Source organism: Herbidospora sp. NBRC 101105 (genome assembly GCF_030269205.1).
In the GTDB taxonomy this organism is placed as follows: Bacteria; Actinomycetota; Actinomycetes; order Streptosporangiales; family Streptosporangiaceae; genus Herbidospora; species Herbidospora solisilvae.
The window spans coordinates 113030-167856 of record NZ_BSSX01000002.1 but is presented as its reverse complement, the minus strand read 5'-3'; the positions used below and the strand labels follow the sequence as shown (position 1 = coordinate 167856).

Sequence of the window (54827 nt, the reverse complement as noted above, 5' to 3'; positions counted from 1 at the left end):
CCCGGTCTCGTGGACGCCCACGTGCACTCCGTGCAGTGGGCGCAGAACCGCCGCCGTGCCGACCTGTCCGCGGCCACCTCCGCCGCGCACGCCGTCTCCCTCATCCTGGAGGCGGTACGACCGGGGGAGCCCACCATGGGCTTCGGCTTCCGGGACGCCTTCTGGGCCGACGAGATGCACAAGGACCTGCTGCCGGTCGAACATCCCTTCGTCCTGGTCAGCAACGACCTCCACACGGCCTGGTTCAGCCAGGCCGCGCTCTCGCTGATCGGCCGGGGCGACCACCCGACCGGGGTGCTCCTCGAAGGCGACTGCTTCCGCGGGCTGGCCGCGCTGCCGCCGCCGCCCGCCGAGGTGGTCGACGCATGGGTGGCCGAGGCGATGACGGCCGCGGCGGCGCGGGGGGTCACGGGGGTCATCGACTTCGAGTACGCCGACAACGTGAGCGACTGGCAGCGCCGCCGGACCGACGTGCGGGTCGCCTGTTCGATCCCGCGGGACCGGCTTGACACCGCGATCGCCAACGGGCTGCGTACCGGAATGGAGATCGGCGAGTTCCTGCGGGTGGGGCCGGTGAAGATGTTCGTGGACGGGTCCCTGAACACCCGGACCGCCTACTGCGCCGACCCCTATCCCGGCACCGCCTCGCGGGGCCTGCTGGAGCTGCCGCCCGACGAACTGCTCGGCACCATGAAGGCGGCCAGTGAGAACGGGATCCATCCCGCCGTGCACGCCATCGGCGACGACGCGGTCACCATCGCCCTCGACGCCTTCCACACCCTCGGCTGCCCGGGGCGGATCGAGCACGCGCAGCTCGTCTCCCGCGCCGACTTCCCCCGGTTCGCCCTGGAGGGCCTGGTCGCGGGCGTGCAGCCCGCCCACCAGCCCGACGACCGCGAGGTCGCCGACCTCCAGTGGCCGGGACGCACCGACCGGGCCTACGCCTTCGCCGACCTGCTGGCCGCCGGGGCGACCATCGAGATCGGCTCGGACGCCCCGGTGTCGCCGCTCGACCCGTGGGACGGCATCGCCTCGGCCGTCACCCGGACCGACGACGACCGGCCGGCCTGGCATCCCGAGCAGGCGATCCCGCTCGCCACCGCGCTGGCCGCCGCCGCGCAGGGCCGGACCGGCGTCCACGCCGGCGACCCGGCCGACCTCGTCGTCGTGGGCGACATGTCCGATCTGCGGAACCCGGAGATCCTCGGGACGATGCTCGCCGGGCGGTGGACGTACAAAAACGGGGTTTGATGCCCGATATCGGGCAGGATTCTTGGTATTCCCGGTTCCTCCTCCGTAAGGTCCATCTCTGTGCCGTACGACGACCTCATCGCCCACCTCATGCGGACGACCTCGCTCGGCCCGGGTGAGGCGGCGCGGGTGGTCGCCGACGTGCTCAGCTACTTCGGCGAGACGGCCGAGGCCTTCGTCAGGCGTAGGCATGCCGAAATGCGGGCACGCGGGCTCGGCAACGACGAGATCTTCCGCCGGGTGGCCGCAGAGCTGCCCGCGCGCCGGGTCGCGGCACCGGAGCTGTCACAGCGCCAGCTCCGCCGGATCATCTACGGAGGGTGAACTCTATGTGCGGAATCGTGGCCTACGTCGGGCCCAAGGACGCCGCGCCCATCTTGCTGGAGGGGCTCCAGAGGCTCGAATACCGCGGCTACGACTCCGCGGGCGTCGCCGTCGTCGCGTCGAGGGCGCTGAAGACCCGCAAGGTCAAGGGCCGCGTGGCCGACCTGGCGGCGGCGGTGCCGGCCCGCTTCAAGGGCACGACCGGCATCGGGCACACCCGCTGGGCCACCCACGGCGTGCCGAGCGACGTGAACGCCCACCCTCACCTGTCGAGCGACGAGCGCATCGCGGTCGTCCACAACGGGATCATCGAGAACGCCGACGCACTGCGGCAGCGGCTCGAAGGCGAGGGCGTCAAGTTCCTCAGCGAGACCGACTCCGAGGTGCTCTCCCACCTGATCGCCCGCACCGTCGAGGAGGCCGACTCCCTGGAGGAGGCGGTGCGCCGGGCCCTGAAGAGCGTCGTCGGCACCTACGGCATCGCCGTGGTCGACGCGCAGCGCCCCGGCGAGGTCGTGGTGGCCCGGCTGGGCAGCCCGATCGTGCTGGGCATCGGCGAGAAGGAGATGTTCGCCGCCTCCGACGTCGCCGCGCTGGTCCGCTACACGCGCCAGGTCGTCCACCTGGAGGACGGCGAGCTGGCCGTGCTGAAGGCCGACGGCTTCCACACCTTCGGCGGCGACGCCCGCGAGACCGCCAAGCAGCCGCTGACGGTCGACTGGGACACCGGCCACTACGACACCGGCGGCTACGAGCACTACCTGCTCAAGGAGATCTCCGAGCAGCCCGACACGATCGCCCGCACCCTGCGCGGCCGGCTCGACGACCGGTTCCACGTCGCCCACCTGGGCGGCCTGAACATGGACGCCCGCGAGACCCGCTCGTTCCGCCGCGTCAAGATCATCGGCTGCGGCTCGGCCTACTACTCGGGCCAGATCGGCGCCCAGCTCATCGAGGAGCTCGCCCGCATCCCGGCCGACGCCGAACCGGCCTCCGAGTTCCGCTACCGCAGCCCCGTCGTCGAGGCCGACACCCTGTACGTCGCCATCAGCCAGTCGGGCGAGACCTACGACACCCTGGCGGCCGTCCAGGAGCTCAAGCGCAAGGGCGGCCGGGTGCTCGGCATCGTGAACACGGTCGGCTCGGCCATCGCCCGCGAGTGCGACGGCGGCGTCTACCTGCACGCCGGCCCCGAGGTCTCGGTCGCCTCGACCAAGGCGTTCACCTCCACGGCGGCGGCCTTCGCCCTGCTGGCCCTGCACCTGGGCCGCGTGCGCGACCTGTCGCCCGCCGACGGCCGCCGCATCTGCGAGGGCCTGCGCGCCCTGCCCGAGCAGATCAAGGAGATCCTCACCCAGGAGGAGCACATCCGCGAGCTGGCCCACAAGTACGCCACGTCGGCCGGGATGATGTTCATCGGCCGGGTCCGCGGCTACCCGGTCGCCCGTGAGGGCGCGCAGAAGCTCAAAGAGGTCTCCTACGTCCACGCCGAGGCCTACCCGGCCAGCGAGCTCAAGCACGGCCCGCTGGCCCTCATCGGCCCCGAGATGCCGACCGTGGCGATCGTGCCCGACGACGAGATGCTCGACAAGAACCTCACCACCCTGGGCGAGATCCGCGCCCGCAGCGGCCGCATCCTGATGGTCGGCCACCGGGAGACCGACCAGGCCGACGACTGCGTCATCGTGCCGAAGAACCAGAACGAGCTCGACCCGATCCTGCTGTCGATCCCGCTCCAGCTCTTCGCCTACCACGCGGCGGTGGCCCTGGGCCGCGACGTCGACCGCCCCCGCAACCTGGCCAAGAGCGTCACCGTCGAGTGACCGCGGTGGCCGCGTTCTCCGGCTCCGGCATCGTCTGCCGGGGCCGGAGGACGGTCACGACCAGCAGCGACAGCAGGGAGAAGCCCGCCGCCGTCAGGAACGTCGCCGTCAGGCCCGCCGACGCGTGGACGGTCACCAGCACCGCCAGCCCCAGCGACCCGCCCATCTGCTGCATCGCCTGGAGCAGCCCGGAGGCCGCGCCCGCGTCGTCGCCCCGGACGCCGTTGATGATGCGCATGCTCATCACCACCAGGGCCGCCGCGGCGCCCACGCCCATGATCACCAGCGGCACGAAGACACCGGGGAAGTAGGAGGTCGTCGCGTCGATGCGCGACAACCACACCAGGCCGACCGGGATCAGCAGCATGCCCGCGACGGCGGCGGTGTGCGGCCGGACCACCCGCAGGATCCGGCCCGCCAGCTGCGACAGCGCCAGGATGGTCAGCGCCAGCGGGAGGAAGGCCAGGCCCGCCTGCATGGGGGAGTAGCCGAGTTCGAGCTGGACGAACTGGGTGAGGAAGAAGAACGTCCCCATCATCGCGGCCGGGAGCAGCAGCATCGCCGCATAGCCGGCCACCCGGGAGCGCTCGGCGAACAGGCCCAGGGGCATGACCGGTTGCGCGGCCCGCCGCTCGACCTGGACGAACAGCGTCAGCAGCAACACGCCGCCGAGCAGGGACGCCAGCGCCCACCCGTCGTCCCAGCCCTGTTCGGAGGCGCGGACCAGCCCGTACACGAGGCCGGAGGAGCCCGTCGTGGCGGTGACGGCTCCGGCGAGGTCGAAGCGGCCGGGGACCCGGTCGGTCTCGCGGACGAAGACCGGGGTCAGCGCCAGGATGGCCAGGCCGATCGGGACGTTCACGAACATCACCCAGCGCCACGACACCAGGTCGGTCAGCACCCCGCCCGCGAGCAGCCCGATCGCGGCCCCCGCCGCGCCGACCGAGGTGAACACGGCGATGGCGCGGTCGCGCAGCGGGCCCTGCGGGAAGTTGCCGGTGATCAGGGCCAGGCCGGCCGGTCCGGCCAGGGCGCCGCCGACGCCCTGGAGCACCCGGGAGGCGATCATGGCCTCGGGGCCGGGGGCGAAACCGCCGAGGAGCGAGGCCAGGGTGAAGATCAGCACCCCGGCCGTCAGGGCGCGGCGGCGGCCCAGGATGTCGCCGGCCCGGCCGCCGAGCAGCAGCAGGCCGCCGAAGGCCAGCATGTAGGCGTTCATCACCCACGACAGGCCTCCGGGGCTGAAACCGAGTTCCTCCTGGATGCCGGGGAGGGCGACGGTCACGATCGTGCCGTCGAGGATCAGCATGAGCTGGGCGAGGGCGATGACGAGCAGCGTGACGCGCTGGCGAGGGTTCATGGGGAGGCCCTTCAGGCGATAAAATAATCGGAGGCCGACTCCGGTAAATATACGGAGGCTGCCTCCGCTTACGCAAGGGAGTTGTCGTGAGGGCCGACGCGCGCCGCAACTACGAGCGCCTGCTGACCGAGGCCGGGGCGGCCTTCGGCGAGAAGGGCACCGAGGCGTCGCTCGAGGACATCGCCAAGGCCGCGGGCGTCGGCGTCGGCACGCTCTACCGCCACTTCCCGACCCGGCAGGACCTGATCCTGGCCGTGCTCCGCGACCGCTTCGAGGCGATGGCGGCCACCGCGCGCGACCTGACGTGCGACGACCCCGGCCGCGCGCTGCGCGAGTGGCTGCTGGCCCAGCTCCACCACATCACCGCCACCCGGGGGCTCACCGCCGAGCTCGCCGTGGCGGTCAACAACCCCGAGTCGCCCCTGCACGGACAGTGCGAGGCCCTCTTCTCGGTCTCCCACGACCTGCTGGGGAGGGCGAAGGAGACCGGCGCGGTGCGGCCCGACCTCACCCAGGCCGACCTGGCGACGATCGTCCACGGCATCGCGTGGGCGTGCGAGAGCGACCCGGTCCGGCAGGAGCGCCTGCTCGACCTGTTCCTAGAAGGCGTGCTGGTGTAAGTTTCAGGCGTTTTCGCAGGTAACCGCGTTACGTTACGAGCTTTCGTAGGAGGCTTCCCCGGCCCGTCCTAGCGTCCGTGGCATGAGACGCATCGCCCTCGTGGCGGCGCTGCTCGGCGGTTTCGTGCTCTTCGGCGTCACCCCCGCGCAGGCCGCACCCGTGATCTGCGAGAAGTACGGTTCCACGACCGTCCAGTCGGGCCGCTACGTTGTGATCAACAACGTGTGGGGCGCCAGCACCTCCCAGTGCATCGACGTCAACCAGGCCGGTGGCTTCACCATCCAGTCGGCCAACCACAACAACGCCACCAACGGCGCCCCGGCCTCCTACCCGGCGATCTACGCCGGGTGCCACTACGCCAACTGCTCGACCGGCAGCAACCTGCCCATGCAGGCCAGCTCGGGCAACTTCGGCAACGTCCGGACCAGCGTCAGCATGAGCTACCCGTCGACCGGGACGTGGGACGCCGCCTACGACATCTGGTTCGACCCGACCCCGCGCACCGACGGCCAGAACACCGGCGCGGAGATCATGATCTGGCTCAACCACCGGGGTTCGGTCCAGCCGGTCGGCAGCCAGGTCGGCACCGTGAACCTGGCCGGGGGGACCTGGCAGGTCTGGTTCGGCAACATCGGCTGGAACGTCATCTCGTACGTCCGGACCTCCGCCGCCTCCTCGATCGACTTCGCCGTGAACACCTTCTACAGCGACGCGGTCAACCGTGGCTACGCGCAGCGCTCCTGGTATCTGACCAGCGTGCAGGCCGGGTTCGAGCCGTGGGTGGGCGGCGCCGGGCTGACGCTGAACAACTTCACCTACACCACCAGCGGCGGCCAGAACCCCACCGACACCACCGCGCCGAGCGCGCCCTCGAACCTGACGGCGAGCGGCACGAACCTGTCGTGGAACGCCTCCTCCGACAACGTGGGCGTCGCGGGCTACCGGATCTTCCGCCGGCAGGGCACCAGCGGGTCGTTCAGCCAGGTCGCGACCTCGACCTCGACCTCCTACGCCGCGACGGGCCTGGCCGCCTCGACGACCTACCAGTTCTACGTGACGGCCTACGACGCGGCCGGGAACGTGTCGGGCCAGTCGAACACCGTCTCCGTGACCACCCAGGGCGGCGGCCAGACCGGCGGCTGCACGGTCCGGTTCGACCAGTGGGGCCCCGGCTACGTCGCCTACTTCACCCTGAACGGCCTGGCGACCAACTGGTCGATCCCGTTCACGCTGCCCTCGGGCCACCAGATCACCTCGAACTGGAGCTCGCAGCTCTCGGTCAGCGGCTCGAACGTGACCCTGACCGGCATGAGCTGGAACGCCAGTGTCCCCGCCGGTCAGAGCACCACGTTCGGCTTCCAGGCCAACCGGCCGGCCACCGGCAGCCCGCTGCCGACGATCCCCGGGTGCACGCAGGTTTGACCTGGAGTGCACTCCAGGGTTCATGGTTCAAGGCATGACCTCTCTCGTGCTCGGGGCCATGAACTTCGGCACCCTGACCGACGAACGCACGTCGTTCGCGCTGCTCGACCGCTTCGTCGACGCCGGTGGCACGGTGATCGACACCGCGAACTGCTACGCCTTCTGGAACGACCCGGACGGCCGGGGCGGCCAGAGCGAGCGGCTCCTGGGCCGCTGGCTGGCCGCCCGTCCGGGCCTGCGCGACCGGCTGACCCTGGCCACCAAGGCCGGGGCCGAGCCGGTCGGCCCGGGGGAGTGGCCCGCCAGCCGCGAGGGCCTGTCGGCCCCGGCCCTCAAGGAGGCGCTCACGCTGAGCCTCGGCCGCCTCGGGATCGACCACGTGGACCTCTTCTGGACCCACATGGAAGACCGGTCGGTCCCCCTTGAGGAGACGGCCGGGGCGCTCGCGGGCCTGGTCGCCGACGGCCTCACCGGCCGCGTCGGCGTCTCCAACCACCCCACGTGGCGGGTCGAGCGCGCCCGCGCCCTGGGCGCCCCCTATTCGGCGCTGCAGTTGCGCTACTCGTACCTGACCCCCCGGCCCTGGACCCGGGTCGAGGGCGTCAACCACCGCTTCGCGTGGGTGACCGACGAGACCCTCGACTACGTGGCCTCGGAAGGCCTCGACCTGTGGGCCTACACCCCGCTCATCTCGGGTTCCTATGTACGTCCGGAGCGCCCCTTCCCCGAGGCCTACGACCACCCGGACACCACCCGGAGGCTCGCCGCGCTCGCCCAGGTGGCCGACGGTCTCGGGGCGACCCGGAACCAGGTCGTGCTGGCCTGGCTGCTCGCCAAGGGGGTCAGCCCGATCATCGGGCCCTCCACGGTCGCCCAGCTCGACGAGCTGCTCGACCCGCCGCGGCTCGGGGCGGCGGAGCTGGCCGCGCTGGACGTCTAGCCCGGGTCGCGGCGCGTGACGAACCACCACGCGCCCGCGACGAGCACGCCCGCGAGCCCGGCCGTGATCGCGGCCTCCGCCGCGCCCAGCGCGGCGGAGGACCAGCCGAGCTCGCGGGCGGCCCGGTTGCGCAGCCCCTCGGCCATCAGCTGGCAGGCGGCGACGCCGAAGAACGCCGACCCCATCGCGACGGTGGTCCGCCGGGTGACGGCGCTCCAGAAGGCGCCGAGGGCCAGCGCGAAGAGCGCCCAGGTGAAGGGCAGTGCGCCGGTCAGCTCCGGCGGAAGGGTGCTCAGCGACCACCAGATCAGCGCGGTGACCAGCCCCGTTGTGGTGAGGGCGAGGACGGCCGCGGTGCCGATCTGGGGGGCCAGCCACCGGCCGCGGCTGATCGACTGGGTCCAGGCGAACTGGTGGGTGCCGCGTTCGTACTCGCGCGAGAGCAGCGGCGCTCCCAGGAACACCCCCATGACCAGGGGAAGGTAGGGGAACAGGCCGGCCGAGATGCCCCTGATGCCCGGATAGAGCCGTTCGGCGGCGACGAACCCGGCCCACAACACGACCACCAGGGCCATGCTGACCATGCGGACGCGGTGCAGCCTGATCGCGAGCCAGGTCACAACGCCACCGGCCGGGGAGCCAGGACGGCCTCGGGGGCACGCAGGTAGCCGAGCACCATGTCCTCCAGGGAGAGTTCGCGGGTGGTCCAGCGGGGGTCGTGGACGGGCCCCCGCACCCTGGCCAGCAGGGTCGTCTGCCGTTCGGTGTCGCTTCTGCCGATGACGTCGTAGGAGCCGGCGGGGGCCGTACCGGACGGGCCCACCAGCAGCCGGTGCGCGGACACCAGCTCCTCGATGTCGCCCGCGACCTGCACCCGTCCCCGGGAGACCAGGATCAGGTGGTCGCAGACCTCGGCGAGCTCGGCGACGACGTGGGAGGAGAGCAGCACGGTGAGCCCCCGCTCGGCGACGGCGGACATCAGCCCCTCCATGACCTCGTGGCGGGCGAGCGGATCGAGGTTGGCGAGCGGCTCGTCGAGGACGACGAGGTCGGCCCGTTTGGCGACGGCCAGCGTGATCGCGACCTGGGCCCGTTGCCCTCCGGACAACTGGCGGATCCTCTTCCGCTGCGGGATGCCCAGGTCGTCGAGCCGCCTCCGCGCGCCCTGGACGTCGAAGCGGGGGTTCAGCCCGGCCCCGGCCCTGATCGTCTCGGCGACGGTGAGCTCGGGGTAGAGCGGCTTGTCCTGCGCGACGAAGGCCACCCGGGGCAGGTTCGCGCCCCGCGGCGGCTGCCCGAAGACGCGCACCTCGCCCTCGTCCGCCCTGCGCAGCCCGACGGCCAGCCGCATCAGCGACGACTTGCCGGCTCCGTTCGGCCCGACGAGCGCGGCCACCCGCCCCTGCGGCACACTGGCGAAACAGCCCCGCAGGGCCCAGGTCCGGCCGTACCGCAAGCCGGCCCCGGTCACCTCCAGAGCGGGCACCCCGCTCATGCCGTCGCCTCCCCGGCCAGTCCGCCGGCCAGTCCGCCGACCAGGGCCGACTCGACCAGGGCCCGGATGTCGTCGGGCCCCAGGCCCGCCGCCCGCGCCTCGCGCACCCACGCCGCCAGCCGCTGTTCCAGCACGGGGTCGCGCGGCCGGGCCAGCGACCGCCGCACGAACGTCCCGAGGCCCGGACGGGGTTCGACCAGCCCCCGGGACTCCAGCTCGCGGTAGGCCCGCAGCACCGTGTTGGGGTTGATCGCCAACCGGCCCACCACCTCGGCCGCCGTCGGCAGCCGGTCGCCGGGGGTCAGCCGGCCGAGCCGCATGGCCTGTTCGACCTGCTGCACGATCTGCATGTACGTCGCCACGCCCGACCTCTTGTCGAGAGAGAACTCGATCAACGCCGCTCCCATCATTCCACTAATGCATTAGTTAATTGATGGAGAGCTCCGCCGTCAACCCGGACCCCGGTGGCATAACTCCATGTAACTAGTCATATGCTCAACGTGTACGACCGAGGGGAGGGCGGAGTGCGGCGTCGGGAGTTCCTCCTGTGGGGAGCCGGGCTCGCCGCATTGGCCGCCGGCTGCGGGGCTGACCCACGTCCACTGGGCGTGCCGCTCTCCCTGGTCGTGCCGGCCGTCGTGGGCGGCCACGACGACCTCTTCGCCCAGGAGCTGCGGAGGGTCGTCACCCGGCGCGGCCTGGCCCGCGCCGCCGTCGTCACCACCTGCGACGGCGACAGGACGTCGATCAAGGACTTCACCCAGGGGGCGAGCCGCGGCCGGCTTCTGGTCGCCGGACCGGCGCTGGTCAACACGGCGGGCACCGCCCCGCTCGCCCGGATGGCCGGGGAGTGGTCGGTGGTCCTCGCCCCGATGGGCTCCCGCCTGCGCGACTTCGACGGGCTGGCCGCCGCCCTGCGCAGGCACCCCGGCTCGGTGCTGATGGGCGGCGGGGCCCACGGAGGGGCCGACCACGTCCTGTGCGGCCTGCTCGCCAAGGGTCTGGGGGCCGACGCGCGCCTGGTCGACTACGCCGCCTTCCCGGAGAAGGACGGCCTCCTCGGCGCGCTCCTCGACGGCCGCGTCGCCGCCGGGGTCGGCGGGGTCGCCCGGTTCGCGCCGCAGATCCGCGCGGGCCGTGTCCGGGCGCTCGCCGTCTCGTCGCCCGAGCGCCTGCCGGAGGTCGACGCGCCGACCCTCATGGAGTCGGGGGTACGCCTCGTCCACGCCGACTGGCGCGGCCTGCTGGCCTCCGAGTCCCTCCGCGAGGACGACCGCGACCACCTGCTCGACGTCTGCCGGGGCGTCGGCGGCTCGGCCGAGTGGTCGGCCACCTGCCGCCGCCACGGCTGGGCGCAGCTCTACCTCGACGGCCCCGACTTCGACGACTGGCTCCGCGTCGAGTCGACACGGGCCCGCGACGTCCTCACTGACCTGGGCCTCAAGCAATAATCTGACAAAAAGCCCTAAATGTGGTGGTCTCAGTCCGTGACGGAAGCATGGAACTGGATCTCCCTCGCCATCGCCGTGCTCGCCGCCCTCATCGCGGTCGAGCTGGTCCGCCGCATCCTGCGCTCACGGCTCGTCGGGGAACGCTGGGCCCTGGCCGGGCCGCTGGTCCGGCGCTGCACCTGGCCCGGGTTCGTGACCGCCGCGCTCGCCACCGCCGCCGCCGTCTACGACCGGGGCCTGATCCCGCCCGAGGCCGAAGGCTGGGTCGGCCACCTGACCACCATCGCGCTGATCTTCTGCGCCACCTGGCTCGTCATCCAGACCGCCTACGCGGTGACCGACGTCGTGCTCGAACGGCTGGTGCGCGTCGAGGGAGACGCCAACCGGCGGGCGCGTCGGATCAGGACCCAGATCGAGCTGGTGCGGCGGGTCTGCGCCGCCGTCGTGATCGTGCTCGCCCTGGGTGCCATGTTGTTCACCTTCCCGCAGGTCAGAGCACTGGGAGCGGGGCTGCTCGCGTCGGCCGGCATCGCCGGGGTGCTGGTCGGGATCGCGGCCCAGTCGACCCTGGGGAACCTGCTGGCCGGGCTCCAGCTCGCCTTCTCCGACGCCATAAGGCTCGACGACGTCGTGGTGGTGCAGGGCGAGTGGGGGCGGGTCGAGGAGCTCACCCTCACCTACGTGTCGCTGCGGCTCTGGGACGAGCGGCGGCTGATCCTGCCCGTCTCCCACTTCGCCAACAACCCGTTCGAGAACTGGACCCGGCACGAGAGCCGGATCCTCGGCACCGTCTTCCTCCGTGTCGACTGGACGGTGCCGATCCCCGAACTGCGCGCCGAACTGCACCGGGCGATCAAGGACAACCCGCTCTGGGACCAGAAGGACTGGACCCTCCAGGTCACCGACATCACCCCCGGCGGCCTGGTCGAGGTGCGCGCCCTCATGTCGGCCGCCGACTCGGCCAGCGCCTGGGACCTGCGGTGCGACGTGCGGGAACACCTGGTCACCTGGATCAGGGAGAACTACCCGGAGAGCCTGCCGCGGCTGCGGGTCACAGAGGCCTGATCGTCGAGCCGATCTGCTCGAACAGGGTCTCCTTGCCGGGCAGGTCGGTCGTCAGGGTCACCACGCAGGTCGTGCCCTTGCCCGAATGGGCGTAGTACTGGGTGCCCTGGACCGGCCCGGCCGGCATCTTCAGGGTGTAGCGGATGCGCACCCCCTGGGCGGGCCCGATCTTGACCACGCCCGCGTCGGAGACCGTGGCGCCGACGGTCGCGAGCTGCTGCTCGGCCTGCTGCTGGAGGGCCTCGTTGGAGCCGCCCACACTGGGCCGGCAGAAGCCGTTGAGGTTGGTGACGAAGCCCTGCTTCGACTCCTTCTGGCTGGCGGGGTCGAGGGCGTACACCGCCTTGGCGCTCTGCAGGGCCTTCAGGCCCTGCCTGGCCTGGTCGAGGGCCGCGCCGGTGAGGCCGGTGGCCGCGAGCTGCTCCTCGAAGCCCGACTTCGACAGGTCGACGACCTTCCAGGCGGTCGGCACGCCGATCGAGACGCCGGTGGCCACCCCGCCGACACGGTGGAAACCCTCGGGCACCTCGGTGCCGGGGATGGGCTTGGGCACCGGCTTGGTGCAGGCCGCGAGTAAGAGCAGGGCCGGGAGCACGATGAGGGCTGAACGCACGCCCCCGAGCGTAACGCCCGGCGGCCGAACTCCCAGGTCACATGTCCGGAAATAGGCATAAACCGGATGTGAAGTGGTAGGGATCCCTAGAGGTGGGGAGATGGCTGCAAATCCTGTGGTCCGGTTCCGGCGCTGGCTGGGATTCGACCGGAACCCGTTGCGCCGCCCGTGCGACCGCGTCGAGGCGGCGGTCCGCCGGCTGGTCGTCCTCGTCACGCTCGCCGCCGTGGTGTGCGGGCTGATGCTGGGCATGAAGGCCTACGGCGAGGGGGTGCGCGCAGAGCAAGAACAGGCACGTGCCCGGCACGCCACCGAGGCGACGCTGCTCGACGACGCGCGCGTGCACGCGACCGTGAACGGCCCGGCCACCGCGACCGTCATGGCCGCCTGGAAGGGCTCCGACGGCAGAGATCACCAAGGGCTGGTCCAGGCCCCGGTGTTGTCGATGAAGGGCCAGAAGATCACGATCTACACCGACGCCAAGGGCGAGCCCGTGCAGCGCCCACGCGACCGCGAGACCACCGTCGTCGCCGCGCTGACCGTGGGCACCGGGGTGCCGCTGGCCATGATCGTGGCGAGCTGCGCCCTGCTGGGCGTGACCCGGCTGCTGGTGTGGCGCCGCGTCCGCCGGGAGTGGGCCGACGCCTGGACGGTCGTCGAGCCGACCTGGCGCATCAACGGGCGCTAGGAGGCCGCCCCTCCGGTGGCGACCTTGGCGATGTGCTCGGAGACGGCGGCCTTGAACGCCGCCGCCACGGTGACCCCTATCGGGTCCCGGGCCGCGATCTCGGCGGCCCGCTTGCGGCCGGTGCCGGGGAACGCCCTCTGGATCACCTTGCCCGCGTGCCCCAGTGAGATCAGCGCCACCGTGCGCGCGTCGGGCTCCGCGCCGCCCAGCACGTCACGCACCCGTTCGCGGACCGACGTCCGCAGGGCGGGATCCGCCTCGGGGAACACCTCGTACCTGATCAGCTTGAGCAGGCGGCGTCTCTCATGGGTGATCGCGCCCCGGTCGGCGAGTCTGCGCAGCAGCCGCGCCCGCCGGTCGGGCGTGTACATCGCGGTCCAGAAGTCGCCGAACCCGGGCGCCTCCTCGAAGGCCGCCAGCCGTCCGAGCGTCCGGTCGAGCTCGTCCTCCGCCACCGGCGTGGGGTCGGTCACCTCCAGCCGGCCGTCCCGGTACACGAGCCGCCCCCGGACGGCCAGCTCGGCGAGCACGGCCGCGCTGAGCAGGTAGTCCAGGCTCTCCAGCTCGACGAGAGGCGAGCCGTTGGACTTGTAGGCGAGCAGGAGCAGCTCTTCCGCTAACAGCAGGTCCATGTCCCAAGTCTGACGTCCGGCCGGCCGCGCGTGGCGGGGTTCAGGCGCTCCTCGACCCGCCTTCGCGGGCCGTTGAGGCCGGAGAGGTGACCGGCTGTCTTCGTGGGCCTGCGGATCCAGGTGCCGGACCGGCTGACGGTGGCCATCGACCGACGTGGCCCGCCACGGGCAGTACGGGCCCATATCCCGGTCCGCGATCTCGCGGATGGACGGAACGGATTATCCTTCAGGGCGATTTCCGGCTGAGGCCCGGCTGTCGACAGAATGTCCATCTCGGTTTCGGAGGAACCCACCTGAAGAGTGCGGCGGCATTTCATTCCGGCCGGCTGCCGCCCAGGTCAGTGACCTGCCGTCATGGCGGGAGAGTGGGCCCCTCGGGGCCGGCCGATCGGTCCGGGTGATGAATAGGCGGTCTTTGTCGGCAATCGGCAGATTTTGTCGGTCATATCAAAAGTCATGTCGAAATTGTCAATATTTCGATTTGCCGGATGATTTGTTAACGTCCCTTCGTGATCATCTCCACGTCCGAGCGAATTCGATGATGTCCGTGCCGCGCCTGCTGCGCAGGAGGGCCCTGTCCCTGATGACCGCCGTCGTGACGGCGGCCGGGCCGGCCACCGTCCCGTCCACCGCCTCGGCCGACGTGCCGACGCTCGTCGTCGTGCAGGATCTCCTGCAGCGGACCACCATCCCCGTCACCTCCGCGCACGACAAGGAGTCCCCCGCGTCGTGGCTCGACGAGACCCTCCTGTCGGGCACCAAGGACGGTGTGACGGCCCGGAGCTATCTCCGGTTCGACATGTCCTATCTGCCGGAGGGCGTCATCCGGTCGGCCACCCTGCGGCTCACCGGGCTGGACGCGCCGGCCTGCGGCCCCGAGGTCGGGGAGGGCGTCGAGGTGCGCCGCGTCACCGAACCCTGGTCCGACGACTTCCTCCACTGGGGCAACAAGCCCGCCTCGACCGGCGAAGGCGCCCAGATCGCCACCAAGGGGGTCACCCAGCAGTGCGCGGTCCACCCCGACAAGGTGGAGTGGCCGGTCACGGACATCGTCAACGCCTGGGCCGCCGGAGCGGAGAACCACGGACTGGTGCTCCAGTCCCCGGACGAAAGCACCGACGACGGTCTCTGGACCTTCTCCTCGTGGATCAACCCGCTCGACGTCGTGCCCGTGCTCACGGTCACCATGGACGTGCCCTCGGCTCCGTACACCCGAGCGTCGTCCATCGCGACTCATGAGGACGGCCCCGGCACCTGGGTGGCCGGGCTGACGCCTCGCATCCAGTCGCAGGTGGCCGACCCCGCCGGTGGCAGCCTGACCGCCGAGTTCGAGGTCGAGCACGATCCCGCCGCCCCCGGCCAGGGCGGCGGGCAGATCTGGACCGCCACCTCGGCCCCGGTGTCCAGCTTCGGCAGGCCGTCGGTGGTGGTGCCCTCAGGGCTGCTGGAGGACGGCTGGCGGATCCGCTGGCGGGTCCGCGCCCACAACCTGACGGCGGGCACGGTCTCCGCCTGGTCGGCGTGGAACCCCGGCACCGTGGCCGCCGACGTCCCTCAGATCACCGCCCGCCAGGTCGTCCCGTCGTACGAGAGCGAGTACTCGACGGTGAGCATGGGCCTGACCCCCGAACTGCGGGCCACGGTGACGCACCCGCTCCTCGACTCCACGCGGGTGGTGTTCCAGATGGCCTACGACCCGGACGCGCCGCTGCAGGGAACCGGCCTGATCTGGGAGAAGACCGTCCTGGACGTTCCCTCGGGCGGTCAGGCGGTGGTGACCTTACCTGACGGCCTCGTGGAGGGCGGCCTGCAGGTCCGCTGGCGGGTGGGCGCCTACGGCGGGCCGTTCCAGTCGGGCTGGTCGGACTGGCAGAAGCTCACCCTCGACATGTAGACGGTCCGGAGCCCCGGCGTCGCCCAAGGCCGGGCGACGCCGGGGACCGGCGCGTCAGCGGTCGATGATCTCGTTCTTGCCGATCACCACGACCCCGTCGTTGGTCACCGCGAACCGCTCGCGGTCCTCTTCGAGGTCGAAGCCGATGCGGGCGCCGTCGGGGATGACGACGTTCTTGTCGACGATGGCGCGGCGCACGATCGCGCCCCGGCCCACCTTGACGTTGCCCATCAGCACCGAGTCCTCGACCTGGGCGTGACTGTGCAGGATCACCCCGGGCGACAACACCGAGCGCAGCGCCAGGCCGCCCGAGATGATCACGCCGGCCGAGACCAGCGAGTCGACCGCGCGGCCGACCCGGTCGCCGTCGTTGTGCACGAACTTGGCCGGGGGCAGCGGGTCGTGGCCGGTGTAGATCGGCCACCGGTCGTTGTAGAGGTTGAAGACCGGGTGGGCCGAGATCAGGTCCATGTGGGCGTCGTAGTAGGCGTCGAGCGTCCCCACGTCGCGCCAGTAGCCCCGGTCGCGCTCGGTCGAGCCGGGCACCTTGTTGTCCTTGAAGTCGTACACCTCGGCGCTGCCGGCCTTGACCATCATCGGGATGATGTTGCCGCCCAGGTCGTGCTTGCTGGCGGGGTCGATGGCGTCCTCGCGCAGGGCCTCGATCATGGCCTGGGTGCGGAAGACGTAGTTGCCCATCGAGGCGTAGATCTCGCCGGGGGAGTCGGGCAGGCCGACGGCGTCCTTCGGCTTCTCGCGGAACGCGGTGATGCGGCGGCCGGTCGGGTCGGTCTCGATCACGCCGAACTGGTCGGACAGCGCCAGCGGCTGGCGGATCGCCGCCACGGTCACGTCGGCGCCCGAGTCGATGTGCTGCTCGACCATCTGGCGCGGGTCCATCCGGTAGATGTGGTCGGCGCCGAAGACGATCACGTGGTCGGGCAGCTCGTCGTAGACCAGGTTCAGGTTCTGGAAGAGGGCGTCGGCCGACCCCGAGAACCAGCGCGGTCCGAGCCGCTGCTGGGCGGGCACCGGCGTCACGTAGTTGCCGAGCATCGCCGACAACCGCCAGGTGCGCGAGATGTGCCGGTCCAGACTGTGGTTCTTGTACTGGGTCAAGACCACGATCTGGAGATAGTGCCCGTTGGCCAGGTTCGACAGGACGAAGTCGATCAGCCGGTAGATGCCGCCGAACGGCACCGCCGGTTTGGCCCGGTCCGCGGTCAGCGGCATCAGCCGCTTCCCCTCACCACCGGCGAGCACAATTGCCATGACCCTCATGACGCAGACCTTAACCCGTCAAAACGGTCGCAAACACTAGGCTGCGCATATGCGTGTCGATCTTTTGAGCCGTGAGTTCCCGCCGGACGTTTACGGGGGCGCGGGCGTGCACATCGAATACCTCTCGCGGGAGCTGCGTCGGCTCCTCGACGCGCGGGTCCGCTGCTTCGGCGCGCCCCGCGAGGGCGCCGACGCCTACTCCACCCCACCCGGCCTGACCTCGGCGAACGCCGCGCTCCAGGTGCTCGGGACCGATCTGGAGATGGCGGCGGGCTGCGCCGGGGCCGACCTCGTGCACTCCCACACCTGGTACTCCAACTTCGCGGGCCACGTCGCCAAGATGCTCTACGGCATCCCGCACGTCGCCACCACCCACAGCCTCGAACCGCTCCGCCCCTGGAAGGCCGAGCAGCTCGGCGGCGGCTACGTGTTGTCGTCGTGGGCCGAGCGCACCGCCCTGGCCGCCGCCGACGCGATCATCGCGGTGTCCGGCGGCATGCGCCGCGACGTGCTGACCTGCTACCCGGAGATCGACCCGGACCGGGTCACCGTGATCCACAACGGCATCGACACCGACGAGTACGCCCCCGCCCGGTCGACCGAGGCCCTGACCAGGCACGGCATCGACCCCGGCAAGCCCTACGTCGTCTTCGTCGGCCGGATCACCCGCCAGAAGGGCCTGACCCACCTGCTGCGGGCCGCCCGCGACTTCGACCCGGCCGCCCAGCTCGTGCTCTGCGCGGGGGCGCCCGACACGCCCGAGATCGCCGCCGAGGTCACCGCCCTGGTCGAGGAGCTCCAGGCCACCCGCGAGGGGGTCGTCTGGATCACCGAGATGCGCCCGCGCCCGGAGATCATCGAGATCCTCACCCACGCGAGCGTCTTCGTCTGCCCGTCGGTCTACGAGCCCATGGGCATCGTGAACCTGGAGGCGATGGCCTGCGAGACGGCCGTCGTGGCGACCGCGACCGGCGGCATCCCCGAGGTGGTCGCCCACGACGAGACCGGCCTGCTGGTGCCCATCGAGGCGGGCGAGCACGGCGAGCCGCGCGACCCGGAGGTCTTCGCGCACGCCATCGCCGCCGACGTGAACCGGCTGCTCGCCGACCCCGGCCTCGCCGCCCGCATGGGCCGCGCGGGCCGCGCCCGCGCGGTGGCGGAGTTCTCCTGGCCGGCCATCGCCGAACGGACCAGGGAGCTCTACGAGAGCCTCAGCCGCCGCAGCAGCTGAGCGTTGGCGGCCACCACGACCGTGGAGGCCGACATCAGGATCGCGCCGACCGACATCGGCAGCACGAACCCCCACGGCGCCAGCACCCCGGCCGCCAGGGGGACCGAAACGAGGTTGTAACCCGCCGCCCACCAGAGGTTCTGCTTCATCTTCCGGTAGGTGGCCCGCGACAACTCCATGACCGACGACACGGCCCGGGGGTCGTCTCCGGCGAGGATGACCCCGGCCGACGCGATGGCGACGTCGGTGCCCGCCCCGATGGCGATCCCGACGTCCGCCCGCGCCAGCGCGGGCGCGTCGTTCACCCCGTCGCCGACCATCGCGACGCGCCGTCCCTCGTCCTTCAGTTCCTTTACGGCTCCCGCCTTCTCCTCGGGCCGGACCCCGGCGTAGTAGCGCGCTATCCCCAGCTCCCGGGCGACCGAGGCGGCCACCGTCTCGGCGTCTCCGGTGATCATCACCACCTCGACGCCCCGCGCCTCCAGGTCCCGGACGGCCTGCCGCGACTGCGGCCGGATCTCGTCGGCCAGCGTCAGCGCCCCGGCGACCACGCCGTCGACCACGACGTGCAGGACCGTGGCGCCCTCGGCCTCCCGGACGGGCCGCAGGCCCTCCTGCGACAGCAGGCCGGGCCCGCCGACCCGCACCAGCGCGCCGCCGACCTCGGCCGAGACCCCGACCGCAGGGGAGGAGGCGAAGTCCGAGGCCGCCTCGACGTCGAGCCCGCGTTCCTTGGCCGCCGCCACGATCGCCTTCGCGAGCGGATGCTCGGAGTCGGCCTCGGCCGCCGCCGCCAGGGCCAGCACCTCGTCGGAGGTGACCCAGGTGACCGCCGGCTCGCCCTTGGTCAGGGTGCCGGTCTTGTCGAACAGCACGGTGTCGACGGTCCGCATGCTCTCCAGCGCCAGCCGGTCCTTGACCAGCACGCCCGCGCGGGCGGCCCGCTCGGTCGCGATCGACACCACGAGGGGGATGGCCAGCCCGAGGGCGTGCGGGCAGGCGATCACCAGGACCGTGATGGTCCTGATCACCGCCTCGTCGGGCTGCCCCAGCAGCGTCCACGCCGCCGCTGTGACCAGCCCGGCGCCGAGCGCGAACCAGAACAGCAGCGCCGCCGCCCGGTCGGCGATGCGCTGGGCCCGCGAGGTGGAGTTCTGGGCGGCCTCGACCAGCCGCCGGATGCCCGCCAGCGCGGTGTCCTCGCCGACGGCCCGCACCTCGACCCGCAGGGCGGAGTCGGTCGCGACGGTCCCGGCGACCACCCGGTCGCCCTCCGAGCGGCGGACGGTGGCCGACTCGCCGGTGATCATGGATTCGTCCATCCCGGCCGACCCGGAGACGACCACGCCGTCGGCCGGGATCCGGCCGCCCGGCCGGACCAGCACCACGTCGCCCACCCGCAGCTCCGACGGCGGCACCCGCGTACCGTCGGCGCGCTCGGCCTCATCGGGCAGCAGGGCGGCCAGCGAGTCGAGCGCCGAGGTGGTGCGGGCCAGCGAGCGCATCTCGATCCAGTGGCCCAGCAGCATGATCACGATCAGCAGGGCCAGCTCCCACCAGAAGTCGAGCCCGTGGTCGAGCAGCCCCAGGCTCGCGCCCAGCGACGCCACGAAGGCGACCGTGATGGCCAGGCCGATCAGCAGCATCATCCCGGGCGCGCGGGAGCGCAGCTCGCCGACGGCGCCGGTGAGGAACGGCCGCCCGCCCCAGACGTACATGACGGTGCCGAGCACCGGCGAGACCCAGGGCGGCCCCAGCGGTTCCCAGCCGACGACCATGGCGAACATGCCGGAGGTCAGGACCGTCGGGACGGCCAGCACCAGCATCCACCAGAACAGGCGCCGGTACTGCGCCACATGGTGATCGTGCATGTCGGGATCTCCTTCTCAAAACCCCCGGGGGGTATGCTATCTTCTATACCACTACCCCCTAGGGGTACTATTTAGCAAGGACGAAGGCCCGGGGAGGTCGCGATGCACGGCTACACCGATCGGAAGCAAGACCATCTGAAGCGGCTCCGCCGGATCGAGGGGCAGGTCAGGGGCCTGCAGCGCATGGTCGAAGAAGACAAGTACTGCATCGACGTGCTGACCCAGGTGTCGGCCGCCAACCGCGCGCTGCAGTCGTTCGCCCTCGCGCTCCTCGAAGAGCACCTGGCCCACTGCGTCGCCGAGGCCACCGCCAAGGGCGGCCCCGAGGCCGACGCCAAGATCAAGGAAGCCTCCGACGCGATCGCCCGGCTCGTCCGTTCCTGACGACTCGACCCTGAAAGAGAGACCGCCATGACCGTCACCGCATACACCGTCACCGGCATGACCTGCGGACACTGCGCGAGCTCCGTCTCCGAGGAGGTCGGCGCCATCGCGGGCGTCAACGACGTCAAGGTCGACGTGCCGACCGGCACGGTGACCGTGACCAGCGAGAGCCCGATCGACGAGAGCGCCGTCAAGGCCGCCGTCGAGGAGGCCGGCTACACCTTGGTGGGCCCGGCGTGAACGCCATGACCAGGCTGGGCGTCTTCGCCGCGGGCCTCGCCGTCGTCTTCGGCGGGGCCTACGCGGTCGGCGTCGCCCAGGAGGAGGACCTCCCGCGCCGCTACGCCGACTACACGGCCACCGGCGACCAGGAAGAGCCCGCCCACGGCGGCCACGCCCACGAGGAGACCGGCGAGACCGCCGCGAGCGTGCCGGGTGGCCTGCAGATCTCCCAGGACGGCTACCGCCTCCACCCGGTGACCACCACACTCGAACCGGGCGAACGCCACGACTTCGCCTTCCACGTGGTCGGCCCCGACGGGAAGCCGGTGACCGCCTACCAGGTCGCCCACGAGAAGAGGCTGCACCTGATCGTGGCCCCCCGCGACCTGGGCGGCTTCCAGCACCTGCACCCCGAGCTGGCGCCCGACGGCACCTGGACCACCCCGCTCACCCTCCCGGAGCCCGGCACCTACCGCATGTACGCCGACTTCGCCCCCGAAGGCGGCCCGGCCCTCACCCTCGGCGCCGACCTGACCGCCCCGGGCGACTTCGATCCCGACCCGTTCCCCAAGACGAGCCGGAGGTCCACGGTCGACGGCTACACCGTGACCCTCCAGGGCGAGATGAACCCGGGCCAGCCCTCGCCGCTCTCCCTCGCGGTCACCAAAGACGGCGAGAAGGTCGACCTGGAGCCCTACCTGGGCGCCCAGGGCCATCTGGTGATGCTGCGCGCGGGCGACCTGGCCTACCTCCACGTCCACCCGATGACCGGGCTGGTCTTCATGGCCCAGGCGCCCCGCGAGGGCGGCGCCTACCGGTTGTTCTTCGACTTCAAACACGGCGGCGCCGTCCGCACGGCGTCGTTCACGCTGGAGGGATGACATGTCGAACCTGATCCAGCTCTCCATCGGCGGCATGACCTGCGCCTCGTGCGCCAACCGGATCGAGCGCAAGCTCAACCGGCTCGACGGCGTGACCGCCACGGTCAACTACGCCACCGAGAAGGCCAACGTCGTCTTCGCGCCCGGCGTGTCGGTGCGCGCCCTGGTCGAAGAGGTGGAGAAGGCCGGATACAGCGCGACGCTGCCCGAGGAGACCACGGAGGCCGCCGAGAGCGACCCGCTGCGGAACCGGCTGATCACCGCCGTCGTGCTCGCGGTCCCCGTGATCGCCATGGCCATGATCCCGGCTCTCCAGTTCACCTACTGGCAGTGGCTCTCGCTGACCCTGGCCGCCCCGGTGGTCGTCTACGCCGGGTGGCCCTTCCACAAGGCCGCCTGGACCAACCTCCGCCACGGCGCGGCGACCATGGACACGCTGGTGTCGCTGGGCACCCTGGCCGCCTTCGGCTGGTCGCTCTGGGCGCTGTTCCTCGGCACGGCCGGGGAGCCCGGCATGATCCACCCCTTCTCGTTCGCGATCGAGCGCAGCGACGGCTCGGGCAACATCTACCTGGAGACCGCCGCGGGCGTGACGGCGTTCCTGCTGGCCGGGCGCTACTTCGAGGCCCGCGCCAAGCGCCGCGCCGGAGACGCCCTGCGCAGCCTGATGGAGCTCGGCGCCAAGGACGTCGCGGTGCTGCGCGACGGCAGGGAGACCCGGCTTCCGGCCGAGCTGCTCAAGGCGGGCGACCTGTTCGTGGTCCGGCCCGGCGAGAAGATCGCCACCGACGGCGTCGTCCACGAGGGCGCCTCGGCGGTCGACGCGTCGATGCTGACCGGCGAGTCGATGCCGGTCGAGGTGCGGGCCGGCGACCCGGTCACCGGCGCGACCGTCAACGCCGGCGGGCGGCTGGTCGTGAGGGCCACCCGCGTCGGGGCCGACACCACGCTGGCCCAGATGGCCCGCATGGTCGAGGAGGCCCAGACCGGCAAGGCCCGCGTGCAGCGGCTCGCCGACCGGATCTCCGGCGTGTTCGTGCCGGTCGTGATCGCCCTCGCGGTGGCGACGCTCGGCTTCTGGTTGCCGGTCGCGGGCCCGGTGGCGGCCTTCACCGCCGCCGTCGCGGTGCTGATCATCGCCTGCCCGTGCGCCTTGGGCCTGGCCACCCCGACCGCGCTGCTGGTCGGCACCGGCCGGGGCGCGCAGCTCGGCATCCTGATCAAGGGCCCGGAGGCCCTGGAGTCCACCCGGCGCGTCGACACCGTCGTGCTCGACAAGACGGGCACGGTCACCGAGGGCCGGATGACGCTGGTCGAGGTGCGCGCCGAAGACGGCTTCGACGAGCAGCAGGTCCGCCGCCTGGCCGCCGCCGTCGAGCACGCCTCCGAACACCCCATCGCCCGCGCCCTGGTCAAGGGCCACACCGACCTCCCGCCGGTCACCGATTTCGTCGCGACGGCCGGTGAGGGCGTGCGGGGCGTCGTCGAAGGACACGAGGTCGCCGTCGGCCGGGGCGAGGCGGGCGTCACGGTCACGATCGACGGCGCGCGGGCCGCCGTCATGACGGTCAGCGACGTGCTGAAGCCGTCGTCGGCCGCGGCGATCACCGAGCTGCGCGCCCTCGGGCTGCGGCCGGTGCTGCTGACCGGCGACGACGAGACGGTCGCCCGCGATATCGCCGATCAGGTCGGCATCGACGAGGTCATCGCCGGGGTGCTCCCGGCGGGCAAGGTCGAGGCCGTCAAACGGCTCCAGGCGGAGGGCCGCGTGGTCGCCATGGTGGGCGACGGCGTCAACGACGCCGCCGCGCTGGCCCAGGCCGACCTCGGGCTGGCCATGGGCACCGGCACCGACGCCGCCATCCAGGCCGCCGACCTGACGCTCGTGCGGGGCGACCTGCGGGTGGCCGCCGCGGCGATCCGGTTGTCGCGCCGGACGCTGCGCACGATCAAGGGCAACCTGTTCTGGGCCTTCGCCTACAACGTGGCCGCCCTGCCGCTGGCCGCGCTCGGCCTGCTCAGCCCGATGATCGCCGGGGCCGCGATGGCGTTGTCGTCGGTGTTCGTGGTCACCAACAGCCTGCGGCTGCGGGGCTTCAGGGGCTGATCAGCGTCACACCCGGTTTCCCGCCCTGGACGAGCGCGTCGGCCGCCTCGTCCAGGGAGAGGGTCCGGGTGATCAGCAGTTCGGGCGCCAGTGAGCCGTTCTCGATGAGGGCGAGCATCTCGGGATAGGCGTGGGCGGGCATGCCGTGGCTGCCGAGGAGCTCCAGCTCCCAGGCGATGACCCGGCCCATCGGGAGCTCGGTGTCGCCGGGCAGCAGCCCGATCTGCACGTGCCGCCCCCGCCTGCGCAGGCTGGCGATGGAGTTCCGGCAGGTCGCGGCGCTGCCGAAGGCGTCCATCGACAGGTGCGCGCCGCCGCCGGTGACCTGGTGCAGCCGGTCGAGGCGGCCCGGGGGCAGCGTCTCGGTGGCCCCCGCCGCGGCGGCCAGCGCCAGGGCGTCGGGGTGGACGTCGACCGCGGCCACCCGGGCCCCGGCCGCCGCCGCGATCATCACCGCCGACAGCCCGACCCCGCCGCAACCGTGCACGGCCACCCATTCGCCGGGGCGCACCCGCCCCTGGTGGACGACGGCGCGGAACGCGGTCGCGAACCGGCAGCCGAGCGCGGCGGCGGCCCCGAACGACAGGTCGCCGGGCAGCGCGATGAGGTTCACCGCCGCGTTCCGCACGACGACGTACTCGGCGTAGGAGCCCCAGTGGGAGAAGCCCGGCTGGGTCTGCGCCGGGCAGACCTGCTGGTTGCCCGACCGGCACTCGCCGCACTCGCCGCAGGCCAGGATGAACGGCGCGGTGACCCGGTCGCCCGCCGCCCAGCCGGTGACGCCCGGCCCGACCTCGGCGATCACGCCGGCGAACTCGTGCCCGGGGACGTGCGGGAAGGTCTGGATGTCGGCGTCGTGGCCCTGCCATCCGTGCCAGTCGCTCCGGCACAGGCCGGTGGCCATGACCCGCACGACCACCTCGCCGGGGCCGGCGACCGGGTCGGGCACCTCGCGGACCTGCGGGGCCGCCTTGAAGGCGTCGTACACGACCGCCCTCATGCCAGCGTCCTCTGGTAGAGGGCCGTGTCGACCCAGCGGCCGAGTTTGAACCCCACGTCCCGCAGCCGCCCGGCCTCCGTGAACCCCTCGGCGACGTGCAGGCCCACCGACGCGGGCTGCGCGTCGGCGATCACCGCGATCATCTGTCTGGCCCCCGCTTCCCTCGACCGGACGATCAGCTCGCGCAGCAGCGCCCGCCCGAGCCCCCGTCCGGTGTGCTCGGGGGAAATATAGAGGGAATCCTCCACCGTGTGGCGATAGGCCGGTTTCGGCCGGTACGGCCCCGCGTACCCGAACCCCGCCACGACCCCGCCGACCTCGGCCACCAGGAAGGGCCACCCGGTGCCGGCCTTGGCCTCCCACGCCGCCGCGTCGAGTCCGGCCTCGTCGAAGGTGATGACGGTGGTGAGCGCGTAGTGCTCGTAAATGGCGGCGACCGACGGGAGGTCGTCGGGGCGGACGGCGCGGATGGTCATGCGGTCAGCCTAGGGAAGACGGGCGGCCGTCTCCCTCGTCAGGTCGGCCAGCATCGGCGCCAGGTCGGGCCGGTCGCCGAGCAGCTCGTCGAGGCGGGCCCGCCAGGTGCCGGTCTCGGCGACGGTGAGCTCGTCGTTCTCCATGAGACGCAGCCGCGTCTCGGCCAGCTTCAGCTGGTACATGACGCCTAAGTAGCGGCTGACCATGTCGCTGAGCCACCAGTAGGTCTCCGCCGTCGACGCCTCGACGAGGACACGCGCGGCTTCCCAGGCGACTCGCCGGGCGTTCAGGGCCTTCATAACCGGATCGTAAGCGTCGTGCAAGGCGATTCCGAGATGGTAATACCACAAACAGCGAAAACCCCCCGAAGGGAACCAGCCGTGCGCCTCCTTGGCGGCCTCGTCGCAGCTCTCGCAATCGTCCTCGTCCCCTCCGCCCCCGCCTTCGCCGACAACCCCCCGGTCGCCTCCAAGACCGACCTCGCCCAGCAGGCCCCCGCCAAGAACTTCGAGCGCTACAGCTCGGGCAAGCGGGCCTACACCAAGGGCTCCGTCTCCGGGGTGATCACCAACCCCGGCGCCGTCATCGAGAACGCCGACATCAAGGTCAGCGGCAGGATCAGCGACCTGACCAAGGGCTCCGCCTGCGGTTACGCGGTCTTCCGGATCACCTACCAGAAGGGCGGCACCCAGCCCTTCACGCACAAGACGTTCCGCGACTGCACCTACAAGACGCCGGCGTCCTACAGCTTCACGTACAAGAAGGCCACCCTGGTCGAGCTCAAGGTCTGCTCCGAGGCCAAGCACTCGAAGGTGTCCGACCAGTGCCTCTACGGCGGTGTGTGGAAGGTGGTTTACGCCACGATATGACCCGTTAATCCTAGGGTGCGAAGATCTACCCTGAATCTGTAGATATTTTGCGCTGGGGACATCGATGGGTGAACTGGACCACCGCTACCGGGGCGAACATCCGATCCGGACGCTCGCCTACCTCTATCGCGACCACCGCGCATCGCTCCTGATCGCGGTGGTCGCCTTCGTGTTCAAGCACAGCCCCACGTGGGTGCTGCCGCTGGTCACCGCCAACATCATCGACGTCCTGGTCGACGGGGGACCGGTCTCGGGCATCTGGCTCAACGCCGGGGTGCTCTGCCTGCTGCTCACCCTGAACTACCCCTTCCACCTGCTCTACGTACGCCACCTCAGCGGCACCATCCGCAAGGTGAGCACCGGGTTGCGCTCCTCGCTCTGCGCCCGGATGCAGCAGTTGTCGATCGGCTACCACGCCCGGGTCAGCGCCGGAGTGCTGCAGACCAAGGTCATCCGCGACGTCGAGAGCGTCGAGACGATGTCGCAGCAGGCCGGCGACATCGGCCTGTCGGCGATCGTGATGCTGGCCGGCGGGGTGACCGTCATCGCGGTCAAGGTGCCGCAGGCGCTGCCGGTCTTCCTGGTCGTCGTCCCGGCCGCCGCGATCCTGGTGATGAAGATGCGCGACCGGCTGCGCACCAATAACGAGAACTTCCGCCTGGAGGTCGAGCGGCTGTCGTCCCGGGTGACCGAGATGACGCACCTGATCCCGATCACCCGCGCCCACGGCCTGGAGAAGGACGCCCTGCACCGCGTCGACGGCACCCTGCGCAACGTCCTGCGCACCGGGCTGCGGCTCGACCTCGTCAACGGCAGGTTCGGCTCGCTCGCCTGGATCCTGCTCAACACGCTCGGCGTCGTCTGCCTGGCGGGGGCGGCGCTGGTGTCGTACTACCGCGTGTTCGCGCTGACCCCCGGCGACGTCGTCATGCTCAGCACCTTCTTCACCACCCTGACCACCGCGGTCACCTCGCTGATGAGCCTGACCCCGATCATCAGCAAGGGCCTGGAGTCGGTCCGCTCGATCGGCGAGGTCCTCCAGGCCCCCGACCTGGAGCACAACGACGGCAAGGCCGAGGTCACGAAGGTGACGGGCCGCCTCGACTTCCAGGACGTCGCCTACACCTACGGGGTCAGGGGCGTCTCCCTGTCGGTACGCCCCGGGGAGACCGTGGCCCTCGTCGGCGCCTCCGGCGCGGGCAAGTCCACCGTCCTCAACCTCGTCATCGGCTTCCTCCGCCCCACCGAGGGCCGCATCCTGCTCGACGGCGTCGACATGGAGACCCTCGACCTGCGCACCTACCGGAGGTTCGTGTCGGTCGTGCCGCAGGAGTCGATCCTCTTCGAGGGCAGCGTCAGGGAGAACGTCACCTACGGCCTGGGCGACGTCCCCGGCGAGGTGGTGCGCCGCGCCCTGGAGGACGCCAACGCCGCCGAGTTCGTCGACCGGCTCCCCGACGGCTGGGACACCGTGGTCGGCGAGCGCGGCGCCCGCCTGTCTGGCGGCCAGAAGCAGCGCCTGGCCATCGCCCGCGCCCTGATCAGGGACCCCCGCATCCTGATCCTCGACGAGGCCACCTCGGCCCTCGACACCCGCTCGGAGAAGCTGATCCAGCAGGCCATGGCCCGCCTGGTGGCCGGCCGGACGGTCCTCGTGGTGGCCCACCGGCTGTCCACGATCCGCAACGCCGACCGCATCGTGGTCATGGAGCACGGCCGCGTCGCCGAGACCGGCTCCCACGACGACCTCGTCCGCGCGGGCGGCGCCTACGCCCTGCTCCAGTCGGCGTGATCAAGGCCTGATCAGGCCTGATCACGCGTCTGACACGGGTTTGCAAGGATCCTGCAGGCGGTCCGGTGCATAAGGGAGGGCAACACCCGCGCCCTTCTGGAGCTCCACCGATGATCCTGCGCACCCTCACGGCCGCTGCCCTCCTGCTCGGCGCCACGGCCGCCCCCGCCTCCGCCGCCCCGCAGCTCTGCCGCGAGGGCTTCGTCTTCCGCGCCGCCCGCCCCGCCGACAAGGTCTGCGTGACCCCGGCGACGCGGGCCCGCACCCTGGCCGACAACGCCCTCAAGGCCACCCGCTGGGCCGACGACGACCACGCCTGCGTCGACGGCTACGTCTGGCGCGAGGCCTTCCACGAAGACGACGTCTGCGTCATCCCCTCGGTCCGCGCCCAGGCCAGAGCCGACAACGCGGCGGCCGAGTCGCGCCGCATGCTGGCCAGACTGTGGATCACCACCGAGGGCCACGTGGTCAAGCTGAACGGCTCCCACTACAACGTCGGCCAGGTCAAGCTGTACGTCCGCCGCTCCGGCGGCGACCTGGTCTGGAGCGGCGTGATCGCCGCCGCCGAGTTCCCCGGCTACCCGGGCGGGAGCTGGGGCAAGAAGACCGGCCTGCCGCACTGCTCCGGCGCCCCCGACGCCTACGCCCGCGCCCAGGACGTGACGTCCGGCCGATGGTCGGCGAAGGTGCCGCTGCGCACCGGCTGTTGATGTTCGACGGGCCCTCGCCGGGGTAGCACGGCGGCGCATGACGGAGATGCGCCGATGGTTGCTGGGACCCGACGGCGCCCTGGGCGCGCGGCTGACCGCCGCGACCCTGGCGGCCGCGATCCTCCTGGTCCCGTTCATGTTGCTGCTGGTCCTCGTGAAGAGCGCCTTCCCGCCCCTGAACCGGTTCGACCAGGGGGTGGCCGCCGATCTGCACTCCTACGCCCTGAGCAATCCCGGGTTCGCCCGCGCGATGGAGTTCATCACCGACGCGCTCGCCCCGGAGACCTGGCGGGTGCTGGTCGGCGCGGCGGCCGTCTACACGTTGCTGCGCGGCGCGCCCCGGCTCGCCATCTGGGCGATCACGACCGTGGCCGCGGGCGGGCTGATCGGGCTGGCCGTGAAGATCGCCGTCGAGCGGGCCCGGCCGATGTTGCCCGACCCGGTCTCCTGGGCCCCCGGCTGGTCGTTCCCCTCGGGCCACGCCCTCAACGCGGCGCTGGGGGCGGTCACGCTGGTCCTCCTGCTGCTGCCGGTGCTGCACGGCGTCTGGCGCGTGGTCGCCTGGGTGCTGGCCGCGCTGGCCTCGCTGACGGTCGCGTTCACGCGGGTCGCCCTCGGCGTGCACTGGCTCAGCGACGTCGTGGCCGGGCTGATCCTCGCGCTGGCGGTGGTGGCCGCCACGGCCGCCGGATTCGAGGCGTGGCGGCGGCGGATGGGCCGGCGGCCGGTCGAACCCCACATCGAGGGCGTCGAACCGGAGTTCGCCGCCCCGAACGGCAATGGTGAACCCCGATGACGGCTTCGATGAAAGCCCAAGATTGGAGCCCCCAATGGTGACGACACGTCCCGCCGAGACCCCTGTGGCGGTCCGCGGTCATCAGCGGCCCTGGCAGCGGGTCGACTACAAGGAAGTCGGGCGGCGGGTGCTGCTGCCGCTCCTGGCCCTGCTGATCGCCACGCTCGGCACCGGGCTGCTGCTGGTCAACGTGCTGGGGGACACCTGGCTGATCGAGCGCGACGAGGCGGTCAGCCGGGAGGTCGCGGGGGAGCGCTCGCCGTTCTGGAACGGGGTCACCGACGTCGTGTCGTCGTTCTCGGACACGCCGGTGATCGTCGTCGCCACGGCGATCTTCGCGATCGGGTTCCGGATCGCCTACAAGCGCTGGCGCGAGTCGGTCTTCCTGATCTTCGCCGTGTGGTCGCAGTCGCTGATCTTCCTGGCGTCCACGGTCGTGTCGCAGCGGCCCCGGCCCGAGGTCGCCCACCTCGACCCGGCGCCGCCCACCTCCAGCTGGCCCTCCGGGCACACCAGCGCCGGGGTCGCCTTCTACTTCGGGCTCGCCACCGTGCTCACCCTGCACATGCACCGGCACGCGATCCTGCGCTGGCTGCTGCTGGCGATCGGCCTGGCCGTCCCCCTCGCCATCGCGGGGGCGCGCCTCTACCGGGGAATGCACCACCTGACCGACGTGAGCTGGGGCTTCATGCTCGGCGCGGCCTGTGTGGCGATCCTCGCCGGTGGAGCCCTCTACCGGCCCGCTCTGAAGGCCAGCGGCCGGGTCTCCACCTGACCGTCGCCGACCAGGGCCCTGACCTCGTCGATGGACGAGGTGAGCAGCTCCCGCAGGATCAGGTCGGGATCGTCGACGCAGGCCTGCGAGACGCCCCGTACGGCGAGCTGGACCGTGTTCGGCGCCGCGTAGCGGCGGAAGCCGCGGCGGGACACCTTGACCCCGCTGCGGAAGCCGTAGGCCCAGCGGGCGGCGTCGGGCACCAGGTCGAGCGCCTCCTGGCTGGCCGGTTCGAGGCCGGGTTCGCGGCCTTCGAGGTCGGCCAGGACGTGCTCGGCCGCCAGCACCGAGACCGCGAGGGCCAGTTGCCGTTCGGCCGCGACCACCGGCAGCGCCGTCGTGGCCGCGCGCAGCGCGATCCGGACGTCGGCCCGTGGATCGTTGGTGGTGAGTCCGATCACCGACGGGATCAGCGGCGCGAGCCGCTGCCGGTTGGCGTCGGTCGTGTAGTCGTTGACAAGCCGCGCCATCGCCGCCAGTAGCGGGTGGGTGCAGGCCGGATGGTCGCTCCAGCGCTCACCGGCCAGGTAGGACGCGAACTCCATGAAACACGCACCCTTGCGCGGGTTGCGGTGCTTGCCTCGGGACAGCAGCGGGACCGCCGCCGGAAGGTGACCTTGCACAGCCGCTCCATGCGATTTCGCCCAGGATGTCACTTTCCATAGTGCGCCTGGATCACGCGGATCGGAAGGCCCCCCTCCGACGGCGGCCCCTTTCAGCGGATGTCAGCCCCCGCTTTTACGGCGAAACGAACGTTTGCCGCCGGCGGCCTCATGCGTGCCGTGGATCTTCGACGACCCCCGGGCACCCTTCCCGTTGCGGTCGGACTGCGCCTGGCGCTTACGGTCGAGAGCCTCGCGGAACTTCCGCTTGAGCTCGTCTTCCGCGCTCGCCTCGTCGGCGACCCCGTCGGTCGACTCGTCGGTCGGCTCCGCCTCGACGGCGGATTCGGGTGTGCTGTCAGACATCGGACCTCCTGGGCTGTCACTTTACCGCTCCCGTTCACGCGGTAAGGTCCAGCCGGAAAGGGGCTTTCATGCTGGGATCGGTGCTTCCTCCGGGTGTCGTGTGGCACGAGAGCTTCGGCGACCCGCCCGGCGTGCGGCCCCTCCCCGAGGAGGAGTCTCTGGTCGCCCGCGCCGTGCCGCGCCGCCGCGCCGAGTTCGCGACCGCCCGCTGGTGCGCCCGCCAGGCGCTCTCGTCCTTCGGGCACGCCGACACGCCCATCCTGTCCGGCCCGAAGCGCGAACCCCTGTGGCCCGAGGGCATCGTGGGCAGCATGACCCACTGCGACGGCTACCGGGCCGCCGCCGTGGCCTCCGGCGACGTGGTCGTCTCGATCGGCATCGACGCCGAGCCCGACCAGCCCGTGCCCGACGGGGTGCTCGGCGCCGTCGCCTCGCCCGAGGAGCAGCTGGCGGTCGGGCGGCTGCTGGCCGAGCGTCCGGTGGTGGCCTGGGACCGGCTGCTGTTCTCGGCGAAGGAGTCGGTGTACAAGGCGTGGTTCCCGATCACCGGGCGCTGGCTGGGGTTCGAGGACGCGCATGTGACCTTTGGGGACGGTGTGTTCAGCGCCCGGATCCTCGTCGACTCGCCGTTACCGGTGTTCGAGGGCCGCTGGGCGGCCGAGGGCGGACTCGTCGTCACCTCTGTGGTCGTGCAGGCGTAATGTCGGTTATGTGCGCGTGATCGTGTTCGGGGCGACCGGGATGATCGGGCAGGGCGTCCTGCGGGAGTGCCTGCTCGCCCCCGACGTGTCCGAGGTGCTCGTCGTCGGGCGCACGCCCACCGGCGTCACCGACCCCAAGCTCACCGAGGTGATCGCCGACCTCGGGCAACCGGCCGAGTACACCGCGTTCCTCCAGGGCTTCGACGCGTGCTTCTTCTGCGTCGGGGTCAGCTCGGCCGGGATGTCGGAGGCCGACTACCGGAGGGTGACGTACACGATGACCATGGACGTCGCCCGCACGCTGCGGCGCGACGTGACGTTCGTGTACGTCTCGGGCCAGGGCGCCGACGCCAGGGGTCGCCGGATGTGGGCCCGGGTCAAGGGCGAGACCGAGAACGCGCTGTTCGAGCGGTTCGACCGGGCCTTCGCGCTGCGCCCCGGCTTCATCCGGGCCATGCACGGCGCGACCAGCAAGACCCGGTCCTACCGGGTGCTCTACATGATCGGCACGCCGATCTGGCCGGTCTTCACGCGGCTGTTCCCCCGGATGGTCACCACCACCGAGGCGATCGGCCGGGCCATGCTCGCCCTCGCGCGCGGAGCAAAAGCCCCGAAAATCCTGTATGCGACCGGTATCAACCGGCTCGCCCGGATGTGAAAGGCTTCCGTGCCATGGAACGCATCTGTGTCACCGGCGCCGCCGGGAAGGCCGGCCGGGCCGTCGTCGCCGACCTGCGGGAACACGGCTACGACGTGGTCGCCACCGACCTCGGCGGGCCCGGCGTGCTGGCCGCCGACCTGACCGACCACGGCCAGGCGATCGAGGTCCTCGACGGCTGCTCGGCCGTCGTCCACCTGGCCAACATCCCCGCCCCCGGCCTGGCCACCCCGGCGGTCACCTTCCAGCGCAACGTGACCATGAACGCCAACGTGTTCCTGGCCGCGGCCACCCTGAAGTTGCGCCGCGTCGTCTGGGCCTCCAGCGAGACCACCCTGGGCCTGCCCTTCGACGACGCCCCCCGCTACGCCCCTGTCGACGAGGCCCACTACCCGGTGCCGACCTCGACCTACGCCCTGTCGAAGGTCGTCACCGAGACGACCGCCGAGCACGTCGCCGCGTGGTCGGGCATCCCGTTCGTGGCCCTGCGCCTGTCCAACATCCACCTGCCCGAGGACTACGCGAACGTCCCGTCGTACTGGGCCGACGCCGCCTCGCGGCGCTGGAACCTGTGGGGCTACGTCGACGTGCGCGACGTCGCCCAGAGCTGCCGCCTGGGCCTGACCGCCGAGGTCACCGGGGCCGAGAGCTTCGTGATCGCGGCGGCCGACACCATCATGAACCGGCCCTCAGCCGACCTGCTGCGCGAGGAGTTCCCCGGCGTCGAGCTCACCCACGACGTGGGGGAGTTCGGCACGCTGCTGTCGATCGACAAGGCCAGGAAGGTGCTGGGCTACGACCCTCAGCACTCCTGGCGCGATCACGTGGGCTGAGAGGCCGACCGGAAGGCCTTCTCCGCGCTCTGCTCGATCGCCGGCAGCAGCAGGAAGATGTCGAGGATCCGGGTCAGCCGGGCCACCTCGATCCGGTGGAAGGCGGGCCCCTCGACCCGGGCCAGCACCAGCGTCAGCGCCAGCGGCGGCAGCGGCGCGTTGACGACGTGGACACCCGACTCCAGCGTCGCGGCCACCGGCCGGGCCGGCACGAGGTCGGGGAACCTGATCGACTCGGGCGCCCGCCAGCTCGCGCAGACCACGTCGTGGCTGCCGTCGGCCGCGCAGGCGGCCCAGTCGGCGCTGAAGATCACCGGCATCGCGTCGACGAGGGTCGCCAGCGCGCGGTCTCCGGCGGTGGTCAGGAACTTGAGCACCTCCAGCTCCGGGTAGGTGCCCGGCGCCTCCCGGGTCGCCCAGACCCCCTCGACCTTGATGTCGGGGATCTCGTCGAGCGTGCGGAGGAGATGCTCGCGTGGCGCGGCGTCGGGCCAGGAGACGGTGAAGTCGTCGACCGCGCGCTCCTCGCCCCGGTCGAGCACGACGACCTGGATGATGTCGGCCCCCGCGACACCGAGGGCCTGCGTGACGGCCCCCAGGGCGCCGGGACGGTCGGGCAGCGCGATCCGCAACCGCAGCAGCATGCGACCAGGCTAGTGCACCGGTCACTCCCGGCCGTGGACGACAATGAGTGGATGAAAATCGGGTCGCTCGACGTCTGGCCCCCCGTGGTGCTCGCCCCGATGGCCGGCATCACCAACCGCGCCTACCGCACGCTCTGCCGCGAGCAGGGCGGCGGGTTGTTCGTGTGCGAGATGATCACCTCGCGGGCGCTGGTCGAACGCAACCCGCTCACCTACGAGATGATCCGCTTCGGGCCGACCGAGTCGCCGCGCAGCATCCAGCTCTACGGTGTCGACCCGGTGGTCATGGGCCGCGCGGCGAAGATCATCGCTGACGAGGACCTGGCCGACCACATCGACCTCAACTTCGGCTGCCCGGTGCCCAAGGTGACCCGGCGCGGCGGGGGAGCGGCGGTGCCCTACAAGCGGCGGCTGCTCCGGTCGATCATCCGCGAGGTCGTGGCCAACGCGGGCGCCCTGCCGGTGACCGTGAAGATGCGCAAGGGCATCGACGACGACCACCTGACCTACCTCGACGCCGGCCTGATCGCCGCCGAGGAGGGCGTGCAGGCCGTGGCCCTCCACGCCCGCACCGCCATCCAGCACTACGGCGGCTTCGCCGACTGGGACGCCATCGCCCGCCTGCGCGACGCGGTGCCCGACTCGGTGCCGGTCCTGGGCAACGGCGACATCTGGACCGCCGACGACGCCCTGCGCATGGTCGCCCAGACGGGCTGCGACGGCGTGGTGATCGGGCGCGGTTGCCTCGGCCGCCCGTGGTTGTTCCGCGACCTGGAGAACGCCTTCAACGGCTCGCCCGAGCGCGCCGAGCCCCGCCTCGGCGAGGTGGTGACCATGTTGCTGCGCCACGCCGAGCTCCTGGTCGAGGTGATGGGCGACGAGAAACACGGCGTCTCCGACTTCCGCAAGCACGTCGGGTGGTATCTGAAGGCGTTCTCGGTCGGCGCAGAGACCCGGCGGCTGACCGCCCAGGCCGCCTCGCTCGACGAACTGCGCGAGCGCCTGTCGGGCCTCGACCTCGACCAGCCCTGGCCCGGCGAGGCCGCCGACGGCCCGCGCGGCAAGAGCGGCGAACGGCAGAAGGTGCTGCTGCCGCACGGCTGGCTCGACGACCCCGACGACTTCGCCGTCCCCGAGGTCGAAGACGCGCTTTCCGGCGGTTGACGGGCACTTTATGGATTCGTGACTTATCGTGCTTGCATGCGTCGCAGATCGGCTGTCGCCGCCGTCTTCACGGTGGCCCTGTTCGCGGCGCCCGCGAGCGCGGCGGCGGGCGGCCCGGTGACGACCCTGACCCCGACCGGCGGACAGGCGATCCACGACCAGAACGTGCTCGACGTGTGGGACACCGAGGCCGACGGCCAGGCGGTCCGGACCTACATCGGCGTCGGCGGCGTCGGCCAGGGCTACGACGAGAACACCGGCGGCGCCGGCACCGTGGTCAGGCACTACCTGACGGTCCCCGAAGTGGCCCTCCAGACCTGCCGCCGCCAGGGCTCCCTCGTGTCCGACTGCGGCGCGGTAGGGGGCTGATCGTGCGCGTCCTGCTCGCCGCCCTCGCCCTCACCGGCACCCTGAACGGCACCACGCTCGTCGAACGCCCCCCGCTCGTGCAGAACCTCTGGCCACAGGCCGTCCACGTCATCCCCGCCGTGCTCCCCGACGGCCGCACGATCACCCCGCGCCTGTTCCTCGACGACGACACCCTCCTGGCGACCGCGGCCAAGGGCTTCGAGCGGTCGGAGGCGCTGGTGTCGTACCGGCTGGCGAACGGGGAGACCACCGAACTGGCCGAGCTCCCCCTGCCGCCCCGGACCGTGGTCCACCCTTCGGACGTGGCCGCCGGGTCGGGCCACGTCGTGTGGTGGACGGCCCGCCGCGACGGCGCCGGACGCGTCGGCGAGATCTGGACCGTCCCCGTGGAGGGCGGCGACCCGGTCGCCGTCGCCGCCTTCGCGCTGACCGGGACGGTCACCGGCCTGGAGCCGACCCCACAGGGGGTCGTGTGGTCGACCGACACCGGAGGCGTGTGGCGGGTCCCCTACGCGGGCGGCAGGCCGTCCGAGGTGCCCGGGACGCAGGGACAGCACGTGCTGAAGTGGCCGTGGGTGGGCTCGCCCGCCCGCGCCTTCACCACGGCCGTCAACGCCGAGACGGGCGAGCGGCGGGAGACCCGTCCCGGCTCGTTGTGCGGGGTGAACCTCTGCGTGTCGGCCGACCGGCTGGCGTCGGCGCGGTCAGGGGCCGGGCTGCGGGCGACCAAGCTGACCGACCCGCCGGTGTCCCGCCCCGCCCGCGACCGCTTCGTCACCTCCAGCACCCTGGCGGGACCGGGGGAGCTGTGGGCGGGGCTCTACGACCTCGTGTCGGGGCAGGTGGCCGACCTGGGGGTGAAGCCGCTGCCGGCCAAGGGGGTGCAGGCCGGGGGGATCGCGATCCCGGTGCCCGCCTCCGACGACCGGCTGCTGAGCTACCAGCAGGACGGCAGGCACGTCATCGTCGACCTGGCCAAGGCCGGTGCCTAGAGGCGGTTGATGCCCACCACGTGGAGCACCGCCGTGCCCTCCTCGTCGGACGCCGCCAGGTCGACATCCGCCGACACCCCCCAGTCGCCGTCGCCGGCCGGGTCTTCGATGACCTGCCGGACCCGCCACACCCCCGGCTCCTCCTCGATCCGCAGGAACGCCGGCCCGCGCGCGGAAGGCCCGGTCCCGATCGTGTCGTGCTCGTCGTAGTAGGCGTCGAGCCCCGCCGCCCAGTCGACGTCGGGGTAGAGCTCCTCCAGCTCCTCCTGCTGGTCGAGCGCGGCCAACTCCACCATCCGGAACATCGCGTTGCGGACCAGCACGCGGAAGGCGCGGGTGTTCGCGGTGACCGGGCGGAGCTTCGACTCCAGTTCGTCGCGGTGTTCCAAAGCCTCCGACGGGTTGGCGAGCTTCTCCCACTCGTCGATCAGGCTGGAGTCGACCTGGCGGATCAGTTCGCCGAGCCATTCGATCAGGTCGATCAGGTCGTCGGTCTTCATGTGTTCCGGGACCGTCCGGGACAGGGCGCGGTAGGCGTCGGCCAGGTAGCGCAGGACGGTGCCCTCCGACCGGGCCAGTTCGTAGAACTGGATGTAGTCGGTGAAGGTCATCGCGCGTTCGTACATGTCGCGGATGATGGACTTCGGGCTGACCGTGTGGTCGCCGACCCAGGGGTGGCCCTGGCGGTAGGTCTCGTAGGCGCCGAAGAGCAGGGCCTCCAGCGGCATCGGGTAGGTGACCTCCTGGAGGAGCTCCATCCGCTCCTCGTATTCGATGCCGTCGGCCTTCATCTGGGCGACCGCCTCGCCGCGGGCCTTGTTGAGCTGGGCGTGCAGGATCTGCCGGGGGTCGTCGAGGGTCGACTCGACGACGCTGACCACGTCGAGGGCGTAGGTGGGGCTGTCGGGGGCCAGGAGTTCGAAGGTGGCGAGGGCGAAGGTCGACAGGGCCTGGTTGAGGGCGAAGTCCTGCTGGAGGTCGACCGTCAGGCGGGCGTAGCGGCCCTGGTCGTCGGGTTCCTTCAGGGTCTCGACGATGCCGCCGGCCAGCAGCGAGCGGTAGATCGCGATGGCGTGGCTGATGTGGCGGCGCTGGTTCTTGCGCTCCTCGTGGTTGTCGGTGAGCAGGCTCTTCATCGCCTGGAAGCAGTTGCCGGGGCGGTTGATGACCGCCAGCAGCATCGCGTTGGAGACCTTGAACCGGCTGGTCAGCGGCTCGGGCTCGGCCGTCTGGAGCTTTTCGAAGGTCTCTTCGTTCCAGTTGACGAAGCCCTCCGGCGGCTTCTTGCGGGCGTAGCCCCTTCTGCGCTTGGGGTCGTCGCCGATCTTCGCCAGGGCGCGTTCGTTCTCGATCACGTGGTCGGGGGCCTGGCAGGCGACGTAGCCGATGGTGTCGAAGCCGGCCCGGCCGGCGCGGCCGGCGATCTGGTGGAACTCGCGGGCGCGCAGGCGGCGCACGCGGTTGCCGTCGTACTTGGTGAGCGCGGTGAACAGCACCGTGCGGATCGGGACGTTGACGCCGACGCCGAGGGTGTCGGTGCCGCAGATGACCTTCAGGAGGCCGGCCTGGGCGAGCTTCTCGACGAGCCGGCGGTATTTGGGCAGCATGCCCGCGTGGTGGACGCCGATCCCGTGGCGGACCAGCCGGGACAGGGCGCGGCCGAACTTGGTGGTGAAGCGGAAGTTGCCGATCAGGGCCGCGATGGCCTCCTTCTCGGCCTTGCTGCACATGTTGATGCTCATCAGCGCCTGCGCGCGCTCCATCGCGGCGGCCTGGGTGAAGTGGACCACGTAGACGGGGGCCTGCCCGGTCGACAGGAACTCCTCCAGCGTCTCGTGCAGCGGGGTCATTCTGTACGAGTAGACCAGCGGCACCGGGCGCTCGGAGTGTTTGACCACGGCCGTCGGACGGCCGGTGCGCCGCGTGAGGTCCTTCTCGAAGCGGGTGACGTCGCCCAGGGTCGCCGACATCAGCACGAACTGGGCCTGCGGGAGCTCCAGCAGCGGGACCTGCCAGGCCCAGCCGCGGTCGGGTTCGGCGTAGAAGTGGAACTCGTCCATGATCACCATGCCGACGTCGGCCTGGCGGCCCTCGGCCAGGGCGACCTGGGCGAGGATCTCGGCGGTGCAGCAGATGATCGGGGCGTCGGCGTTGACCGAGGCGTCGCCGGTCATCATGCCGACGTTCTCGGTGCCGAAGATCGCGCACAGGTCGAAGAACTTCTCCGAGACCAGCGCCTTGATGGGGGCGGTGTAGAACGAGACCTGGTCGTTGGCGAGCGCCGCGAAGTGGGCCCCGGCCGCGACCAGCGACTTGCCCGAGCCGGTGGGGGTGGAGAGGATCAGGTTGCTGCCCGTCACCACCTCCATCAGCGCCTCCTCCTGGGCCGGATAGAGCGTCAGCCCACGCTCCTCGTTCCAGGCGGCGAACGCCTCGAAGAGGGAATCCGGGTCGGGGGTCTGCGGCAGGCGCTCGATCAGGCTCACCGCTCTATCCTGCCCCGAAGCGCGGGCGGAGCGGAAACGCGTGTTCGTACAAGATCGGGAAAGTCCGCGTGTCAGAGGGCCCGCGGGGCCGCCGCGGAGCCGACATTGGCGGGATGCGGGAGACGATCGACCGGTGGCGGGAGCGCTGGGCTTCCCTCGACCCCGGACGGCGGGACAGGATCGTCGACCTCGCCCTCGCCGCCACAGTGCTCGTCTACACGCTGCCGCAGGCGCTCGTCGACCCCTACGACTCCTCGATCGTGGTGCCGGTCTGGGTGGCCACCGCGAGCGCCGTCGTCGCCTCGCTGACCATGCTCGTCAGGCGCCGGTGGGCCGGGCCGTCGCTGGTGTTCTCGCTGGTCTGCTACCTGTTCACCGCACAGTCGATCCCGGTGTCGATCGCCGCCTACTCGATGACGGCGCACCGGACCGTGCGGTGGTGGCAGGCCGTGGCGGCCGTGCTGACCGTCGGGTTCGCGATCGGCTACCACTACCAGCCCAACATGAGCCCCAACATCGGCATCGACGCCGTGCGGGCGATCACGACCGTGTACGTTGCCGCCGTGGTCGGCACCTGGGTGCGCGGCTACCGCGACATGATCCAGACGCTGACGGACGACGTCCACATCAGGGAGGAGAACGCCGCCGCGCGCGAGCGCAGGCGGATCGCGGCCGAGCTGCACGACACCGTGACCCACGCCGTGACCGTGATGGTGCTCAAGGCCGGGATGATCCAGGAGGACACCGACCAGGAGGACAACCCGGCCCTGGCCAGGGACATCGAGGACCAGGGGGTACGCGCCCTCACGGAACTCCGCGAGCTGCTCACCGTGTTGCGGGCCGGGGACCTGCCCGACTCGGCCCAGGGCATCGACGCCATCCCGAGGCTCGTGGCCGACAGCAACACGATCGGTCAGCGGGTCGACCTGGACTTCGCGGTCGACGGGACGCACCTGTCGCGCAGCGTCGAGCACGCCGCCTACCGGGTGGTCCAGGAGGGGCTGAACAACGCCCGCAAGCACGCGCCCGGGGCCACGGTCACCGTCACCGGGCGCATCGCCGACGACGAGCTCGTCGTCGTCGTCCACAACGCCGCCGGGCCGCCGCGCGGGCGGGTCTTCGGCGAGTCGGGCTACGGCCTGGCGGGCCTGCGGGAGCGGATCATGCTGGTCGGCGGCACCCTCCAGGCGGGCGCCTCCGCCGGGGGGTTCACCCTGACCGCGCGTATCCCGGTCGATCCAGTAGTTCCCGGACCCTCCTGAGGGCCTCCTGCGCGCCGGTGCCGGGGATCGGGACGTAGGTGATCAGGCGCTGGCCCGAGTCGGGGATGGCGAGGATCTGCCGCCGTACGTCGATCTCGCCGACGGCCTCGTGCAGCAGCTGTTTGCGCAGCTCGCGACGGATCTCCACGTCATGGGCGGCCCAGAGCTCGGTGAACAGGGGGCTGCGCGCGCCCAGTTCGGCGACCAGGTCGGTCAGCTCCGGCCGGGTCGCCGACGCCGCCCTGAGCTCGCGGACCGCCGCCGCGGCGAACGACTCGGCGTGGCGGCAGACCTCGCGGTGCACCGGACCGGCGAAGATGCCGCGCATCTCGTTCCCGCCGACCGTCAGGTAGGGGATCAGGTGCAGGGCCATCGGGTTGGCGGCCAGCACGTCGAACCCGTCGTCGAGGACGTAGGCCGGGACGTCGGTCAGCGTCGCCAGGAGCTCCAGCACGCCCTGCGGCACCGTGGGGGAGACGCCGGGCCGGGCGGGCGCCTCCCCGGCCAGGTTGTAGAGGTGGGCACGCTCGTCGGCGTTCAGCATCAGGGCCCTGGCCAGCGCGTTGAGGATCTGCCGTGAGGGATGCGGGCCGCGCCCCTGCTCCAGCCGGATGTAGTAGTCGACCGACATCCCGGCCAGCTCGGCGACCTCCTGCCGGCGCAGCCCCTGGGTCCGCCGCCGCGCGCCGTCGGGCAACCCGACGTCGCGGGGCTTCAACCGGGCGCGGCGGGTGCGGAGGAAGTCGGCCAGCCCGTTCCTGTCCATGAGCCGATTTTCCCCCCTGTCCGGGGCGCGTGGGTGGTACCGCCGATCCCAGCATCGGCCGGTCTCTCGTGCGCCGGCCCGGCCCCGCGCACCCTTGAGGCCATGACGACAGCACTCATCACCGGCGCGAACAAGGGAATCGGCTTCGAGACGGCCCGCCTGCTGGCGGAGCGGGGCGTGGACGTGGTCGTCGGCGCCCGGGACCCCGGCAGGGGAGCGGAGGCCGCCGCGCGCCTCGGCGCCGCCTGGGTCGAGCTCGACGTGACCTCGCCCGACACGATCACGGCCGCCGCCGCGTTCATCGGGGAGCGCTTCGGCTCTCTCGACATCCTGGTCAACAACGCCGGCATCGCCCAGGGCGGCCCGCCCACCGCGACCCCGCTCGACCTGATGCGCGGCGTCTACGAGGTGAACGTCTTCGGCGTCGTCGCGGTCACCAACACGATGGTCCCGCTCCTGCTCAAGTCGCCCGCCGGCCGGATCGTCATGGTCTCCAGCGAGGTCGGCAGCCTCACGGTCACGACCGACCCGGCCAACCCGTGGGGCGAGCTGAACAGCCTGGCCTACCAGTCGTCCAAGACGGCCCTCAACATGGTCACCGCCCTGTACGCCAAGGAACTGGCCGGCACCCCGATCAAGGTGAACGCGATCTCGCCCGGCTACTGCGCCACCGACCTCAACGGCTTCCAGGGAGACCGGACGGCCGCCCAGGGCGCGGCCGTGTCGGTGTCGATGGCCCTGCTCGGCGACGACGGCCCGACGAGCACGTTCGTCAACGAGGAGGGCGTGGTCGCCTGGTGAGCTAGAGGCGTTCGATGACGACGACCGGGATCTCGCGGTCGGTCTTCTTCGTGTACTCGTCGTAGTCGGGCCACGCGGCCACCATCACCCGCCACATGTCGGGCTTCTCCTCCGGGGTGGCGGTCCGGGCGCGGGCGCGGAACTTGTCGCCCAAGACCTGGAACCCCACCTCGGGGTTGGCCTGGAGGTTCAGGTACCACTCGGGTGGGGCGTCCGCGCCGCCCTTGGAGGCGACCAGCAGATAGGCGTCGCCGTATTTCTGGTAGATCAGCGGGGTCGTGTGCTCCTTGCCGGTGCGGCGGCCCTTCGTGGTGAGCAGGGCCGCCGTCGTGCCCTGCCACTCGTGACCCTCGGCGCCGTCGGTGGCCTGATAACGCTCGACGTGTTCCTTACCGAAAAGCATGGGTTTCACCTACCCTTTCGGGCGGATCAACTCCCGGTCGCCTCGATCAATTCCAGGGCAACCTTCAGTGAGGCCTCATACCTCTCGTTCTCGTCGATCTTCGGGTCGGGCAGCATGAAGCCGACCGCGTGGATGGCGAACAGGGCCAGGCCGTGCTTGAGCCGGAGCGTCAGCGGCTGGTCGTGGTCGATCAGCAGCTCGCTGAGCTCGATCACCTTCTCGCGCATGCGCAGCATCACCGGGTGGTGCTTCATCGCGGTCGGGTTGCGCTCCATGAAGCGGGTGATCGCGCGGCCCTCGTAGGCGCCCTCGGCGTAGCGGACGATCGCCGCGCGGCGGACCTCGGGCGTGACGGCGTCGTGGGCGCGCAGCTCGTCGATGATCACGTCGAGCTTCGCGATGCGGTCGATGATCATGCCCGCGACGATGTCTTCCTTGGTCTTGAAGTGGTAGTAGAGGGCCGCCTTGGTCACCCCCAGCGCCTCGGCGATCTCGCGGAGCGAGGTCGCCTCATAGCCCTGCTCGGTGAACAGTTCGAGCGCGATCTCCTGGATGCGCGCACGGGTGTCTCGGGTCTCCCGAGGGGCGAACGCACGTTCGCTCATGGCGTTTGGTCGTCCTTTTAATTCAACTTGACGGGCGGCTAGTACGGACCTTACCTTAACTCCGGCCACTTGCCGGTCGGCAAGTAAGTTCATGGGTTAACAAGGGGGCCCCGTAATGTCGGAAACCGCCGCCAGTCCACCTCCGGCGCGGTCCAGAGAAGTCATGATCATCCTGCCGGGACTGCTCCTGGCCATGATGCTCGCCTTCCTCGACAACATGATCGTCGGCACCGCGATGCCCCGCATCGTCGGCGAGCTGAACGGTCTCGAATACTTCACGTGGGTCACCACCGCCTACATCCTGGGCACGACGGTGTCCACGCCCATCTGGGGCAAGCTGGGCGACCTCTACGGCCGCAAGACCGTCTTCCTCACCTCGATCGTCATCTTCCTGGTCGGCTCGGCCCTGTGCGGCATGGCCGGCTCGTCGTTCTTCGGCGGCGTCGACAACGGCATGACCGAGCTGATCGCCTTCCGCGCGATCCAGGGCCTCGGCGCGGGCGGCCTCATCGTCGGCGTGATGGCCATCATCGGCGACCTGGTGCCGCCGCGTGAGCGCGGTCAGTACCAGGGCATCATGGCCGCGATCATGTCGCTCGCCATGATCGCCGGCCCCCTCGCCGGCGGCTTCATCACCGACCACCTCGACTGGCGCTGGGCCTTCTACGTGAACCTGCCGCTCGGCGGCGTCTCGCTGGTGTGGCTCTGGCTCAAGCTCGACCTGCCCAAGAAGCGCACCGAGCACCGCATCGACTGGTTCGGCGCGATCATCCTCACGGTCGGGATCACCGCTTTGGTCCTGATCACCTCATGGGGCGGCCAGAGCCATGGCTACCCGTGGGGATCGTGGCAGATCATCGGCCTGGGCGTGCTGGCCGTCGTGTCGTTCGCGGCGTTCATCCCGGTCGAGCGGCGCGCCCCCGAGCCGATCATGCCCCTGCACGTGTTCAAGGACCGCAACTTCAACCTGATCTCGGGCGTGGGCTTCCTGCTCGGCTTCGCGATGTTCGGCGCGATCTCGTTCCTGCCGCTGTTCCAGCAGCTCGTGCAGGGCGCGACCGCGACCAACTCCGGCCTGCTCCTGCTGCCGATGATGGCGGCCTCCATGGTCGTCTCGCTCTACGTCGGCAAGCGCATCACCGCGACCGGCAAGTACAAGGCGTTCCCCGTCATCGGCGGCGTCGTCATGGCCATCGGCATGGGCCTGCTCACGCTGATGGACGTCAGCACCCCGCTCTGGCAGACCGGCGTCTTCATCGCCGTCCTCGGCCTCGGCATGGGCTTCCTGATGCAGACCACCATGCTGATCGCGCAGAACAGCGTGGAGCAGAAGGACCTGGGCGTGGCCTCCAGCGCCTCGACCTTCTTCCGCTCGATCGGCGGCTCGTTCGGCGTGGCCCTGTTCGGCGCGGTGTTCAACAACCACCTCGCCGACAGCCTGCGCGAGAAGTTCGGCGAGCGGTCGGCCGACATGGTCGCCAGCGGCGGCCAGATGAGCCCGGCGGCCCTGGCGCAGCTCCCCCCGCAGATCAAGACCGGCTTCCTGGAGTCGCTCGCGGGCGCGATCAGCGGCGTGTTCCTCTGGGCGATCGTCTTCGCGGTGGTGGTCCCGATCCTGGCGGCCTTCATCAAGGAGGTCCCGCTGCGGGGCGGCCCCGAGCAGCTCAGCAAGGAGGAGCCGGTGGCGGCTCTCTAGACCCCGTTTCCGGTACGGCCCCCGCCCAGGCGGGGGCCGTATTCGTTTTGAACCCCGGGCCGGTGTCAGGCGTCATGGGATCATGAAGCGTTCGATGCCGCCGGCGATCCTCCTGCTGATCGCGGCCTGTACGCCCGCTCCAGTTCCGCTACGCCGACGGTCCGGGAGTGGGGGTGTCGGTGCGGGTGGGCTGCCGCCCGCCGGTCCACAACGGCAGCCTCGACGGGACCGGGGAGTTCCCCCAGTTGAGGGCGCTGTCCCAGGGCGGATGACGGGAGCCCCGGCCGATGGCGCAGTTCAGGTTGACGAAGCCGGCCGGCCGCTGCTGAAGGTCAGGTGAGGCGCGCTGGGCGAGGCCTGGCGGCGGGCGCTGCCCGCCGGACTCGTCATACGAGAGTCGACATGGCGGCCCATCCGAACGGACGATCTCTCCCTCCCAAAAGGAGGATGGCCGGGCGGCGCCGGGTGCGTCAGCGTTGAACACATGAATCGACTACGGGGAAGTCTGGCCGCGCTCCTGGTCTTGGTGGTGACGGCGGCCTGCGGAACGCAGAACGCGGCGGCGCCGCCGCCCGCCGCCACGCCGAAACACGGTCACGCGGCCTCCACGGCGCCCGCGCAGCCGCTGCGCGACGGCGAGCGGTTCGTCACGCTGACGATGCCGGAGCCGTACACCCCCAAAGGGCCCAACGGCGCGTCCGACGACTACCGGTGTTTCCTCATCGACCCCGGTACGCAGGGCACCGGCTTCCTGACCGGCGCCCAGTTCCAGCCGCTCAACCTGGCCATCGTCCATCACGCGATCTTCTTCCGGCTGGCACCGGAACAGGTCGCCGAGGCGAAGAGGATGGACGCCGCCGCCCCCGGCCAGGGCTGGAGCTGCTTCGCCGACGCGGGCGTCAGGGAGGCCGGATGGGTGGCCCACTGGGCGCCGGGCGACCGCGAGACGCTGCTCGACCCGAAGTACGGCCACCCGATCCCGCCGGGCAGCCAGCTCGTCATGCAGGTCCACTACAACACCCGCGCGGGCGACGGGGCCGACCAGTCGGCGATCCGGCTGCGGGTCAGCGACAAGCAGCTTGAGCCCCTCGGCACCGCCCTGTTCCCGGCCGCCGTCGAACTGCCCTGCGCCCCCGGGGAGTCGGGGCCGCTCTGCGACCGGAAGGCCGCCGTGGAGGACATCGGCCGCCGGTTCGGGGCCGAGTCGGCGCGCATGCAGGGATTCCTGACCGAGATGTGCGGTCCGGCCGAGCCGGGACCCACGCAGCACTGCGACATCCCCGTGCCGCGGGAGGGCCTGATGCACGCCCTGGCCGGCCACATGCACCTGCTCGGCCGGTCGATCAAGATCGAGCTCAACCCCGGCAAGCCGGACGCGCGGACCCTGCTCGACGTGCCCGAATACAACTTCGACGACCAGGCGCTGCGCCCGCTCCCCGCGCCGGTGAAGGTCGGCGAGGGCGACGTGGTGCGGGTGACCTGCACCCACGACGCGAAGTTGCGGGGCATGCTGCCGCAGCTGGCGAACGACCCGGCCCGCTACGTCGTGTGGGGCGAGGGGACCGCCGACGAGATGTGTCTGGGGGTCGCCATCATGTCGGCCTGAGCTACTGTTCCTCGCCATGGGGCACTCGCACGGGCCGGTCGCGCCCGCCGACCGCACAACCGTCCTGGCCGTGCTGGCCGTGATCCTGCCGCTGGCGGCCGCGACGCTCGTGGCGCTGGTCTTCTTATGGCCGGGCGACGTGAAGAAGGCGGAGGAGCCGCAGATCCCCGAGCTCATCGGAGTGATCACCTCGGTCTCGGGCGAGAAGGCGATCGTCGAGTTCTCGGTGTTCCACCAGGTCACCGCGATGTTGCCGACCGCGCCGGGGTCGGCGACCTTCGCCGAGGGCGACAAGGTGGTCGTGCTCGACCTGCAGGACGGCACCTACGCCGTCTCCGACCACGACCGCTCGTCGTCGTTGTGGTTGTTCGGCGTGGCCTTCGCGCTGGCGGTGATCGCCTTCGGGCGGTGGAAGGGGATCACCGCGCTGGTCGGCCTCGCGATCACCTTCGGGCTGCTGCTCACGTTCGTGCTCCCGGCCATCCTGGCCGGGCAACCGCCGTTGCTGGTCGCCGTCGTCGGCGCCGCGGCGATCATGTTGATCGTCCTGTACGTCACCCACGGCGTCACCGTGCCCACCTCGGTGGCCGTGATCGGCACCCTGGTCAGCCTGGCCCTCACGGGCCTGCTGTCGCTGCTGGCCATCGACTGGGCCCACCTGACCGGCGTGACCGACGACAGCAGTTTTCTGCTCGGCACTAGCCACCAGATCAACACCCAGGGCCTGCTGCTGGCGAGCATCATCATCGGCTCGCTCGGCGTGCTCGACGACGTCACGGTCACCCAGGCCGCCACGGTCGCCGAACTCGCCCACGCCAACCCGGGATACACCGCCCGGCAGCTCTACCGGGCCGCCACCCGGGTCGGGCGGGCGCACATCGCCTCGGTCATCAACACGATCGTGCTCGCGTACGCCGGAGCGTCGCTCCCGCTGCTGCTGCTCATCAGCGTCGGGAACGAGCCCCTGGGTGAGGTGCTGGCCGGGCCGGTGGTGGCCCAGGAGCTGGTCCGGAGCATCGTGGGCACGATCGGGCTGGTCGCGGCGGTGCCCATCACGACGGCGCTCGCCGCGCTGACCTGCAGGAGGCGGACCCGTTCGGCCGGGGACGTACCCGAACGGGCCCACGACCTGGTGACCGGTTAGGCGCGGCGCAGGTAGTAGCCGTACGACCAGCCGGTCGTGCCCCTCTTCGTGGTCACCTTGACCCAGCCCCTCTCACGGACCGGGGACCCCTGGACGGTCGCCCGCCACTTCAGCTTGCCGACCACCCGATGGCCCAGGCCCGGCCCCGACCGGACGTTGAGGTGGCTGCCCTTGCGGACGTGCTGGACCCGGTACTTCACCGAGGTCCCGGCTGCCACGACCGTCAGGTAGCCGAACGCGGTCGGGTAGGTCTGGCCCTGGCAGGCGACGGAGACCGAGTAGGTGCCCGGCTTCGTGCCCGACCACACGGTGGCCCTCCCGGTGGCCCGCACGCCGTTGGGCAGCAGCGTGACGCTGCGGCCCCACGCCGGCGAGTAGGCGTAACCCGGCCGGTTGGGGCACGCCTTGGTGCGGAGCCGGACGGTCTGGCCGGCGTGGACGGTGGAGGGGGCGGCGTTCACGGCCAGGCCGGAGGACGCGGCGGAGGCCGTGGCGGGGAGCGCGGTGCTCGCGCCGGCCGGGAGGGCCAGGCAGAGCACGGTCGCTGTGGCGAGGACGGCGGGCTTGACGAGATCCATGATCTCACTCCTTACGTACCAGGCAGGCTTTTGACCTGCTGTTACTACCAAGAGTAATCGCATGATTACTTATTGTGAATACCTTGGCGCAGATCTGGTTGCCAACCGCCGGTGAGCTCCCCGTAGCGTGGGAAGTGCCGGGACGTTGAAGGAGGACCCATTCCATACTAAGTTTGTAGGAAAAGTGGAGGTTAGTGTGACTCTGCCCGGCTTCCTGGTCATCGGGGCCCCGAAGGCCGCCACGACCGCCCTGCACGCCGCGCTCAGCGCGCACCCGGACCTGTACCTGTCCGCGGTGAAGGAGCCGAAGTTCTTCCTCTCCGACGGCCCGCCGCCCGACAGGGGCGGGCCCGGCGACGCGGAGACCTACCGCGAGCACGTGTGGCGCCGCGACGACTACGAGGCCCTGTTCCGGCCGGGCTACCTGAACGGCGAGTCGACGCCGTTCTACCTGTACGACCGGGCCGCCCACCGGCGCATCAAGGCCCTCATCCCGGAGGTCCGGCTCATCGTGGTCGTGCGCGACCCGGTCGAGCGGGCCCACTCGAACTGGACCCACCTGTGGTCGGCCGGGCTGGAGCCCGTCGGCGACGTCGTCGAGGCCTGTGCCCGCGAGCCCGAGCGGATCAGGGCCGGGTGGGCCCCGTTCTGGCATTACGTCGGCCTGGGCAAGTACGGCGAGCAGCTCCGTGACCTCTACGACCTGTTCACCGAGGAGCAGGTGCTGGTCTTCCGCTACCGGGACCTGCTCGACCGGCCGGCCGAGACCCTCGACCGCATCTGCGGGCATCTCGGCGTGCGTACCGGGGTGATCTCCGAGGTGCCCCGCGAGAACGTGACCGTGCACCCCCACGAGACGGTGCTCCACCAGGTGTTGTCGCAGGTGGTGCGGGTGGGCGACCGGCTGGGCGGGCAGGCGCTGACCGCGCCGCTGGCCCGGGTGCTCCAGCGTGACGGCAAGGCGCGGCGGCCCCTCACGTGGGAGCAGCGGCAGGAGCTGATCCCCTACTTCACCGACGACATCAAGCTGCTGGAAGAGGTGACGGGGGAGGACTTCTCCGACTGGGTCCGGCCCCGCGACCGTTCGGGCGGCCAGGTCGGCCACCGCCCGACCGGTCAGGGCCAGGCGCGCAACGGGCGGCCCCGGTAGCCGCCTGACCGGCCACGGACGACTCGTCGCGGCGGGTCGGGGGAGCGGTGGCCGGCGCCGGGTGCGGCGCCTGGGCGGGGCGGGCGTCGGCGCCGGGCGGGCGGAGCCGTAACGGAGAAAGGGTTTCGACCCGCGCCGGTGGCCGGTGAGGCGGCGGCGCGGGTTCCGTCAGATGAGTTCGGTGCGCAGGTCGTGGGCGCCGTCGGGGCGGGTCCACTCGTAGAAGATGCGCCGGCCGCCGCCCGGCAGGTCGAGGATGTCGAGGTAGCGCAGGCCGCCGTGGGGCGACTCGGCGTGCGGGTGGTCGCCCACGGCCGTCAGGGTCGAGGGGTCGGGGCCGGTCGCGACGCCGGTGCGCTCCTCGTAGTTCTCGGCCGCGCTGGCCCGGCCGTCGTAGTAGGCCAGCACCCCGTCGTCGGTGAACCGGACCGCCGAGATGCGCACGCCGCGGGAGTCCCAGGCGCCGGGGCGGCGGTCGAGGGCGGTGCCGTGCCACGACCAGTCGCGCCCGTCGGGGCTGGTCGCGTAGTCGGTGACCATCTGGTCGGCCTCTTCGGGGACCTCCAGCGGGTGGCAGGACGCCCACAGGTGCCACTGGCCGCCGTGGTGGATGATCACCGGATCCTTCACGCCCGTCTTGAGGTCGCCGGGCAGCACGACGCGGGCGGTCTCCGGGTCGAAGTCCTCGGGGCGGGCGGCCTCCAGCAGCTCGACCCGCCAGTGCTTGGTGCCGTAGGTCGCGCAGCTCAGGTAGAGGCGCCAGCCGCCCTCGGGGGTCAGCACGAGGGTGGGCCGCTCCAGCGACTCGGTCCGCATCTGGTCTTTGGTGATCGTCAGCACCGGCTCGTAACGTTCGCCGTCGTCGGAGCGGGCGATCTGGATCGCGTAGCCGCGGCCCTCGCCGATGGGACGGCGCAGGCGGTAGGCCAGGTAGATCGTGCCGTCGGGCGTCGCCACGGCGCTCGGCGCGCCGGCCCAGAAGCCGGGGCCGTCTCCCGGCGGGGGGATCGCCACGACGGAGCGCTGAGGCTGGGGGAGGAACATTCCGGAGTCTCCAAGGATCACACGTCGACGATAGACAGCGAGGTGGAGGGGTCAAAGGGGCTTTGCCGGTCGTTGACTCGGCAAACCCTACCCTTTTACTAGGTTTTCAGCCGGTGAACCCTCCCGGGAAGCGCCGCGTATCTCCGCCCGTAAGGGAGCTTCGCGAACCTCCGCACCTTAGGTCATGAACCGAGAAGGCCCCTCGAAGGAGACCACCAGATGCGTTCACGCGTCGCCGTGCTCACCGCCGGGACGCTCGTTCTGAGCACCCCCCTGAGCATTCCCGCAAGCGCCCAGACGGCCCCACAGGCCAAGCCCGCCACCGTCAAGGTTACCAAGACGACCACGTCGACCAACCGGTTCGCCCAGGTCAACCTGGTCTCGGACGTGCCCGGCAAGGCCCCCGTCACCGATCCCAAGCTGGTCAACCCCTGGGGTCTGGCGATGGGCAAGACGTTGTGGGTCTCGGGCGCCGGCGCCGGTGTCGCGACCGTCTACTCCGGCAACGCCAAGAAGGAGCAGACCGAGGTCGCCATTCCGGGCGGCACGCCGACCGGACAGGTCGTCAACACGTCGCAGGACGACTTCCTGATCAAGGACAAGCCCGCGACCTTCATCTTCGCCAGCCCCTCGGGGGCGATCACGGCGTGGAACGCCGAGGTCAACCCCAAGAACGCGGTCATCGCGGCGTTCACGAAGAACGCCGACTACAAGGGCCTGGCGGTGATGAACACCAACCGGGGCGCCTTCCTGCTGGCCCCCTCATTCTCGCACGGCAAGATCCACGTCTACGACTCGGAGTTCGACCGGGTGCGGCTGTCCCGCTCGCAGTTCCGCGACCCGCGCATGCCCGCCGACTACGCCCCCTTCAACGTCGAGGTCGTCGGCAACGTGATCATGGTCGCGTACGCCAAGCGCGACGCCGCCACCGGCAAGGCCGTGCCCGGCCGGGGCAACGGGTTCGTCTCCCGGTTCTCCGCCAACGGCCGCTTCCTCGGCCGCTTCGCCAATCGCGGCGCGCTGAACGCGCCGTGGGCGATGATCCGCGCGCCGCGTGGATTCGGCGCCTTGGCCGGGGCCGTTCTGGTGGGTAACTTCGGAGATGGGCTGGTCAACGCCTATAGCGCCCGCACCGGCCGGTACCTCGGCCCGCTGCGGCAGACCAACGGACAGGCGATCCAGCTTGAGGGTCTGTGGGATCTGGAGCCGGGCACTGCGACGAACGGCGGAGAGAACTCTGTATGGTTCGCGGCGGGTATCGACAAGGCGCAGCACGGCCTCCTGGGCGTGCTGAGGCCGTCTGACGCCGGGCCGCTGCCCGGCGCGGCGTCGACGCCGGCGCCTTCGGCGTCCGCGTCGGCGACGCCCAAGCCGTCGGCGGCCACCACGCCGACGTCGTCAGCGGGCGGCATGTACGGTTACTGAGCTGCCCGGAAGGATAGGAGCGGCGCATGGACAAGAACGTTTTGGGCACGGCGGACATCGGGGTGACAGGCCTTGCGGTGATGGGCCGGAACCTCGCCAGGAACCTGGCCCACCACGGATACGTCGTCGCGGTGCACAACCGCACCGAGAGCAAGACGCAGGAGCTCGTCGAGAACCACGCCGGAGAGGGCGCGTTCGTCGCGACGGGCACGACGGCGGAGTTCGTGGCGTCGCTCACGAAACCCCGCAAGGCGATCATCATGGTGAAGGCCGGTCCGTCCACCGACGCCGTGATCGAGGACCTGGCGGCCCACATGGAGCCCGGCGACATGATCGTCGACGGTGGGAACGCCCTGTTCACCGACACCCGGCGGCGTGAGGCGGCGCTGAAGGAGCGCGGCATCCTGTTCGTCGGCACCGGCATCTCCGGTGGTGAGGAAGGCGCCCTCAACGGGCCCAGCATCATGCCGGGCGGCTCGCCGGAGGCCTACAAGTCCCTCGGGCCGATCCTGGAGGACATCTCGGCCAAGGTCGACGGGGTGCCCTGCTGCACCCACGTCGGCGCCGACGGCGCGGGCCACTTCGTGAAGATGGTCCACAACGGCATCGAATACTCCGACATGCAGCTCATCGCGGAGGCCTACGACCTGCTCCGGCAGGCCCTCGGCCGCACCCCGGGCGAGCTGGCGGAGATCTTCACCGAGTGGAACCGGGGCGACCTCGAGTCCTACCTGATCGAGATCACCGCCGAGGTGCTCGGCCACGTCGACGCCGAGACGGGCCGTCCGTTCGTGGACGTCGTCGCCGACCGCGCCGAGCAGAAGGGCACCGGCCGCTGGACCGTCCAGAACGCCCTCGAACTCGGCGTGCCGGTCACCGGCATCGCCGAGGCGGTGTTCGCCCGCGGCCTCTCGGGTGACGTCACCCGCCGCCAGGCCGCCCGCGACCTGGAGGGCCCGATCGGGTCGGCGCCCAACTACTCCCTGGTCGACGACGTCCGGCAGGCCCTGCTCGCGTCGAAGATCGTGGCGTACGCCCAGGGCTTCGACCAGATGGCCGCCGCCTCCAAGGAGTTCGGCTGGAACATCAACCTCGGTGACATGGCGACGATCTGGCGCGGCGGCTGCATCATCCGGGCCCGGTTCCTCGACCGGATCCGCGACGCCTACGCCAAGGACCCGGGGCTGCCGACGCTGCTGGCCTCGCCGTCCTTCAGCGAGGCGCTGGCCGAGGCGCAGGGCGCCTGGCGCAGGGTCGTCTCCACGGCCGCCTCGATCGGGGTCCCGACGCCCGGGTTCTCCTCGGCGCTGGCCTACTACGACGGCCTGCGCCGCGACCGCCTGCCGGCGGCCCTGATCCAGGGCCTGCGCGACTACTTCGGCGCCCACACCTACAACCGTGTGGACCGCGAAGGGGTCTTCCACACCGACTGGAGCGGCGACCGCGCCGAGCACCAGGAGAAGTAGGACCACGCGGGGCGCCGGTGTCCTGACCACCGGCCCCTCGCACCCCCGTCCCGGACCGGGGTGGCCCTCGGGCGGCGCGCGCCCGCGGCAACCGCGATCCGGGCGACGGCGTGGGGGCCGGTGCACCATTCCCACCGGCCCCCACACGCCCGCGCCTCATTCAGGCTCTGAAGACTGTGCCGGTAAGTGAGACGGCGCTACCGCCGCGCACGTCCGGCGTGATCCAATGCGCGGGTGCCGGGCCCGTCATCGAAGTTCTTCCAGCAAGTCCCGGAAGACGACGGGCAGCTCCTTGACCTGACCTGCGGAGAATCGGTCAAGCTTGCCCGTGAAGGCGAGCTCGTAGTCGTCGCCCCGAGGGGTCGCGGTCAGCATCAGGTCGAGCGCGGCGTCGTCGACCTCGTGGTCCCAGACGCGTGCCTCCAGGCCCTCCCACGTGGGCGGGGGCTTCGGGTCGTCGCGGTGGATGAACGAGGTCTGGAACACCGGATGCACGCCCGGGATCCGGGCCACGCCCGCCCGCGAGACCAGGGTGTCGAAGGGGATCTCGTTGGCCAGCGCCCCCGCCGCGGCCTCCCTGACCTTGGTGAGCAGCGCGGGGAACCCCTGCCCGGCGGGCAGCGCGACGCGCAGCGGCACCATGTTCACGAACGTGCCGACGACCGGTTCGAGCTCCCGGCGGGTGCGCGAGGCCGAGACGATGCCGGTGACCAGGTCCCGCCGGCCGGTCATGCGCTGGAGCAGCGTCAGGTAGGCCGCGCAGAGCGCCACGAACGGCGTCGTCGGCCCCTCGCCCAGCCGCCGCAGCCGGTCGACGGTCTCCCGCCGGACCCTGATCGCGGCGGTCGCCCCCGAACGGCCCGCCCTGGCGTGGGCGGTCACGCCCTCGAAGAGCGGGGCCGGGGCGCCGCTCAGGAGGTCCCGCCAATAGGGGAGGCGTTCGGCGATCCTCGTCTCGGCGCGCTGGACCGACCAGGCGGCGTAGTCGGCGTACTGGATCGGGAGCTCCGGCCGGGGCAGGCCCGAGTAGAGCGCGGCCAGGTCGTCGGCGACGACGCCCAGCGAGCCGCCGTCGGCGGCGATGTGGTGGCAGACCAGGAACAGCCGGTGCTCGTCCGGGCCGACCCGGAACACGGTCAGCCGCAGCAGCGGGCCCTGCCCGACCGGGAACCGTTCGCCGCTCCGCGCGAGCGCCAGGTCGAGCGCGGCCCGCGAGGGGTCGGGCATGTCGCTCACGTCGAGGTACTCCAGGGGCGCGGGCAGCGCGCCGTGCACCACCTGCTCCGGGGTCTCCGTGTACGTCGTCCGGAACACCTCGTGCCGCCTGATCAGGGCGGCGAACGCCTCGGCCAGCCGCAGGAGGTCCAGCCGCCCCGAGAGGGCCACGCCCAGCGTCACGTTGGGCGCGGCGGCCGGGTCGGACTGCTGGGCGAGCCAGATGCGGCGCTGCTCGTGGGAGCACGGGAGCGGGCCGCCGTCCCGCGGAACCGGGGTGACCCCCTGCGGGGCGGCCTTGCGCGCCAGCAGCTTCGCCACCAGAGCGCGGCGCTTGTCGGCCTGTTCGGGCACTGTCATCCCGCGATTGTCGCCGAAGTCCTTGATCGCGGAGAAGTCCTGTTTCATCCCTGGGAGATGGCTGCATGATCGAAACCACCCTGACGAACGTCCCGGCCTTCCTGGACCTCTTCGAGGCCCACGCGGAAGCGTCGCCCGGCCGGGTCGCGGTGGTGTGCGGGGACCGCACGCTGACCTACGGCGACCTCGACGCCGCCGCCCGAGGCGTGGCCCGCCGGCTCGCCGACGCCGGAGTCGGGCCCGGCGACCTCGTCGCCCTCTATGTCGACAGATCGGCGGAGATGGTCGCCGCGTTACTCGGCGTCCTGAAAGCCGGAGCGGCCTACTTACCCCTCGATCCGGGCTACCCCGCCGCCCGGATCGCGATGGTCCTGGAGGACTCCGGGGCTGCGGCCGCCTTGACCAGGCCGCATCTCCGCGACAGCCTCCCGGCCTTCCGGGGCCCGGTCGTCGACGTCGACGGCGCGACCGGCGACCTCGGCGGACGACGGGACGCCCGCGCCTACGTGCTCTACA

Annotated in this window: 56 protein-coding genes (2 of these 56 running past the window's edge); 35 read left to right on the top strand and 21 right to left on the bottom strand. The window is 71.3% G+C overall.

What is annotated here, in order from left to right; genetic code table 11:
• The 3 genes in view from QSK34_RS09835 to glmS are tightly spaced (at most 60 nt apart) and all read left to right on the top strand, a layout consistent with a single transcriptional unit that may run on beyond the window.
• Window positions 1-1251: the 3' portion of an amidohydrolase gene (locus QSK34_RS09835; protein ID WP_285582403.1), read on the top strand. 138 nt of this gene lie to the left of the window's left edge; 1251 of the gene's 1389 nt are visible here — the last part of the coding sequence; its start codon lies beyond the left edge, outside the window; it ends in the stop codon at window positions 1249-1251.
• A 60-nt stretch (window positions 1252-1311) separates the two neighbouring features.
• Window positions 1312-1575 carry a hypothetical protein gene (locus QSK34_RS09830; RefSeq protein WP_285582401.1) on the top strand — a complete coding sequence of 88 codons (264 nt, stop codon included), beginning with the start codon at window positions 1312-1314 and terminating at the stop codon, window positions 1573-1575.
• 5 nt (window positions 1576-1580) lie between these two features.
• Window positions 1581-3398, top strand: coding sequence for a glutamine--fructose-6-phosphate transaminase (isomerizing) (gene glmS / locus QSK34_RS09825; protein ID WP_285582399.1), 1818 nt, complete (start codon window positions 1581-1583; stop codon window positions 3396-3398).
• Here glmS and QSK34_RS09820 read toward each other — a convergent pair.
• Window positions 3385-4758, bottom strand: a complete 1374-nt coding sequence (locus tag QSK34_RS09820) for an MFS transporter (protein WP_285582397.1) — start codon at window positions 4756-4758, stop codon at window positions 3385-3387. The genes glmS and QSK34_RS09820 overlap by 14 nt on opposite strands.
• 86 nt (window positions 4759-4844) lie before the next feature.
• Here QSK34_RS09820 and QSK34_RS09815 point away from each other — a divergent pair, with 86 nt between their 5' ends.
• The 3 genes from QSK34_RS09815 (at window position 4845) to QSK34_RS09805 (ending at window position 7741) form a co-directional block, all read left to right on the top strand.
• Window positions 4845-5378 (top strand): TetR/AcrR family transcriptional regulator, encoded by a 534-nt coding sequence (locus tag QSK34_RS09815; RefSeq protein ID WP_161483998.1) that lies wholly within the window; start codon window positions 4845-4847, stop codon window positions 5376-5378.
• An 82-nt stretch (window positions 5379-5460) separates the two neighbouring features.
• Window positions 5461-6801, top strand: a complete 1341-nt coding sequence (locus QSK34_RS09810; RefSeq protein WP_285582394.1) for a GH12 family glycosyl hydrolase domain-containing protein — start codon at window positions 5461-5463, stop codon at window positions 6799-6801.
• A 34-nt stretch (window positions 6802-6835) separates the two neighbouring features.
• The gene (locus QSK34_RS09805) at window positions 6836-7741 is read left to right on the top strand and encodes an aldo/keto reductase (protein ID WP_285582393.1); all 906 of its coding nucleotides are present in this window, start codon (window positions 6836-6838) and stop codon (window positions 7739-7741) included.
• On the opposite strand, the gene QSK34_RS09800 is transcribed toward QSK34_RS09805, so the two are convergent.
• From QSK34_RS09800 to QSK34_RS09790, 3 genes are read right to left on the bottom strand one after another with little or no spacing between them, the layout of a single operon-like run.
• Window positions 7738-8361 carry an ABC transporter permease gene (locus tag QSK34_RS09800; RefSeq protein ID WP_285582390.1) on the bottom strand — a complete coding sequence of 208 codons (624 nt, stop codon included), beginning with the start codon at window positions 8359-8361 and terminating at the stop codon, window positions 7738-7740. The two genes, QSK34_RS09805 and QSK34_RS09800, sit on opposite strands and share 4 nt — an antisense overlap.
• Complete coding sequence (locus QSK34_RS09795; protein WP_285582388.1) at window positions 8358-9236, bottom strand: ABC transporter ATP-binding protein; 879 nt, start codon at window positions 9234-9236, stop codon at window positions 8358-8360. Before QSK34_RS09795 ends, QSK34_RS09800 begins: the two co-directional genes overlap by 4 nt.
• Entirely contained in the window at window positions 9233-9631 is a 399-nt protein-coding gene (locus QSK34_RS09790; RefSeq protein WP_285582386.1) for a GntR family transcriptional regulator, read from the bottom strand. Before QSK34_RS09790 ends, QSK34_RS09795 begins: the two co-directional genes overlap by 4 nt.
• A gap of 129 nt (window positions 9632-9760) precedes the next feature.
• Between QSK34_RS09790 and QSK34_RS09785 the strand changes: the two genes are divergently transcribed.
• Together QSK34_RS09785 and QSK34_RS09780 are read left to right on the top strand one after the other, a co-directional pair.
• The gene (locus QSK34_RS09785) at window positions 9761-10687 is read left to right on the top strand and encodes a Bug family tripartite tricarboxylate transporter substrate binding protein (protein WP_285582384.1); all 927 of its coding nucleotides are present in this window, start codon (window positions 9761-9763) and stop codon (window positions 10685-10687) included.
• Between the two features lie 36 nt (window positions 10688-10723).
• Window positions 10724-11752: a mechanosensitive ion channel family protein gene (locus QSK34_RS09780; RefSeq protein ID WP_285582382.1), complete on the top strand. Its 1029-nt coding sequence runs from the start codon at window positions 10724-10726 to the stop codon at window positions 11750-11752.
• Here the strand turns inward: QSK34_RS09780 and QSK34_RS09775 are convergent.
• Window positions 11739-12365 (bottom strand): hypothetical protein, encoded by a 627-nt coding sequence (locus QSK34_RS09775; protein ID WP_285582380.1) that lies wholly within the window; start codon window positions 12363-12365, stop codon window positions 11739-11741. The genes QSK34_RS09780 and QSK34_RS09775 overlap by 14 nt on opposite strands.
• A gap of 100 nt (window positions 12366-12465) precedes the next feature.
• Here QSK34_RS09775 and QSK34_RS09770 point away from each other — a divergent pair, with 100 nt between their 5' ends.
• On the top strand, window positions 12466-13053 hold the full coding sequence (locus QSK34_RS09770; protein WP_285582378.1) for an Rv1733c family protein: 588 nt from the start codon (window positions 12466-12468) through the stop codon (window positions 13051-13053).
• On the opposite strand, the gene QSK34_RS09765 is transcribed toward QSK34_RS09770, so the two are convergent.
• The gene (locus QSK34_RS09765; protein ID WP_285582376.1) at window positions 13050-13685 is read right to left on the bottom strand and encodes a GOLPH3/VPS74 family protein; all 636 of its coding nucleotides are present in this window, start codon (window positions 13683-13685) and stop codon (window positions 13050-13052) included. The two genes, QSK34_RS09770 and QSK34_RS09765, sit on opposite strands and share 4 nt — an antisense overlap.
• Window positions 13686-14232: 547 nt before the next feature.
• Here QSK34_RS09765 and QSK34_RS09760 point away from each other — a divergent pair.
• Window positions 14233-15579, top strand: a complete 1347-nt coding sequence (locus QSK34_RS09760) for a DNRLRE domain-containing protein (RefSeq protein ID WP_285582374.1) — start codon at window positions 14233-14235, stop codon at window positions 15577-15579.
• 54 nt (window positions 15580-15633) lie between these two features.
• Here QSK34_RS09760 and glgC read toward each other — a convergent pair whose 3' ends face one another.
• Entirely contained in the window at window positions 15634-16851 is a 1218-nt protein-coding gene (glgC, locus tag QSK34_RS09755) for a glucose-1-phosphate adenylyltransferase (protein WP_285582373.1), read from the bottom strand.
• 58 nt (window positions 16852-16909) lie between these two features.
• Here glgC and glgA point away from each other — a divergent pair, with 58 nt between their 5' ends.
• Window positions 16910-18091 carry a glycogen synthase gene (gene glgA, locus QSK34_RS09750; protein WP_285582371.1) on the top strand — a complete coding sequence of 394 codons (1182 nt, stop codon included), beginning with the start codon at window positions 16910-16912 and terminating at the stop codon, window positions 18089-18091.
• On the opposite strand, the gene QSK34_RS09745 is transcribed toward glgA, so the two are convergent.
• Window positions 18061-19962, bottom strand: a complete 1902-nt coding sequence (locus QSK34_RS09745; protein WP_285582369.1) for a copper-translocating P-type ATPase — start codon at window positions 19960-19962, stop codon at window positions 18061-18063. The genes glgA and QSK34_RS09745 overlap by 31 nt on opposite strands.
• A gap of 102 nt (window positions 19963-20064) precedes the next feature.
• On the opposite strand from QSK34_RS09745, the gene QSK34_RS09740 reads away from it, so the two are divergent.
• Genes QSK34_RS09740 through QSK34_RS09725 form a run of 4 tightly spaced genes read left to right on the top strand, consistent with a single transcriptional unit; the run spans window position 20065 to window position 23556 of the window.
• Window positions 20065-20346, top strand: a complete 282-nt coding sequence (locus tag QSK34_RS09740; RefSeq protein ID WP_161484011.1) for a metal-sensitive transcriptional regulator — start codon at window positions 20065-20067, stop codon at window positions 20344-20346.
• Between the two features lie 27 nt (window positions 20347-20373).
• Window positions 20374-20586, top strand: coding sequence for a heavy-metal-associated domain-containing protein (locus QSK34_RS09735; RefSeq protein ID WP_285582366.1), 213 nt, complete (start codon window positions 20374-20376; stop codon window positions 20584-20586).
• A gap of 5 nt (window positions 20587-20591) precedes the next feature.
• Window positions 20592-21449 carry a DUF8832 domain-containing protein gene (locus tag QSK34_RS09730; RefSeq protein WP_285583971.1) on the top strand — a complete coding sequence of 286 codons (858 nt, stop codon included), beginning with the start codon at window positions 20592-20594 and terminating at the stop codon, window positions 21447-21449.
• 1 nt (window position 21450) lies between these two features.
• Window positions 21451-23556, top strand: coding sequence for a heavy metal translocating P-type ATPase (locus QSK34_RS09725; protein WP_285582364.1), 2106 nt, complete (start codon window positions 21451-21453; stop codon window positions 23554-23556).
• Here the strand turns inward: QSK34_RS09725 and QSK34_RS09720 are convergent.
• The 3 genes from QSK34_RS09720 to QSK34_RS09710 are packed head-to-tail and all read right to left on the bottom strand — an operon-like array spanning window position 23546 to window position 25332.
• Window positions 23546-24556 (bottom strand): zinc-dependent alcohol dehydrogenase family protein, encoded by a 1011-nt coding sequence (locus tag QSK34_RS09720; protein WP_285582362.1) that lies wholly within the window; start codon window positions 24554-24556, stop codon window positions 23546-23548. The genes QSK34_RS09725 and QSK34_RS09720 overlap by 11 nt on opposite strands.
• The gene (locus QSK34_RS09715; protein WP_285582361.1) at window positions 24553-25032 is read right to left on the bottom strand and encodes a GNAT family N-acetyltransferase; all 480 of its coding nucleotides are present in this window, start codon (window positions 25030-25032) and stop codon (window positions 24553-24555) included. Before QSK34_RS09715 ends, QSK34_RS09720 begins: the two co-directional genes overlap by 4 nt.
• A gap of 9 nt (window positions 25033-25041) precedes the next feature.
• The gene (locus tag QSK34_RS09710) at window positions 25042-25332 is read right to left on the bottom strand and encodes a hypothetical protein (protein ID WP_161484015.1); all 291 of its coding nucleotides are present in this window, start codon (window positions 25330-25332) and stop codon (window positions 25042-25044) included.
• 81 nt (window positions 25333-25413) lie between these two features.
• Between QSK34_RS09710 and QSK34_RS09705 the strand changes: the two genes are divergently transcribed.
• From QSK34_RS09705 to QSK34_RS09685, 5 genes are all read left to right on the top strand, one after another.
• Window positions 25414-25902: a hypothetical protein gene (locus QSK34_RS09705; RefSeq protein WP_285582358.1), complete on the top strand. Its 489-nt coding sequence runs from the start codon at window positions 25414-25416 to the stop codon at window positions 25900-25902.
• A 64-nt stretch (window positions 25903-25966) separates the two neighbouring features.
• On the top strand, window positions 25967-27694 hold the full coding sequence (locus tag QSK34_RS09700; RefSeq protein ID WP_285582356.1) for an ABC transporter ATP-binding protein: 1728 nt from the start codon (window positions 25967-25969) through the stop codon (window positions 27692-27694).
• A 110-nt stretch (window positions 27695-27804) separates the two neighbouring features.
• Window positions 27805-28404 carry a hypothetical protein gene (locus tag QSK34_RS09695; protein WP_285582354.1) on the top strand — a complete coding sequence of 200 codons (600 nt, stop codon included), beginning with the start codon at window positions 27805-27807 and terminating at the stop codon, window positions 28402-28404.
• A gap of 37 nt (window positions 28405-28441) precedes the next feature.
• Window positions 28442-29200: a phosphatase PAP2 family protein gene (locus QSK34_RS09690; RefSeq protein ID WP_235968150.1), complete on the top strand. Its 759-nt coding sequence runs from the start codon at window positions 28442-28444 to the stop codon at window positions 29198-29200.
• A 34-nt stretch (window positions 29201-29234) separates the two neighbouring features.
• The gene (locus tag QSK34_RS09685; RefSeq protein ID WP_285582349.1) at window positions 29235-29975 is read left to right on the top strand and encodes a phosphatase PAP2 family protein; all 741 of its coding nucleotides are present in this window, start codon (window positions 29235-29237) and stop codon (window positions 29973-29975) included.
• Here QSK34_RS09685 and QSK34_RS09680 read toward each other — a convergent pair.
• Both QSK34_RS09680 and QSK34_RS09675 read right to left on the bottom strand, forming a co-directional pair.
• Complete coding sequence (locus tag QSK34_RS09680) at window positions 29933-30598, bottom strand: hypothetical protein (RefSeq protein WP_161484020.1); 666 nt, start codon at window positions 30596-30598, stop codon at window positions 29933-29935. The genes QSK34_RS09685 and QSK34_RS09680 overlap by 43 nt on opposite strands.
• 102 nt (window positions 30599-30700) lie before the next feature.
• Window positions 30701-30943: a DUF5302 domain-containing protein gene (locus tag QSK34_RS09675; RefSeq protein ID WP_285582346.1), complete on the bottom strand. Its 243-nt coding sequence runs from the start codon at window positions 30941-30943 to the stop codon at window positions 30701-30703.
• A 68-nt stretch (window positions 30944-31011) separates the two neighbouring features.
• Between QSK34_RS09675 and QSK34_RS09670 the strand changes: the two genes are divergently transcribed.
• The 3 genes from QSK34_RS09670 to QSK34_RS09660 are packed head-to-tail and all read left to right on the top strand — an operon-like array spanning window position 31012 to window position 33135.
• Window positions 31012-31644, top strand: coding sequence for a 4'-phosphopantetheinyl transferase family protein (locus tag QSK34_RS09670; protein WP_285582344.1), 633 nt, complete (start codon window positions 31012-31014; stop codon window positions 31642-31644).
• Between the two features lie 10 nt (window positions 31645-31654).
• A complete protein-coding gene (locus QSK34_RS09665; RefSeq protein ID WP_285582341.1) occupies window positions 31655-32302 on the top strand; it encodes an NAD-dependent epimerase/dehydratase family protein in 648 nt (215 codons plus the stop codon).
• 14 nt (window positions 32303-32316) lie between these two features.
• Window positions 32317-33135, top strand: a complete 819-nt coding sequence (locus tag QSK34_RS09660) for an NAD-dependent epimerase/dehydratase family protein (RefSeq protein ID WP_285582339.1) — start codon at window positions 32317-32319, stop codon at window positions 33133-33135.
• On the opposite strand, the gene QSK34_RS09655 is transcribed toward QSK34_RS09660, so the two are convergent.
• Window positions 33123-33779, bottom strand: a complete 657-nt coding sequence (locus QSK34_RS09655) for an ACT domain-containing protein (protein ID WP_202610931.1) — start codon at window positions 33777-33779, stop codon at window positions 33123-33125. The two genes, QSK34_RS09660 and QSK34_RS09655, sit on opposite strands and share 13 nt — an antisense overlap.
• 51 nt (window positions 33780-33830) lie before the next feature.
• Here QSK34_RS09655 and dusB point away from each other — a divergent pair, with 51 nt between their 5' ends.
• From dusB to QSK34_RS09640, 3 genes are read left to right on the top strand one after another with little or no spacing between them, the layout of a single operon-like run.
• On the top strand, window positions 33831-34943 hold the full coding sequence (dusB, locus tag QSK34_RS09650; protein WP_285582335.1) for a tRNA dihydrouridine synthase DusB: 1113 nt from the start codon (window positions 33831-33833) through the stop codon (window positions 34941-34943).
• 36 nt (window positions 34944-34979) lie between these two features.
• Window positions 34980-35312: a hypothetical protein gene (locus QSK34_RS09645; protein WP_285582333.1), complete on the top strand. Its 333-nt coding sequence runs from the start codon at window positions 34980-34982 to the stop codon at window positions 35310-35312.
• Window positions 35313-35314: 2 nt separating this feature from the next.
• Complete coding sequence (locus tag QSK34_RS09640; protein WP_285582331.1) at window positions 35315-36304, top strand: hypothetical protein; 990 nt, start codon at window positions 35315-35317, stop codon at window positions 36302-36304.
• On the opposite strand, the gene QSK34_RS09635 is transcribed toward QSK34_RS09640, so the two are convergent.
• Complete coding sequence (locus QSK34_RS09635; protein WP_161484029.1) at window positions 36301-38790, bottom strand: DEAD/DEAH box helicase; 2490 nt, start codon at window positions 38788-38790, stop codon at window positions 36301-36303. The two genes, QSK34_RS09640 and QSK34_RS09635, sit on opposite strands and share 4 nt — an antisense overlap.
• A 113-nt stretch (window positions 38791-38903) precedes the next feature.
• Here QSK34_RS09635 and QSK34_RS09630 point away from each other — a divergent pair, with 113 nt between their 5' ends.
• Window positions 38904-40052 (top strand): sensor histidine kinase, encoded by a 1149-nt coding sequence (locus QSK34_RS09630; protein ID WP_285582328.1) that lies wholly within the window; start codon window positions 38904-38906, stop codon window positions 40050-40052.
• Here the strand turns inward: QSK34_RS09630 and QSK34_RS09625 are convergent.
• Complete coding sequence (locus tag QSK34_RS09625; protein WP_161484031.1) at window positions 40000-40818, bottom strand: helix-turn-helix transcriptional regulator; 819 nt, start codon at window positions 40816-40818, stop codon at window positions 40000-40002. The genes QSK34_RS09630 and QSK34_RS09625 overlap by 53 nt on opposite strands.
• A 102-nt stretch (window positions 40819-40920) precedes the next feature.
• On the opposite strand from QSK34_RS09625, the gene QSK34_RS09620 reads away from it, so the two are divergent.
• On the top strand, window positions 40921-41619 hold the full coding sequence (locus QSK34_RS09620) for an SDR family NAD(P)-dependent oxidoreductase (protein ID WP_285582324.1): 699 nt from the start codon (window positions 40921-40923) through the stop codon (window positions 41617-41619).
• A 1-nt stretch (window position 41620) separates the two neighbouring features.
• Here the strand turns inward: QSK34_RS09620 and QSK34_RS09615 are convergent, their stop codons facing one another.
• Together QSK34_RS09615 and QSK34_RS09610 are read right to left on the bottom strand one after the other, a co-directional pair.
• Window positions 41621-42022, bottom strand: coding sequence for a nitroreductase family deazaflavin-dependent oxidoreductase (locus QSK34_RS09615; protein ID WP_161484033.1), 402 nt, complete (start codon window positions 42020-42022; stop codon window positions 41621-41623).
• A gap of 26 nt (window positions 42023-42048) precedes the next feature.
• Window positions 42049-42627, bottom strand: coding sequence for a TetR/AcrR family transcriptional regulator (locus QSK34_RS09610; protein WP_285582321.1), 579 nt, complete (start codon window positions 42625-42627; stop codon window positions 42049-42051).
• 163 nt (window positions 42628-42790) lie between these two features.
• Here QSK34_RS09610 and QSK34_RS09605 point away from each other — a divergent pair, with 163 nt between their 5' ends.
• The 3 genes from QSK34_RS09605 to QSK34_RS09595 all read left to right on the top strand — a co-directional run bounded on the left by QSK34_RS09605 (window position 42791) and on the right by QSK34_RS09595 (window position 47073).
• Complete coding sequence (locus QSK34_RS09605) at window positions 42791-44323, top strand: MDR family MFS transporter (protein WP_285582319.1); 1533 nt, start codon at window positions 42791-42793, stop codon at window positions 44321-44323.
• 484 nt (window positions 44324-44807) lie between these two features.
• Window positions 44808-45929: a monooxygenase gene (locus tag QSK34_RS09600; protein WP_285582317.1), complete on the top strand. Its 1122-nt coding sequence runs from the start codon at window positions 44808-44810 to the stop codon at window positions 45927-45929.
• 16 nt (window positions 45930-45945) lie between these two features.
• The gene (locus QSK34_RS09595; RefSeq protein ID WP_285582315.1) at window positions 45946-47073 is read left to right on the top strand and encodes a YibE/F family protein; all 1128 of its coding nucleotides are present in this window, start codon (window positions 45946-45948) and stop codon (window positions 47071-47073) included.
• Here the strand turns inward: QSK34_RS09595 and QSK34_RS09590 are convergent.
• On the bottom strand, window positions 47070-47651 hold the full coding sequence (locus QSK34_RS09590; protein ID WP_161484040.1) for an SH3 domain-containing protein: 582 nt from the start codon (window positions 47649-47651) through the stop codon (window positions 47070-47072). The two genes, QSK34_RS09595 and QSK34_RS09590, sit on opposite strands and share 4 nt — an antisense overlap.
• A 196-nt stretch (window positions 47652-47847) precedes the next feature.
• Between QSK34_RS09590 and QSK34_RS09585 the strand changes: the two genes are divergently transcribed.
• Window positions 47848-48801 carry a sulfotransferase gene (locus QSK34_RS09585; protein WP_285582312.1) on the top strand — a complete coding sequence of 318 codons (954 nt, stop codon included), beginning with the start codon at window positions 47848-47850 and terminating at the stop codon, window positions 48799-48801.
• Between the two features lie 168 nt (window positions 48802-48969).
• Here QSK34_RS09585 and QSK34_RS09580 read toward each other — a convergent pair whose 3' ends face one another.
• On the bottom strand, window positions 48970-49866 hold the full coding sequence (locus QSK34_RS09580; protein WP_285582311.1) for a hypothetical protein: 897 nt from the start codon (window positions 49864-49866) through the stop codon (window positions 48970-48972).
• A gap of 198 nt (window positions 49867-50064) precedes the next feature.
• On the opposite strand from QSK34_RS09580, the gene QSK34_RS09575 reads away from it, so the two are divergent.
• Both QSK34_RS09575 and gnd read left to right on the top strand, forming a co-directional pair.
• Window positions 50065-51270 (top strand): TIGR03118 family protein, encoded by a 1206-nt coding sequence (locus QSK34_RS09575; RefSeq protein WP_161484050.1) that lies wholly within the window; start codon window positions 50065-50067, stop codon window positions 51268-51270.
• A 26-nt stretch (window positions 51271-51296) separates the two neighbouring features.
• Complete coding sequence (gene gnd / locus QSK34_RS09570) at window positions 51297-52736, top strand: NADP-dependent phosphogluconate dehydrogenase (RefSeq protein WP_285582309.1); 1440 nt, start codon at window positions 51297-51299, stop codon at window positions 52734-52736.
• Window positions 52737-52982: 246 nt separating this feature from the next.
• On the opposite strand, the gene QSK34_RS09565 is transcribed toward gnd, so the two are convergent.
• Window positions 52983-54311 carry a condensation domain-containing protein gene (locus QSK34_RS09565; protein ID WP_285582307.1) on the bottom strand — a complete coding sequence of 443 codons (1329 nt, stop codon included), beginning with the start codon at window positions 54309-54311 and terminating at the stop codon, window positions 52983-52985.
• A gap of 65 nt (window positions 54312-54376) precedes the next feature.
• Here QSK34_RS09565 and QSK34_RS09560 point away from each other — a divergent pair, with 65 nt between their 5' ends.
• Window positions 54377-54827: the 5' end (the start) of a non-ribosomal peptide synthetase gene (locus QSK34_RS09560; RefSeq protein WP_285582306.1), read on the top strand. 5984 nt of this gene lie beyond the right edge of the window; the window shows 451 of its 6435 coding nt (coding positions 1-451); it begins with the start codon at window positions 54377-54379; the stop codon falls past the right edge of the window.

Coding starts and splice junctions, on each gene's coding strand:
- QSK34_RS09620 (WP_285582324.1), top strand. CDS start 40,921: ATGACGACAGCACTCATCACCGGCGCGAACAAGGGAATCGGCTTCGAG.
- QSK34_RS09725 (WP_285582364.1), top strand. CDS start 21,451: ATGTCGAACCTGATCCAGCTCTCCATCGGCGGCATGACCTGCGCCTCG.
- QSK34_RS09720 (WP_285582362.1), bottom strand. CDS start 24,556: ATGAGGGCGGTCGTGTACGACGCCTTCAAGGCGGCCCCGCAGGTCCGC.
- QSK34_RS09630 (WP_285582328.1), top strand. CDS start 38,904: ATGCGGGAGACGATCGACCGGTGGCGGGAGCGCTGGGCTTCCCTCGAC.
- QSK34_RS09700 (WP_285582356.1), top strand. CDS start 25,967: ATGGGTGAACTGGACCACCGCTACCGGGGCGAACATCCGATCCGGACG.
- QSK34_RS09710 (WP_161484015.1), bottom strand. CDS start 25,332: ATGAAGGCCCTGAACGCCCGGCGAGTCGCCTGGGAAGCCGCGCGTGTC.
- QSK34_RS09590 (WP_161484040.1), bottom strand. CDS start 47,651: ATGGATCTCGTCAAGCCCGCCGTCCTCGCCACAGCGACCGTGCTCTGC.
- QSK34_RS09690 (WP_235968150.1), top strand. CDS start 28,442: ATGACGGAGATGCGCCGATGGTTGCTGGGACCCGACGGCGCCCTGGGC.
- dusB (WP_285582335.1), top strand. CDS start 33,831: ATGAAAATCGGGTCGCTCGACGTCTGGCCCCCCGTGGTGCTCGCCCCG.
- gnd (WP_285582309.1), top strand. CDS start 51,297: ATGGACAAGAACGTTTTGGGCACGGCGGACATCGGGGTGACAGGCCTT.
- QSK34_RS09685 (WP_285582349.1), top strand. CDS start 29,235: ATGGTGACGACACGTCCCGCCGAGACCCCTGTGGCGGTCCGCGGTCAT.
- QSK34_RS09810 (WP_285582394.1), top strand. CDS start 5,461: ATGAGACGCATCGCCCTCGTGGCGGCGCTGCTCGGCGGTTTCGTGCTC.
- QSK34_RS09575 (WP_161484050.1), top strand. CDS start 50,065: ATGCGTTCACGCGTCGCCGTGCTCACCGCCGGGACGCTCGTTCTGAGC.
- QSK34_RS09625 (WP_161484031.1), bottom strand. CDS start 40,818: ATGGACAGGAACGGGCTGGCCGACTTCCTCCGCACCCGCCGCGCCCGG.
- QSK34_RS09730 (WP_285583971.1), top strand. CDS start 20,592: ATGACCAGGCTGGGCGTCTTCGCCGCGGGCCTCGCCGTCGTCTTCGGC.
- QSK34_RS09765 (WP_285582376.1), bottom strand. CDS start 13,685: ATGGACCTGCTGTTAGCGGAAGAGCTGCTCCTGCTCGCCTACAAGTCC.
- QSK34_RS09595 (WP_285582315.1), top strand. CDS start 45,946: ATGGGGCACTCGCACGGGCCGGTCGCGCCCGCCGACCGCACAACCGTC.
- QSK34_RS09675 (WP_285582346.1), bottom strand. CDS start 30,943: ATGTCTGACAGCACACCCGAATCCGCCGTCGAGGCGGAGCCGACCGAC.
- QSK34_RS09770 (WP_285582378.1), top strand. CDS start 12,466: ATGGCTGCAAATCCTGTGGTCCGGTTCCGGCGCTGGCTGGGATTCGAC.
- QSK34_RS09670 (WP_285582344.1), top strand. CDS start 31,012: ATGCTGGGATCGGTGCTTCCTCCGGGTGTCGTGTGGCACGAGAGCTTC.
- QSK34_RS09820 (WP_285582397.1), bottom strand. CDS start 4,758: ATGAACCCTCGCCAGCGCGTCACGCTGCTCGTCATCGCCCTCGCCCAG.
- QSK34_RS09695 (WP_285582354.1), top strand. CDS start 27,805: ATGATCCTGCGCACCCTCACGGCCGCTGCCCTCCTGCTCGGCGCCACG.
- QSK34_RS09565 (WP_285582307.1), bottom strand. CDS start 54,311: ATGACAGTGCCCGAACAGGCCGACAAGCGCCGCGCTCTGGTGGCGAAG.
- glgA (WP_285582371.1), top strand. CDS start 16,910: ATGCGTGTCGATCTTTTGAGCCGTGAGTTCCCGCCGGACGTTTACGGG.
- QSK34_RS09745 (WP_285582369.1), bottom strand. CDS start 19,962: ATGCACGATCACCATGTGGCGCAGTACCGGCGCCTGTTCTGGTGGATG.
- QSK34_RS09740 (WP_161484011.1), top strand. CDS start 20,065: ATGCACGGCTACACCGATCGGAAGCAAGACCATCTGAAGCGGCTCCGC.
- QSK34_RS09735 (WP_285582366.1), top strand. CDS start 20,374: ATGACCGTCACCGCATACACCGTCACCGGCATGACCTGCGGACACTGC.
- glmS (WP_285582399.1), top strand. CDS start 1,581: ATGTGCGGAATCGTGGCCTACGTCGGGCCCAAGGACGCCGCGCCCATC.
- QSK34_RS09605 (WP_285582319.1), top strand. CDS start 42,791: ATGATCATCCTGCCGGGACTGCTCCTGGCCATGATGCTCGCCTTCCTC.
- QSK34_RS09600 (WP_285582317.1), top strand. CDS start 44,808: ATGAATCGACTACGGGGAAGTCTGGCCGCGCTCCTGGTCTTGGTGGTG.
- glgC (WP_285582373.1), bottom strand. CDS start 16,851: ATGGCAATTGTGCTCGCCGGTGGTGAGGGGAAGCGGCTGATGCCGCTG.
- QSK34_RS09805 (WP_285582393.1), top strand. CDS start 6,836: ATGACCTCTCTCGTGCTCGGGGCCATGAACTTCGGCACCCTGACCGAC.
- QSK34_RS09615 (WP_161484033.1), bottom strand. CDS start 42,022: ATGCTTTTCGGTAAGGAACACGTCGAGCGTTATCAGGCCACCGACGGC.
- QSK34_RS09795 (WP_285582388.1), bottom strand. CDS start 9,236: ATGAGCGGGGTGCCCGCTCTGGAGGTGACCGGGGCCGGCTTGCGGTAC.
- QSK34_RS09715 (WP_285582361.1), bottom strand. CDS start 25,032: ATGACCATCCGCGCCGTCCGCCCCGACGACCTCCCGTCGGTCGCCGCC.
- QSK34_RS09655 (WP_202610931.1), bottom strand. CDS start 33,779: ATGCTGCTGCGGTTGCGGATCGCGCTGCCCGACCGTCCCGGCGCCCTG.
- QSK34_RS09610 (WP_285582321.1), bottom strand. CDS start 42,627: ATGAGCGAACGTGCGTTCGCCCCTCGGGAGACCCGAGACACCCGTGCG.
- QSK34_RS09645 (WP_285582333.1), top strand. CDS start 34,980: ATGCGTCGCAGATCGGCTGTCGCCGCCGTCTTCACGGTGGCCCTGTTC.
- QSK34_RS09660 (WP_285582339.1), top strand. CDS start 32,317: ATGGAACGCATCTGTGTCACCGGCGCCGCCGGGAAGGCCGGCCGGGCC.